The following is a 57671-nucleotide window of genomic DNA, read 5'->3' as shown; positions in this document are numbered from 1 at the left end:
CTGCATTAAGTGCAACAGCTTCCCCCGGTTCAACATACACCTGTACATCATATTTCTTTTTCACATGACTGATACATTTTTCAAGAGTTTCAATGTCGTAATCTTCACGGGTTATATGATGTCCGCCGCCGAAATTAACCCACTTCATATCTTTCATGAGAAATCCGAATTTCTCTTCAACAACTCTTAAGGTTTCCGCCAAGTCGTCTGAATTCTGTTCGCATAATGTATGAAAATGTATTCCTTCCATGCCAGATAACACATCCGGTTCTTCCTTAAGAGCGGCTTTCAGGTTCTTAAGAGTAACTCCAAGTCTGCTGCCCGGCGCACATGGGTCATATATTGCATGGTCACCCTGTGTAGAAAACTCTGGATTAACTCGAAGTCCAAAGCTTACTCCAGCCTCAATACATCTTGCTTTATGCTTCTTTAACTGTGAAACTGAGTTAAAGACAACATGGTCACATATATTTACAAGCTCATCCATATCCTCATCAGTAAATGCCGGTGCAAATACATGATTTTCTTTTCCCATACACTCAGCACCAAGTCTGGCTTCATATATTCCACTTGCCGTAGTTCCGCTTATATATTTTCCAATCAGCGGATATTCTGCATATGCTGAAAATGCTTTCTGCGCCAGCAGTATGTGGCAACCGGTATCTTCTTCTACTTTATGAAGTATCTCAAGATTATGAATAAGCATTTTTTCATCTATTACATATGCCGGTGTCTTTAACTCATCAAATCTCATAATTAACCTCTCTTTTTAGTCTACTAAAACAGGATTTTCATCGACAACCCATGGGAGACCGTACTTATTAAGCGCATCCATGTATGGATCCGGATCAAATTCATCTGTTGTGAATACTCCCGGCTTATTCCAGAGTCCCTTTGCAACAAGCATTGTACCAATCATAGCAGGTACGCCTGTTGTATATGAAATAGCCTGTGAACCTACCTCACGGTAACATTCCTGATGGTCGCACACATTGTAAATATATACCTTCTTCTCCTTGCCGTCTTTGATACCTGTGAAGATACAGCCGATATTAGTCTTACCTACTGTTCTTGGTCCAAGTGAAGCAGGGTCTGGAAGAAGTGCCTTTAAGAACTGGATTGGAACAATCTCCTGTCCGTTGAATTCAACCGGGTCAGTTCTTAACATTCCGACATTCTCAAGGCATTTCATATGTGTAAGATAGCTCTGTCCAAATGTCATGAAGAAACGTATTCTCTTAACATGCGGAATATTAGCAGCAAGTGCCTCAATCTCTTCATGATGAAGCAGATACATATCCTTCATTCCTACTCCTTCAAAATTGTACTCTCTCTTTATTGACATAGCAGGAATCTCAACCCAGTGACCATCCTCCCAGTATGAGCCTGGTGCTGATACCTCACGAAGATTAATTTCCGGATTAAAGTTAGTTGCAAACGGATATCCGTGGTCACCACCGTTGCAGTCAAGAATATCAATTGTGTGTATCTCATCAAAATAATGCTTCTGTGCATAAGCTGTGAATACACTTGTTACGCCCGGATCAAAGCCTGTTCCTAAAAGTGCTGTAATTCCGGCTTCTTTATATTTTTCTCTGTAAGCCCACTGCCATGAGTAGTCAAAATATGCTGTAAATCCAAGACGCTTGCATCTCTCCTCATATACCTTTCTCCACTCAGGATTGTCTGTATCCTCACACTCGTAATTAGCAGTATCAACATAAGGAACTTTACATGCAAGACATGCATCCATAATCGTAAGATCCTGATATGGAAGTGCCACATTAAGAACTACATCCGGCTTGAATTCATTGATAAGCGCAATAACCTCATCTGTGTTGTCAGCATCAACCTTTGCTGTTGTGATGTTAGTGCTTGTCTTGTCCTTCAATTCGTCTGCTAATTTGTCACATTTGCTCACTGTTCTGCTCGCTATGCACAGGTCTGAAAATACCTCGCTCACCTGACATATCTTGTGGATTGCTACTGAAGCAACTCCTCCGCAACCAATTACTAATACTCTGCTCATCTTTCTTCCTCCTGTTCTAATAATTCTTCAACATACTTTGGCAGCATGAATGCACCTGTATGAAGATTAGTTGTGTAATATTCTGTATGTATATTTCTTCTCTTCCACTCTGCCGGCTTGAAATCCTTAAGCGGATGATATTTCTTTGACGCAAATCCAAACAGCCAGTATCCTGACGGACTTGTTGGTATATGTGCCTGATACACGCGGCTTATTGGAAATGTGTGGAACACCTTCCTGTGCATGCTTCTGCATGCATCCTCATCCTCATCATAGAAAGGACTTCCATGCTGGTACACAAGTATTCCGTCCTCCTTAAGCGCCTTATAACAGTTACCGTAGAATTCTCTTGTAAACAGTCCCTCACTCGCACCAAACGGGTCTGTTGCGTCATTAATTATAAGGTCATACATATCCTGCTTGGAGCGTAAAAACCTTAATGCATCTGAATTATAAATGTGTACTCTCTCATCTTCTAATCCTACTGCCGTCTCTGGAAAATACTCCCTGCACACATCAACAAACATGTTGTCCTGTTCAACTATGTCAATATTTTCGATATTGTCATACTGTAACAGTTCCTTTGATACACCTCCGTCACCGCCACCGATTATCAATACATTTTTAACATCTGGATGGACTGACATTGGCACATGCACCACCATCTCGTTATAGATGAAACAATCCTGTTCTGAAAATATAACACTTCCATTAAGTGTCAGGAATTTTCCGAACTCTGGCGACTGAAATACATCTATTCTCTGATAGTCGCTCTCGCCAGAAAACAGTTGTTTTTCAACCCTGATATCAAACTTCACATGTGGTGAATGAAGTTCTGAAAACCAAAATTCCATAGAAACTTTCTCCCTTCTATATTTTACCGATTAAACAAATCGGACATTTACATTCTTAATACATTCAGTGTCTGCAATGTTGAATCTTCCATTCCCTGCATTGAACAGCCCTTCTCTACTGAATACTGAATATAGTCTATTATCTCGTCTGTAATTTCTTCACCCGGCGCAAGTATAGGAATTCCTGGCGGATATGCCATTACGAACTCCCCTGATATATGTCCTGCTGCCTCACGGATTGGAACTTTAATCTTATCGGCATAGAAGGCTTCCTGCGGTGAAGCAAGTACCATTGGAAGCAGCATTTGTCTGTCTACTTCAAAGCGTTTTTCTTCTTTTGAATACAGACGGCTGATTTCAGCCAATGCTCCGACAAGTCTTTCTATATCCTGTATTCTGTCACCAATTGATATATACGCCATTATATTTCCAATGTCGCCGAATTCTATCTGGATATCATACTCATCTCTTAAGATATCATACACCTCAATTCCATCAAGTCCGATATCCCTTGTATAAACACAAAGCTTTGTAACATCATAATCATAGACTGTTCCACCATTAATCAGTTCTTTCCCGTATGCATAATAACCGCCTACCATATTAATCTCATCTCTTGCATACTGTGCCCACTCACTCACCTTTGCAAATGACTGTCTGCCGCGCAGGGCAAGATTTCTTCTTGATATATCAAGCTTGTCATAAGAAGATATGACGCGCTCGTTGTCTGCGTAATATTAATAATTGTCTGTACATAATCAGCATTCATACCATTATTGGTAAGAAGGATTGAACTCTGCGTAAGCGAACCGCCTGACTTATGCATTGATATTGCTGCAAGGTCTGCTCCTGCTTTCATTGAATTCATAGGAAGGTTGTCACCAAAATACAGATGCGTTCCATGTGCCTCATCGGCAAGCACCTTAAGTCCATATGAATGTGCTATATCACATATTCCTTTAATGTCTGAACAGATTCCATAATATGTAGGATTGTTCACCAAAACCGCCACCGCATTCGGATGCTCCTGTATTGTCTTTTCAACCTGCTGCACAGTTACTCCAAGCACTATTCCAAGCTTTGCATTAATTTCTGTATTAAGATAAACAGGAATCGCACCACACAGAATCAATGCATTAATTACGCTTTTATGCACATTTCTTGGAACGATAATCTCATCTCCAGCCTTACATACAGATAACACCATGTTCTGTACTGCCTGCGTAGTTCCTCCTACCATGAAAAATGCGTGTTCTGCCCCAAATGCTTCTGCTGTGAGCTCCTCTGCCTCCTTGATAACAGAAACAGGGTGGCACAGGTTATCAAGTGGCTTCATTGAATTAACATCTATTCCAACACATCTTTCTCCAAGTAAATCTACCAGTTCTGGGTTGCCCCTTCCTCTCTTATGTCCCGGAACATCAAACGGAACAATTCTTTTCTTTCTGAATTTCTCAATTGCTTCGTAAAGCGGCGCACTCGCCTGTCTTTTTAAGTCCATATTTCCCCCTTAAACACAGTTTAGGCGTGATTGATTTAAAATCAATCACGCCTGTATAATCATATTCTATCTTCTTTTCCTGATTACTGTATGTATACAAATACAGAGAATCTGACCTTTCAGAGTTTATCCAAGTAAGTCACTGTTACCGCTCTTATTGACCGTTTCACAAGATGATATGCTCTCTCGCATGATAATTTAAAAATCAACTTATAAAATTTGAGCTTCTAACTCAATCAATAATGTGTGCCCTAGTCACACTCGGCAACCGACCCGCCCGTCCGCAAGGCTTAACATGTAACCATGTGGTCTGTATTTGCGATATCTTTTTATATCCAAAATACTTTCTAAAATATAATATAACTATCTGCTGGTGTCAATATATATTTTAATTTTTATGCCAGAAATCCACAGGCTCATACTCCTGCAATTTTGCAAGAAATCCAAGTTTTCCAAGCTCCTCCTGAATTAAATCCAGTGTCTGTTCGTCATCCGCAACAATTGTATGATAATGATATCCTGATGTCACATTCATCAACAGGCTGCTCTTTCCATTTGCAATTTCCTCAAGATATTTCCTGATATCACGCCTTGAATGGATATTCATCTCCGCTCTTATAACACCATATACCTTGTGATACACAAAAACGTCTCTTATCCATCCACCCATGTCAACTATTGCTCCAAGCTCTGCTTCCACCTCATCATCTTCATGTTTAACCTTAAGTATGCGGCTGTACTCCTGCTTATCATTAAGCACATAGCCTCTGTTAGTTGAGAAAACATCTATATTCTTCGCGCGGATAAGCGCTATATCCTGCACTATAACCTGCCTGCTTACATCTAATATCTGTGCAAGCTGTGTACCCGGCACAGGACTTGACAAATGTTTTAATATATCTACTATCTGATTTCTTCTCTCTTCTCCATTCATTGCTACAACTCCCCGGTTCACCCCGACAATGATTACTCCTGTACAGGATGAAGATTTTTTAATGAAATGTCCATAATTGGTGCAGAATGTGTAAGTGCACCACTTGATACAAAGTCTACACCAAGGTCAGTAATTTTTGCAATGTTTTCTTTAGTTACATTTCCAGAAACTTCAACTAAAGCTTTTCCACCAATTATATTCATAGCCTCTCGCATATCCTCATGACTCATATTATCAAGCATAATAATATCTGCGCCTGCCTCAACAGCTTCACGCACCATTGAAAGGTTCTCAACTTCAACTTCTATCTTTCTTACAAATGGTGCATATTCCTTAGCCATTGTAACTGCCTGCTTAACTCCGCCTGCAGCACCTATATGGTTATCCTTAAGGAGTACTCCGTCTGTAAGATTATATCTGTGGTTATTACCACCTCCGATTCTGACAGCATACTTCTCAAATATACGGTTATTAGGTGATGTCTTTCTTGTATCAAGAAGCTTTGTCTTAGTTCCTGCAAGCAGCTTCGCAACACCATTAGTATATGTCGCAATTCCACTCATTCTCTGGAGATAATTAAGTGCTGTTCTTTCTCCACACAGAAGAACTCTTATATCTCCTCTTACAACTGCCATCTTCTGACCTTTCTTAACCTCATCCCCGTCTTTTGCAAAAAATGTAATCTCTACATCTTCATCAAGCAGTTCAAATGTTCTTGCAAATACCTGCAAGCCACATATTATTCCGTCCTGCTTGCATATAAGCTCGACTTCTCCAAGTTTTGGTTCTGGCATAACACTGTTAGTTGACACATCCTCACTTGTAATATCTTCTTTAAGTGCTCCAAGAATGAGCGGATCCACATTTAGTTTTAAAGTAACTTTATCAAACATATCATTTCTCCATTTCTTTATTATGCGTAATTCTTCTTTTGGCTTTCTTCATAGGCTTTATCTGCCTCTTCAATCTTTTTATTGACTAATTCTGCATATTCTCCGTCAATTTTCGACTCATCTGCATATTTTTCTGCATTAAATGTATCAAAATATGTAATCTCATCCTGTGTCGGTTTTACAACTGCATTTTCAGTAATATCAAGTGCTGCCCTCTTTGCAAACACAAGACTTTCAAGAAGTGAGTTGCTTGCAAGCCTGTTTCTTCCATGAACTCCGTTGCAGGCTGTCTCGCCTATTGCATACAGGTTATCCATTGTTGTTCTGCTCTCATGGTCTACCTTAATTCCTCCCATGAAATAGTGCTGTGCAGGAACAACCGGAATACACTCTTTTGACGGGTCATATCCCTTATCAATACAATACTGTACTATATTAGGAAAATGCGTTTTTAATTCTTCTTCAGGTATTGTCCTTAAATCTTCCCATACAAAGTCTGTATTGTCCTTTGCCATCTGTTTTCTAATCTCTTCTGTAAGCAGGTCTCTTGGAAGCAGCTCATTAACAAATCTCTTTCCATTCTTATCATAAAGCTTTGCGCCTTCGCCTCTTACTGATTCAGATATAAGAAAGCTCCTGTCTTCCTCTTTGTCAGAATAAAATGTTGTCGGATGAATCTGGACATAATTAATATCCTTTAATTCTACTCCATGCTTTATAGCAATTGCAATTGCATCTCCTGTAAGATGTCTAAAATTCGTTGAATGTCTGTATAAACCACCAATTCCACCTGTAGCAAGTACAACATCTGAAGCTTCTACCTTAATAAGCCCTCCATTTTCTGTCCTTATAACCGCACCAAGGCATCTGTTATCTCTGCTTATTATATCAAGCAGTCTTGTGTATTCCATAATTGTCACATTAGGAAGAGTTCTCACCTTCTCTAACAGATGGCTTGTTATCTCTTTACCTGTAATATCTTCATGGAATATTATCCTGTTAGATGAATGAGCTCCTTCTCTTGTGTATGCAAGACTTCCGTCAGCCTCTCTTGCAAATCTTGCTCCACAATCGACAAGATCTTTTACTACATCTGCTGATGAACGGATCATTATTTCAACGGATTTCTTATCATTTTCATAATGACCGGCTTTCATTGTATCTTCAAAATAACTGTCGTAATCTTCTTCACATTTTAGCATACACATACCGCCCTGTGCCAGATATGAATCACTACTCTCGCAATCAGACTTTGTTATCATAAGAATCTTCTTATCGGCAGGCAGATTCATTGCCATATACAGACCAGAACAGCCACATCCGGCTATCAGCACATCTGTTTTAATTGTATTATTCATAGGATACCTCCATTCTTTCTGCACATACTACAATCTTACTTTGCAAGCTCAAGCATTCTTGTAAGTGGCTTCATTGCTTTCTTTGCAACTTCTTCATCTACAAACACTTCATTATTTTCCTGCTCAAGAACATCAAGCACCTTATCTAATGTTACCATCTTCATGTTGACACATACCTGGTCAGGCTTTAATGTATACAGCTTCTTGCCAGGTGCCTTTTTTCTTATCTCACCAAATACACCATCAACTGTTGCAATTATGAATTCCTCACAATCTGTATCTACGACATAATCAATAATTCCTGATGTACTGCCTATGTAATCAGCATATTTTAGCACTTCCTCTGTACATTCAGGGTGTGCTGCAAGCTTTGCCTGTGGATATTTCTTCTTAGTTTCAACGACCATATCCTCTGTTATCGCAACATGTCTTGGACAGAAGCCCTTATTAAGAATCACATTTTTCTCTGGAACCTGCTTTGCAACGAATCTTCCAAGATTCTGATCAGGAATAAAGAAAATGTTTTTATTAGGAAGGTTCTTAACTATCTTTACTGCATTTGATGATGTCACACAGACATCTGAATACGTCTTTAACTCTGCTGTTGAATTGATATAACAGACAACTGCAAGGTCATCATACTGTTCACGCATCTTAAGAATTTCTTCCTTAGTTGCCATATGTGCCATCGGACAATCAGCCCCCGGCTCTGGCATAAGCACCTTCTTTTCCGGATTAAGAATCTTGGCGCTCTCGCCCATGAACTCAACACCCGCAAATACTATAATATCCTGATTCACCTTAGTAGCTACCTTGCTAAGATAGAATGAATCCCCAACATAATCAGCAACTTCCTGAACATCTTCATCAACATAATAATGTGCAAGAATAACTGCATTCTTCTCTTTCTTCAACTTTAAAATATCACTTGTAACTGACATATTGCTTCTCCAATCGTTATGGTTTACATATGCTTGACTTGCGTTTTACATACATTGTGCTAGAGTATACCACGAATGTTTACATGTGACAAGACAGTTGTAAAATTTTCTGTATAGTTGGGGTGTTCCCGTGCTGTAACGGGTGGCTCTGCATGCTGGGGTAATGGCTCAGTTCTTCGCAGCCTGAGGCTTGGGAATTCTGCTCTATGTATATGCTTTCACTCGCAACCAGACCAAACTCGCCCTCCTGGCTCGATTGGTCTTTTTTCGCACATCGTGTGCGAAAATTGCTATGTAGTGAAGCAGAATTCTCCAAGCCTCACGGCTGCTTCGCATTCGCCATTAACGCAGTATGCAGAGCCACCCGTCACAACACGCCAACACTCCCAACTGTATGACTTCCGATGTAAAAAATTCCCAGAGAAATCATTACTTTGCCGATTTCTCTGGGAATTTTTACTATTTATTATATTATCTGCCACTAATCTTCCTCAATATGTTCTCTTCCCTGTGCGATTATGCTTCTTACATGATCGTCTGCCAGTGAATAGAATATTGATTTACCTTCTCTTCTGTTCTTAACCAACTTGTTCTGTTTCAATATTCTTAGCTGATGAGATATTGCAGACTGTGTCATATTGAGAGCCTGTGCCAAATCACATACGCACACTTCTGCCTCGAATAATACATACAATATTCTAATTCTCGTTGAATCACCGAACACCTTAAACAACTCTGCAAGGTCATATAATTCATTCTCATCTGGCATTGTTTCATTAACTATCTTTAATAAATCCTCATGTATTTCTATTGACTCACAGCATTCACAATCTGCCATTATATTACCTCTTTCTTTATAAGTTCTTTACGAATAATGCTCTTATTGCATTGATTACAGCAATAACCATTACTCCTACATCTGCAAATATTGCTACCCACATGTTTGCTATACCTATTGCACCAAGCACCAGACATATAAGCTTTATGCCTATTGCAAAATAAATATTTTCATAAACAATACGTAAGCATTTTCTTGATATCTTAATTGCCTTGGATATCTTTAACGGGTCATCGTCCATCAATACTATGTCAGCTGCTTCTATAGCGGCGTCACTTCCTAATGCGCCCATTGCTATTCCGATATCTGCTCTTGAAAGTACCGGTGCATCATTGATACCATCACCTACAAATGCAAGCTTTTTCTTTGATTTCTTATGTTCTAACAGCTCCTCAACCTTAGAAACCTTATCTGCCGGAAGCAATTCACTGTACACAGCATCTATATTTAATTCTTTAGCTACAGCATCTGCTACATTCTTTGCATCACCGGTAAGCATTACTGTCTTACGTACTCCAGCTTTCTTAAGTTCTTCTATAGCCTGCTTTGCATGAGGCTTTAACAAATCTGATATTAGTATAAGTCCTGCATATGCCCCGTCAACTGCCACATGAACCTGAGTTCCGGTCTCGTTGCACTCTGCATATTCAAGACCGAGTCTTCTCATAAGCTTTCTGTTACCTGCAGCCACTTCTCTTCCTGATACATTAGCCTTAACACCTTCACCACTGATTTCCTCAACATCTGTAACTAATGTCTTGTCAATCTCTTTTCCATAAGCTTTCTGTAAACTCTTGCTTATAGGGTGTGTTGAATAGCTTTCTGCAAATGCAGCATATTTAATAAGTTCATCTTTGTCAATAGTGTTATTATATACACCACTGACTTCAAATACTCCCTGTGTCATAGTTCCTGTCTTGTCAAAGACAACAATATCAGTCTCTGCAAGCGCTTCAAGATAACTTGAGCCTTTTACAAGAACACCCTGATTACTTGCTCCACCGATTCCTGCAAAGAAACTGAGCGGAATACTGATGACAAGTGCACAAGGACAGCTTATTACTAAAAATGTAAGCGCTCTGTATATCCACATTCCCCACTTAGGAGATACTCCTAAGAATATCATGCTTACAAGTGGTGGAATTATAGCAAGTGCCAGCGCACCGTAACAGACTGCAGGTGTATATATCTTTGCAAATTTACTGATAAAGTTCTCTGAACGCGATTTCTTTGAACTTGCATTCTCTACAAGATCAAGTATTTTAGATACTGTGGATTCACCAAATTCCTTAGTTGTGCGGATCTTAAGCACACCTGACATATTAATGCAGCCGCTTATTACTTCATCACCAGCCTTTGCCTGTCTTGGAAGGCTTTCACCTGTAAGTGCGCTTGTATTAAGTGTTGTATTACCTTCTTCAATAATACCATCAATAGGAACTTTCTCTCCCGGCTGGACAACAATAACTGTACCAACCTCTACTTCATCAGGATCTACCTGCTCAAGCTTTCCATCAACTTCAATATTGGCATAATCAGGTCTGATATCCATAAGCTCACTTATGTTCTTACGGCTCTTTCCAACTGCAATATTCTGGAACAGCTCACCAATCTGATAAAAGAGCATAACCGCAATTGCTTCTGTAAAATCACCATCATCTACAAGTGCAATTATAATTGCACCTACAGTTGCAACTGCCATAAGGAAATTCTCATCAAATACCTGTCTGTTAAGAATTCCCTTAATTGCTTTCCTTAAAATATCATATCCAATAACAAGATAAGGAACCATGTACATTATAAAAAGAACAACCGTAGGAATATCAACAAATGTGCTTATCACCTTAAAAGCAATCATAAGGACTGCTGCGATAATGATTCTTGTAAGCATCTTTTTCTGCTTTTTATTCATATTCTACTCCAATCTGCCAGAACAACTCTCACGGCTTTCTATTACAGATATATCTCGCAATCATCTTCTACTTTCTTGCAGTTCTTAAGAACATCCTGCATAACAGCCTTAGGATCCTGTCCTTCTTCAAATTCAACAATCATCTTAAGTGCCATAAAATTAACTGTAGCATCCTTAACACCTGCTGTATTCTTAGCTGCATCTTCCATCTTATTAGCACAGTTTGCACAATCAACATCAATCTTATAAGTCTTCTTCATAATATTCTCTCCTTAAAAACATTAAATAATCAAAATTCTTTCATATGAACATTCATTCATATGTTCATTTTCATTATAACACCTATAAAACTTCTGTCAACAAGAATTCACTATATTTTTCCGCAAACATTTTATGTCCTTTCTCATCTAAATGCTGTCTGTCAACTTCACTTGGTTTTGCAGCACCAGCGGCATCAAAATAATAAAATCCATTTTCCTTTGCTATTTTTTCATATTCCCATGCAAGCTGCCTTGAAACATTTTCAGAACTTCCATTAAATTCAGGATCAAAGCCTTCTTCACCTACACCTTTTCCAAGATGAATCGGAGAAACTACAACTATCTTTGCATGTTCTCCTGCTGTCTTGTTAGCCTTTCTTGCAACCGCCTCCATTCCTTTTGCAATTGTCTTAGCATCAGCATGAAATTCAGTCTTGCAGTCATTCGTACCAAGCATTATAGCTATAACATCTACCGGCTTATGTGATTCAACAACTACTCCAATAAGATCAATGCCCTTTCTTGCATCTCTTACAGCATCTGGAAATATAGTTGTTCTTCCGCACAGTCCCTCTTCAATAATATTATATTCATTTCCAAGAAGATTAGCTATTCTGCCTGTCCATCTTACATCATAATCATATCTTCCTGATTTATCAGGCTTATATCCATAAGTATTAGAATCCCCAAAAAACAAAATATTTTTCATTGCCACATCCTCCTGCAAAACATCTATTAAACATACTGTTGTCTTAATTCATACTTATTTTATATGTTTATATGTTATAACTTCTTCGTGGCTTTGTCAACAAGGAATCACTATAAAAAATGCTCAGCCCACCAGCATGTTGTGTCAGTCTATATTTCCAAGTGACATTTTACAGTATAGCATGCTTGATTTTTTATGAGTTGTGTGGGAGTTAGAGCTGCTATATACAAAAAATCAGTGCCAAAAAACACGTTCAAGCGAAGCGCGTTGTTTTTTAGCACTGTAATAAATTCTGTATATAGCAGCTTTTACTCCCACTAGGCGAATAAATCCATGAAAGCATGTTGTACTGTAAAATGTCACTTGGAAATGTCCGGACCTAACACAACCCTACTGCTCTCTTTGCAAGCCTGTCAGCCTCTTCATTTCCTTCAACCCCTGAATGTCCCCTGACCTTCACGAATCTGATATTAATTGAATCCCTAACAGATGTAATATAATTATAATATTCTATTGTTCCTTTTTTGTTTCGTTTCCATTCTCCCACAGCCCATGCCTTGATACCTGCATAATCATAGAATATAGAAATGTCTTTAAGCCCAAGCTCTATTGCTTTTTTTACAGCAGCCATGCTTCCAAGAATCTCTCCTGCGACATTACGCATTGAAGCCATCTCTTTATCACTGCCATTGCCTGACAATTCATATCTTACACCATCATGCATAAGAAAACCGCCATATCCATACACTCCGGTTGCAATATTAAAAGAACCATCAACAAATGCATAATCATTGTCAGGCATTACATCTTCCATATTGCCACTTCCGGTCTTTCCATTAATCTCCTGTACAGCTTCCCTTCCCATATAAGCCTTCGCCTCTTCCATAGACATGAAGCTCTTATATTCGGCAGCTGGAAAACCATGTACATTATTCTTACATTCATCCCATGTCTGATATATTCCGGGAACTTTACCTACACGCACAGCATAATATTTCTTAGCCATATATATCTTACCTATCCTGATTAATAAACCCTGATTACACCGGCAATCTCTTTTACCACTGAAAGTCCGTTAAATACTGTCATTGCATCATTAAAATTCTTCTCTGCAACAACATCTGTAATAATAACCAGTTCAGCAACACCGTCCTTACGGCTCTTCTGGACCACCTGCGCAATACTTACATCATTGTTTCCAAGAACACTTGCAATGTTAGCAAGAACCCCCTGCTTGTCTAATGCTTCTATTCTTAAGAAAAATTTGCTCTTGGTTTCAGATATATCCTTAACAGGAAGCTCTTTATAGCATGAGCAGCCAATCTTGCCGCATGAGCCATGAACTATGTTACGGCATACATCTATAATATCACCCATAACAGCAGAAGCTGTTGGCATCTGACCTGCACCCCTGCCCATAAACATGGTATCATCACTTGCCTCACCATGAACAAATACCGCATTAAACGAATCTCTTACTGTAGCCAGAGGGTGATTCTCATCAATAAGCATAGGATGAACCTTAACTTCAATTCCTTCCGGTGTATTTCTGGCAAGACCAAGAAGCTTGATAACATAGCCGAATTCCTTAGCATACTTAATATCTTCTGCTGTAATCTTAGTAATACCCTCTGTATATACCTGATTAAATGTTACTCTTGAATTAAATGCGATTGATGACATAATAGCCATCTTTCTTCCTGCATCATATCCTTCAACATCTGCTGTAGGGTCTGCCTCTGCATATCCTAATTCTGTGGCCTTTGCAAGAGCGTCCTTATAATTCATTCCTGATTCAGTCATCTTGGTAAGTATATAATTAGTTGTTCCGTTAACAATACCAATAATCTCTGTAATATTGTTGCCAGCCATGCTCTGCTTTAATGGTCTGATTATTGGAATTGCTCCTGCAACAGCCGCCTCAAACTGAAGGTCAGCATGCATTTTGTCTGCCATTCCCATAACCTCTTCACCATACTCGGCAAGAAGATCCTTATTGGCAGTAACAACCTGCTTTCCAGCCTCAAGCGCCTCAAGAATATACTGCTTTGCAGGAGTAGTTCCACCCATAAGCTCTATTACAATCTCAATATCCTTATCTTCAATAATATCCTTCCAGTTGTCAGTCAGTAATTCTCTGTCAATTGGATCACGGTCTTTATCAAGATTTCTTACAAGAACCTTCTTAACTACAAGTTCTGCACCCGTCTTACTAATCACATCATCTTTCATACTCTGACATAACTTGTATACACCTGTTCCTACTGTTCCTGCTCCTAATATAGCCGCATAAATCTTTCTGCTCATTACTTTGTACGCCCTCATTCCTGTTTATTATGTTAAGTTTATTATATTAATCTGTGATATATTTATTTCATATCTACAGCATCAACCTGATTCTTAAAGTTCTTTATCGCCTTTCCAGCCTTCTTTGTTACAGATACAATTCTCATAAGAGATATAAAGTCCCATAATCCTTCTATCATCAGAGCAATTCCAATAAATACTATAAGTGCTGATGATGTTGAAAATGGATTCAATAATGCAATTATACCAATAACCACCATTACAACTGCACCTATGAGCTCAATCCACCATTTGTCCGACTCTAGATGATAGAAATCCACAGCATACTGGAGTTTAAGGATTCCATCAACAATAATAATAATTGCAAGTGCTGTTCCTAAGAATACTGCTATAAAGCCTGGTTTAATCACGAAAAACATACCAAATGCAAGAAGAGTAACTCCCTGTACAAGACCATATGATCCAAGAATCTCACTGCCTGCAATCCTGAAATAATTGATAAGTCTTAATACACCCCAGACACATAAGGCAACTCCAATTCCTTTACATATGATTTCCTGGGATGCTGTTGGAAATATTACCAGCAGTAAGCCAAGAACAAACAATGCAATTGAAACAATAATAATCTCAAATTTAATTGTCTTTAACTTCTTATAAATACTGTTCATATGCTCCATCTCCTTTTCACTCATTTCAAAGAACCTTAGTCCTTTTATTCTTTTGATTATACACAAAAAAGAACATCACTTCAAGACATGCATTTTCTGCACTTTAATCTATCCGTGATGTTCTTTATTATTATTTAATATTAAGTTAACAAATACAGATTACTCTGCTCTTGACATAGCCTGCTCGTAATCTCTTGTTCCAACCCAGATTTCTTTAGTATATGGGCACTTCTTCTGCTCAATAGAGCGCTTGATAATAACCGAAATACATACCACATTAGCTATTATTGCAAGCATTGCAACAACTCCCTGTGCTGTCGGGTTAGCTGTTATACCAAAGTTGGCAATTGCATCTCCTGCACTTGCACCTGTAGCATGACATGTAATTGCTGCATTATAAAGATCAAGTGCCTTAACACCAGCCTTAGTTGCTCCACCATATAATGATGGCAATACACTAAATGTATTGCTTAACTGGAATAATGGTAATACCTGTGCAAACATACACCATGTTGCAAGTGTCATGGCTCTGTTCTGAATCCATCCGCCCTTGTTCCATAATGCATTCGCAAATGTAGGAGCAAGAAGAAGAGCTACACCACAGTACCATGTATGTGTTGGAAGATTACAGTATGTATACTCAAAATTCCAGATATCATAAGCAACGATAAACCATATTGTCATATCAGGCCAGAGCATATCATCCTTCTTCTTAGATGAGTAAATTCCCCACCAGCCTGTCATACAGAAGATATTAATAAGTCCTGCAATACCATTAACAATATTCCACCAGCCGCCATAAAGGAATACACCTTCATTAGATGCCCACCACGCACCAGAAAAATCTCCAGTAATCTGATAAGCTCTTATAGCTGATTCAAAATCAGATGCTACCGCAATAAGAATATTAATAGCAACAATTACGAATGGCCAAGGTTTAAACCATTCTTTCTTTCCAATTCCCCACTTATACTTAATCATGAGGAAACCGACAACTCCGATATCTGCTGCATAAAGCTTAGCATAATGGAACCATCCGTTCATATACTCATATGTCTGATTGCTGTGCCCACCAAACAGACCTGCCTGAATCGCTATGAAATAGATTGTGAGTATAGCCGGAATGATAACGAATAATACGATACCACCAATCTTAGTACGACGACCTATCTCATTAAGAATTACTAATCCCGCAAACACAAGCACCCAACCCAGTAACTGAGTCATGGCTGTGCTGCCATAAAGTTGGAATAACATTGTTCACGCCTCCAATCGCTTGATTGATTTATTTTATAAGTATTTTACACTTTTTTAATTGTTATTTCAATATTTTTGTTAAAAAATTATCGTATTTTGTCACAGATAATACACAAATGTATATTATTTCCTTTCAGGAATAATATATATCCAGATAAGTGAACTCACCAGTAAAAGCATAGGATAAAACAGCTTTGGCAGTATCTGAAATGCCGTAACATTATATCCAAGTTCTGAAACTGCTGATATTGCAACCAGCATCTGAGCACCATATGGTATTATCCCCTGAAATACACATGAAAATGTATCAAGAAGAGAAGCTGCTTTTCTAGGTGTTATATCATAATCTTCTGACATCTCTTTAGCTATTGGATTAGCCATTACAATAGCTACGGTATTATTAGCTGTAGCAATATCCATTGCACCAACTAAAAGTCCCATTCCAAGCTGTCCACCTTTTTTCCCTTTAAATAATCTTCTTATTCCATTAAGCAGGGCGTTAAATCCACCATACTCTTTAATGAGTGAGCACATTACAGATACAAGCACTGCCACCATACATGTTTCAAACATTCCTGACGCACCACTTCCCATATTAAGAAGCAGAGTCTCCAATGTAACCTCTCCCATAACAAGCATAATAACTATTCCGGAAATAATACCTGTTATAAGTACAACAAAAACATTTACGCCAATAATTCCACCCGCAAGTACAAGCACATATGGAATAATCTGAAAAAGATTATATGAATGTGCAATCTCACCATGAATATCTGTATTAAAAGAAAGCACAAGAATTATAACAATGGTCACAATTGCTGCCGGAAGTGCTATCCAGAAATTCTCCTTGAACTTGTCCTTCATGGCACAGCCCTGACCATTACATGCCGCAATTGTAGTATCTGATATAAATGAAAGATTATCACCGAACATCGCTCCACCCATAACAGATGCAACGCAGAGTGCCATACTAAAGCCTGACGCTTCTGACACTGCAACCGCAATCGGTGTAATAAGAGTTATTGTTCCAACTGATGTTCCCATAGCCGTAGAAACAAAGCATGCAACGATAAAAAGTACCGCTACTGCAAACTTTGCAGGAATAATGCTTAACATAAAATAAGCTACACTCTCTGCACTGCTTCTTCCTACAACTCCGACAAATATTCCGGCTGTAATGAATATCAGAAGCATTGTAACAATGTTCCTGTCAGCCAGCCCCTTTGCCATTACATCAAGCTTCTCATCAAATTTAAGCTGAGAATTCTGCATACATGCAACAAGTATTGCTGCCATAAATGCAACAATAATCGGAACATTATAAAATCCCATTGGAATCTTCATAACATATTCAAATATAATTCCGGTTCCAAGATACAACACAAGGAAAACAAGTATAGGTACCAGCGCAACCGGATTAGAATTTCTATCCTTTTTCATAAATATCAATTAATCCTCGCCCATCTTAGCAAGCTTGGCAGCCTGATCGGCAGCTATGCATGCATCAATAATATCCTGAATATCTCCATCCATAATCTTATCAAGCTTATATAATGTAAGACCAATTCTGTGATCAGTTACTCTTCCCTGTGGGAAATTATATGTTCTTATCTTCTCAGCTCTGTCACCTGTACCAATCTGGCTTCTTCTTGCATCTGCTTCAGCATCATGTGCCTTCTGTGTCTCGATATCGTATAACTTGGCTCTTAAGAGTGCAAATGCTTTCTCTTTATTCTGAATCTGAGACTTCTCTGTCTGTGAATAGATAACAATTCCTGTTGGATAATGTGTAAGACGTACAGCTGAATCTGTTGTATTGACACACTGACCACCATTACCAGAAGCTCTCATAACATCGATACGGATATCCTTCTCATCGATATGGATATCAACTTCTTCTGCCTCTGGCATAACAGCTACAGAAGCTGTAGAAGTCTGGATTCGTCCATTAGATTCAGTTACTGGGATTCTCTGTACTCTGTGAACACCTGACTCATATTTCATAATAGAGTAAGCACCCTGTCCCTTAACCATGAATTCAACTTCCTTCATACCACCGATACCAGTCTCATCACCGCTTAATACTTCAACCTTCCAGCCCCTTGCCTGTGCATAATGTACATACATTCTGAAAAGCTCAGCTGCAAAAAGTGCTGCCTCTTCTCCACCAGCGCCTGCTCTTATCTCGACAACGATATCCTTGTCATCATTAGGATCTTTAGGTAAAAGAAGAATCTTTAATTCATGTTCTAATTCTTCAACTCTTGCCTTAGACTCATTAAGTTCCTCTTTAGCCATCTCTTTGAGTTCTTCATCTGTCTCTTCATCAAGAATAGCAAGACTGTCCTCAATATTCTTCTTACAGTTCTTATACTCAGTATAAGTCTCTATAAGTGGTGCAAGACTGCTCTGCTCCTTCATAAGCTTTCTGAACTTTTCCTGGTCATTAACTACATCCGGATTACCAAGTTCAGCAGTTATATCTTCATATCTGTTGACTGTATCTTCAAGTCTATCAAACATATTATGTCACTTTCCCTTTCTATAATTAATAAAACTTATATTAATTGTTACTTTTTCCCCATAACAACACGGTCAAGACCCGCTAAATCCTTAACCACCACTATATCTTTAAAGCCTGCCTGTTTCATAATATCTGAAACATCTGCTGCCTGCTCAGCCCCTATTTCATAGCACAGATAACCATTCATCTTAAGATAATCCCCTGATTTATCAGTAATTCTTCTGTAAAACATGAGACCATCCTCTGTTCCATCAAGTGCAAGCATTGGATCATGCAGACGGACCTCATCCTGAAGTCCCTCAATTACCTTAGTTGGTATATATGGCGGATTAGACACTATTATATCATATCTCCTGTCCGCTCCTAATGCAGCAAATAAATCACTCTGTATGAAATCAATATTGTCCGCATCAAGATTACATTTATTCTTCCATGCTACAGCTAATGCCTTATCAGATATATCAACACCTGTCACATTGCTATCAGGAAATTTCTTTGCAAGTGTTATACCTATACATCCTGAACCTGTACACATATCAAGTATATCATATCCATCCTTTGCGACTTTAATAACCTCGCTGACAAGAATTTCTGTATCCTGCCTTGGTATAAGTACATTTTCATTAACCACGAACTCATATCCATAAAAATATGCTTTCCCGAGGATATGCTGCAATGGTTTATGAGATGCTCTCTTTTCTATATATTCCTTAAATAAACTGAAATCTTTCTCTGACAGTTCGTTATCTCCATTAATAAAATAAAATGTTCTTGTCATTCCATTAATAGACGACAACAATTCAAAGCTGTCATACTCTGCATTATCAACATTATTGTCTCTAAGCTTTTCAGCACCCCAGTTTACTGCTTGTCTGATTGTCATCATAGCTACTTGTCTTCCAGCCTTTTCTGTTTAAACATAGGAACATCTTCAGAATATGACTCCTCAGGCTCCTCTTTCTCAGTCTCGAATTCAAAACCAGCTACAACCTCTTCTTCTGAAAGCTCCTCGGCAGCATCTTTATCTGTATCAGACTGTGAGTTATCTATATATGCCGGAGTATCCATGAATTCAAATCCTTCTATAGCTGATGGATCATCATGGTCGTCTTTACCATATCCAAGTTCTTTTCCGGTCTGGATGTATTTCTGTTCAGGCGTTAATTCTGTCTCTGCACTATTTTCAGCTTTCTGCTCTTCAAAATCTATAGTTCTTGTCTCTTCATTTCCATGAATAAGACTTCCTGAAATTGCAAGCTCTGCCTCAGATGCAACAAGTGCCTCAACAGGATTCTCCTCCTCTGCATAATATTCAGCAAGGAACTGCTCCAGTCAAATACTTCTTCAACAGCTTTAATAGCAACTTCTATCATATCCATGTCAGGTTCCCTTGTTGTTAACTTCTGGAACCACATTCCCGGTTTGCTTAAAACTCTTACAAATGCATTGTCATTCTTTCCTGCCCATCTTATAACTTCATAAGAAACACCTGCAATAACAGGAACAAGAAGAATTCTTACTAATATCTGCAATGCAACATTATCAACTCTTATAAATATAAAAAACACAATACTTATAAACATTACAAAGAATAAGAAGCTTGTTCCACATCTTTTATGATATCTTGAACTGTTCTTTACATTCTCTGGTGTAAGTCTGGCACCATTCTCAATACAGTTGATACATTTGTGCTCAGCACCATGATACATGAAAGTTCTCTTAATATCTTTCATCATGGAGATAATCGATACATATATAACAAATATTAATAATCTCACAATACCTTCTATAAAATTAAGAAGAGCCTTAGAAATTATGTATTTCGATATTAATCTTGTTGAAAGATAAGGAAGAACCATAAATAATCCGATTGCAAAGAATATTGACAGAATAACCGTTACTGCCATTAATACTGATTCAAATTTGTCTTTAAGAATATTCTTTCCAACCTCATCAATCTTAGTCTTTTCCTGTTCTGCAGGATCATCATAAAAAGACGCTGAATAATTAATTGTTGATATCCCAGTGACCAGTGAATCAACAAAATTAACAATTCCTCTGATTATCGGAAGATTGAGCCATGGATGCTTCTCTGTTATGAGTCTGCTTTCTCTTACGACAACTTCTATTTCATTATCGGGTTTTCTGACCGCAATAGAATACTTATCCTTATTACGCATCATAATTCCCTCAATTACAGCCTGTCCCCCAATTCCTGATGGCTTCATATCACTAACCATACCTTTCTAAAATGTTATGTATACATTCAAAAAGTTGAGGTCCCGAAAAACCTCAACCTTAATTTCAAAATTAATTGTTTGATACTCCGTACTTCTTGTTGAACTTATCAATACGTCCGCGAGTAGATGATGCCTTCTGCTGTCCTGTGTAGAACGGATGGCACTTTGAACAGATTTCTACGTGGATTTCTTCGTTTGTTGAACCTGTTACGAACTCGTTACCGCAGTTGCAAACAACCTTTGCCTGATAATAAGCTGGATGGATTCCTTCTCTCATGATTTCACCTCTTTACAAATTATTAAGTATTACAATTGTGAATTCCGCCTTAGATTCCCTTTCTGTCCCGATGGGATCTATGCACATTAGACACAATGACCTCTTTATCTGTCATAAACAGCTTTCATATTGTATCACGATGCGACATGTTATGCAAGCATTTTTTAAAAAAGTTCTAAAAAGAAACTATACTTTAGATATAATGGTTCTTATTCACTGTTCTTACCAGCTCTTCGTTATTCTTTGTCTTGACAAACAAATCAAGAATTCTCTCTGCCGCCTCATCTGTCTTTAATCCATTAAGAGCTTTTCTCATTATATCAACAGCTTCCTGCTCTTCATTATTAAGAAGAAGATCTTCTCTTCTTGTACTTGACTTTGCTATATCAATTGCAGGGAACACTCTCTTTTCTGATAGCTTTCTGTCAAGAACAAGTTCCATATTACCTGTTCCCTTAAATTCCTCGAATACAACGTCATCCATCTTGCTTCCTGTCTCAACAAGAGCAGTTGCAAGGATTGTAAGACTTCCACCCTCACGCATATTTCTTGCTGCACCAAAGAATCTCTTAGGCATATGAAGTGCTGCAGGGTCAAGACCACCTGAAAGTGTACGTCCACTTGCCTGAACTGTAAGGTTATATGCCCTTGCAAGTCTTGTGATACTGTCAAGAAGGATTATTACATCTGTCTTCTGTTCAACAAGTCTCTTGGCTCTTTCAATAACCATCTCAGATACTCTCTTATGTCTTTCTGGAAGCTCGTCAAATGTTGAATATATAACTTCAACATTATCACCCACGATTGATTCCTTGATATCAGTTACTTCCTCAGGTCTTTCATCAATAAGAAGAATAATCAAATGCATCTCAGGGTTATTCTTAGTTACAGCATTGGCAATCTGCTTAAGAAGCGTTGTCTTACCTGACTTGGGCTGTGAAACAATCATACCTCGCTGTCCCTTACCTATAGGCGATATAAGATCAACCATTCTCATTGCCACTGTACTTGAATTTTTTTCAAGATGAATTCTTTCATTAGGAAAAATTGGTGTAAGACTTTCAAATGCAGGTCTTCTCTGTGCAACTGACGGATCTTTTCCATTGACCGTCTCAAGATACATAAGAGCTGAAAACTTCTCTCCTGATGCCTTCATTCTCTTTGGTCCCTGTATAATGTCTCCTGTCTTTAGATTAAACTTTCTTATCTGTGATGGTGAAACATATACATCGTTCTCTCCCGGAAGAAAGTTCTCACATCTTATAAATCCATAACCATCCGATAAAACCTCAAGTATTCCATCTGCCAATGGAGCATCATGCTCTTGTCTTGGCTGTGCATGATAATTATCTTTCTTATCTTCTTTAACATACTGTTCACTCTTATGGTGTGATTCATCCGATATTCCTGCCTCATCGTGTTCTGCTCTAGCATCTTCAGAAACAACAGCTTCAACTTCCGCCGGCTCTCTCTTTTCTTCTCCTTCTGCTGCAGCAATAATTGCATCTATGAGTTCGCTCTTTCTCATTGTTGATATATTTTTTATATTCTTGTCCTTCGCAAATTCGCGTAATACACTGACTGACAATGTTTCTAACTTTGCCTTCATATAATCCACCTCTGTTATTAGTCATAGTTTAATTTAATGGGAAATGATGCAGAAATCGCATCAAAGATAAATTAATTATACAACGTATTATTCTAAAAGAAAAGACTAAAAATGCTTTTTTTAGTCATAGCAATATGTTATTATATATGTTGCTGTGAAAAGCACTATAATTGAAAGGAAGATTAGATATTATGACTAATGCAGAGAAAGCCTTACGACTCCATGAAGAATGGAATGGTAAATTTGAAACAACTCCTAAAATGAAGATTCAGACAAGAGAAGATCTTGCCCTTGCTTATACTCCTGGTGTAGCAGAGCCATGCAAGGTTATTGCAAAAGATAAAGAGGCTGCTTACAAATACACAATTAAAGCAAATACTATCGCTGTTGTATCTGACGGAAGTGCTGTACTTGGACTTGGTAATATCGGTGCTCATGCCGCTATGCCTGTTATGGAAGGAAAAGCTGTTCTATTCAAGGAATTTGGTAATGTTAATGCTGTACCTGTATGCCTTGATACACAGGACACAGAAGAAATCATCAAAACAGTAGTTAATATTGCACCTGCATTTGGCGGTATCAATCTTGAAGATATATCAGCTCCAAGATGTTTTGAAATCGAGACAAGACTTAAGGAACTTCTTGACATACCTGTATTCCATGATGACCAGCATGGTACTGCTATCGTTGTGTTAGCAGGTATCATTAACGGACTTAAGGTAACAGGCAAGACTAAAGAAGACTGTCAGGTAGTAGTTAACGGTGCCGGTTCTGCCGGAGTTGCTATTACAAAGCTTCTTCTTACATATGGTTTTAAGCATGTTACAATGTGTGATAAGTCTGGTATCCTTTCTAAGGCTTCAGAAGGTCTTAACTGGATGCAGCAGTCAATGATGGAAGTAACTAACCTTGAGAACAAGACTGGTTCTTTAGCTGATGCACTCCGTGGTGCAGATATATTTGTCGGAGTTTCTGCTCCTAACATCGTTACAGCCGATATGGTTAAGACTATGAATAAAGATGCAATTATATTTGCAATGGCTAACCCTGTTCCAGAGATTATGCCTGATGTTGCCAAGGCAGCAGGTGCAAGAGTTGTTGGTACAGGACGTTCTGATTTCCCTAACCAGGTAAATAATGTTATTGCATTCCCTGGTATCTTCAAGGGTGCTCTTGAAGGCCGTGCAAGACAGATAACTGAAGATATGAAGCTTGCTGCTGCACTTGCAATTGCTAACCTTGTTCCAGATGACGAAGTAAGTGATGTTAATATCCTTCCTGAAGCATTTGACCCAAGAGTTGCTGATGTTGTCAGCAAGGCTGTAATCGATCATATTGAGAAGTAATTATGCTTCCGTATTATTATTCTGTAAGTGAATATCTGAAAGACACTTATGGTAAAAAATTATACAAATTAAGTCTTTCCGGAAACATGACCTGTCCTAACAGAGATGGATTTCTTGATACAAGAGGCTGTATATTCTGCAGTGGTCATGGTTCCGGAGATTTTGCCGTTAAAGATATTGACAAAGCAAAGACTTTGGTATCTAATAAGTATTCTGGCAGTGAATATATTGCATATTTCCAATCATTTACTAACACATATGCTGATGCCCAATATCTGCGTGAACTTTTTATGCCTGTAATACTAAGAGATGATATCCGTATACTGTCTATAGCAACAAGACCAGATTGTCTCGGCGATGACATCCTAGAGCTTCTTGATGAGCTTAACCACATCAAACCTGTATGGATTGAATTAGGATTGCAGACTATTAATGATTCGTCTTCTGATTATATACGCAGAGGATATCCTTTATCCACATATGATGAAGCGGTAAAAAATCTTCTTTCCATAGGAATTGCTCCGATTGTCCATATGATAATTGGTCTTCCTCACGAAACCATAAGTGATTATATTGCTACTGCCCGCTATATAGCAGACAGCGGTGCATCGGGAATCAAGATTTCTTTATTGCACATTTTAAAAGATACTGACCTTTACGATGATTATTGCAAAGGATTATTCAAAGCTCTTACTATGGATGAATACCTTGCCGCAATAGGAGCTATACTCCCTGTATTACCCAAGAATATGGTAATACACAGACTTACCGGTGACGGGCCTAAGAATATTCTTGCAGCACCATTATGGACTGCTGACAAAAAGAGAGTTCTTAATACTCTCACACATTACCTCAAAGAAAATAAGATTTATCAAGGAAAAGATTATGAACACTGACTCAACCACTTTGTACAAATTAATGATTTTATATATGCTGAGTAAAGTGAATTTCCCGTTATCCAACACACAGCTCTCATCTTTCATGTTGGATAAACAATACACGGATTATTTCACTTTCCAGGAAACCATCAACTCTCTGGTTGAGGACGGCTTTATAAGAGGCTACACGCACCAGAGCAGCACTCACTATACTCTTACCAAAGAAGGTGAGGATACCATCGCATTTTTCTATACCAAGATATCAACTGCGATACGCGATGATATAGAAACTTATCTGTTCGATAACAAATACGAATTAAAGAATGAGGCTGGAACTGTAACTGACTGCTACAAGTTATCTAACGGCAATTACATTGCACACTGTCAGTTAAAAGAAGGGGATACAACTCTTATCGAACTCAATCTTAATGTTCCAGTTGAGGAACAGGCTGAGATAATATGTGCAAGATGGCGTGAGAACAGTCAGGAAGTATATGATTATATTGTTCGTAAACTTATGTAAAAAGCGTTTCGACAGGCAAATGAGATTTTCTCAAGTTTACCTGTCGAAACGCTTTTTTATTTATTATCTATAGTTTCTTCCAGCAATTCTTCTGTAACTTCTTCCTGTGGCAGTACATATGAATCTATAAGCTGCCATAATTCTTTAAGTCCCTGCTTGGTCTGTGATGAAAAAGGAATAAGAATATCATCCTGTCTTAATCCAAGTCCTGTTCTTACAGCTTTAACCTGTTTGCTTATCTGGCTTCTCTTAATCTTATCCAGCTTTGTTGCAACAATTACAGGTCTGTAACCATTATTTACAATCCAGTCATACATCATTCTGTCATTGTCAGATGGGTCATGACGGATATCAATCAGCAAGAACACCTGCTTTAACTGGCTACTCTTTCTTAAATATTTCTCAATCATCTTACCCCATTTGGCTTTGACAGCCGGACTTACATTGGCATATCCATAACCTGGAAGGTCAACCAGATACATGCTGTCATTAATATTATAGAAATTAATAGTCTGTGTCTTACCTGGCTGTGATGATGTTCTTGCATATGATTTCCTGTTCATCAATGCATTAATGAGCGATGATTTACCAACATTTGACTTGCCTGCAAATGCAACCTCCGGAAATGGAGTTTCAGGCAGTGTACTTGTCACTCCGACTACTATATCCAGATTAACCTTTTTAATAACCATAATCCATATCTCCTTTCATTTAATGCATTAGTGCCTGTGCAAATACTTCTTTAACATTATTCACATATATTATGTTCATTCCATCAGTTATCTCAGCATCAAGTTCCTCTACATCTGCCTGATTATCTTCTGGTACGAAAACATTTGTTATGCCTGCTGTCTTACTTGCAAGAAGCTTTTCTTTAAGTCCTCCTATCGGAAGAACCCTGCCTCTTAGTGTAAGCTCTCCTGTCATGGCAACATCTGCCCTTACCGGAATTCCTGTAACTGCAGATAACATTGCTGTAGCCATTGTAACACCAGCAGAAGGTCCGTCTTTAGGAGTCGCTCCCTCAGGTATATGAAGATGGAATGCATGCTTCTGGAAATATTCTGTATCCACCTTGTATCTGCCTTTCTCTGTAACAGACTTGATGTAAGAAACCGCTATACTTGCTGATTCCTTCATTACATCACCCATATTACCTGTAAGCTTGAACTCGCCTTTGCCCGGCATCGTTATAACCTCTATCTCAAGAGTATCTCCACCCGCCTGCGTCCATGCAAGGCCTCTTACAATACCAACTTCACCCTTTGGGTTCTTCTTATCCGGTCTGTACTTAACTTTTCCAAGATAATCTGTAATATTCTTATCAGATATGTTAACTGTTTTCTTTACAGACTTGTCTCTTGTTCCATCAGGCGTGAATACACCTGCCTTATACAACTCGCTGACCGCCTTTCTTACAACTTTGGCAATCTGTCTTTCGAGCCACGCACCCCCGCTTCTCGTGTATAAGAATCTATAATTGTCCTTATAACTTTATCTGTGAATTTAACATCTGATACAAGCAGACCGTTCTGTTTAATCTGCTTCTTAATAAGGTGCTCCTTAGCAATATGAAACTTTTCATTTGCCGTATACGAGCCAACCTCTATTATCTCCATTCTATCAAGAAGAGGACGGCTTACTCTTGATAAGTCATTAGCAGTCGCTATAAAAAGCACATTTGACAAATCAACTGGCATCTCTATATAGTGGTCAACAAAATTAACATTCTGCTCGCTGTCTAACACCTCAAGAAGCGCTGCTGAAGTATCTCCCTTATAATCGCTGCTCATCTTGTCTATCTCATCAAGAAGCATAAGTGGATTGTTAACCTTTGCGCCCTTAAGTCCCTCAATAATTCTTCCTGGCATAGCACCGATATATGTCTTTCTGTGTCCTCTTATCTCAGCTTCATCTTTAACACCACCAAGACAGATTCTCACATATTCTTTTCCTAGTGCTTTCGCAACTGACTTTGCAATAGAAGTCTTACCTGTTCCCGGAGGTCCTGCAAGACATATTATAGGTGCTTTGCCACTGCTTGTTATATTTCTAACCGCAAGTGATTCAAGAATTCTTTCTTTAATATCCTTCATTCCATAATGATCTGAATCAAGCACCTTTGCTGCATTGTCTATATCCTTATTATCCTGTGTTCCCACATTCCATGGAAGTTCAATGCATGTCTCTATGTAAGTTCTCTCCACATTTGCTTCCGCATTATTGCCAGCTAAAGATTTAAGTCTCTTTATTTCTTTATTAAGCTTATCTTTTACATATTCAGGTGCATCTAGCTTTTCAACCGCAGCCTCATATTCTTCTGCCTCCGATGCAGTTCCTCCATCAAGTTCTTCATTAATTGCCGCAAGTTCTTCTCTTAATATGTAATCTTTCTGGTTCTTATCAACTCTTTCTCTTACTGCATTGCCAAGTTCTTCTTTAATCCTGTATGCATTAATTTCATTAATAAGCAATGTTGCTGCAAATGTATACATCTGCTCATAGTCTTCAACTTCAAGAAACTGCTGTCTCTTATCATAATCCATCAGGAATTCCTGTGCAAACTCCATCATCAGCTTTTCTGCATCATTATATGACATCCATCTCTTAAGTGTATCCTTGGCAAACTTAGGATTAACATGTGAATACTGCGATAAAAGTTCACGCATGCCAACTACTATTGCTCTTGAAACAACCTTTTCTGGCTTCTCCAATCCATCAATTACGCTTATATCAGCAATCATCATGCCTGATACTTCCTCAAAGCTGTTTATAATTGCCTTTTCAAGTCCTTCAACCTGTACTCTTAAGATTTTACCTGGCATCTTGATTATCTGTTTTACTTTGGCAATTGTTCCTACTGTATATAAATCCTCTATTCCCGGCTCACTTACCTGTGAATCTCTCTGGGTAACAAGATATATAAGCTGATCTCCCGCCATGCTTGCCTGAACAGCTTTAACCGACTTCTTTCTGCTTACATCGAAATGCATTACCATTCCTGGAAAAACAGTTACATTTCTCAATGGAATAGTGGGATAATGTCTGTTATATTCGTTATTCATATATTCCTCTCTATCAATAATGGCGGACCGTCCATCACGAACAGTCCGCCTGAATCAATTCATTACTGTGCTTTTTTTACAGCATCCGTTCTGTATTCTAACAGAGGCTTTGCGCTGCCTTCTACAGCTTCCTTAGTTATTATACATTTGGCTATTGTCTCATCTGATGGAATCTCATACATTACTTCATTCATGACTGATTCTAAGATTGAACGTAAACCTCGTGCACCTGTCTTTCTTTCAAAACTCTTGTGAGCCACCGCCTCGATTGCTTCATCTGTGAATTCGAGTGCTACTTCATCAAGTCCGAAGAGTGCCTGATACTGCTTTACAATAGCATTCTTAGGTTCTTTAAGAATTCTCACAAGTGATGCCTCATCCAGTGAATCAAGTGAAACAACAACTGGAACTCGGCCTACAAACTCAGGAATAAGGCCGAATTTAATAAGGTCCTGTGGAAGTGCCTTATGGAACATCTCACCAACATTATCATTGCTCTTTTCCTTAAGCTCTGAATTAAATCCAATTGAACTCTTATCCATTCTCGATTCAATAATTTTCTCAAGCCCGTCAAATGCACCACCACATATAAAAAGAATATTAGTTGTATCAATAGGAATAAGTTCCTGCTGAGGATGCTTTCTTCCTCCCTGAGGCGGAACAGATGCTACTGTTCCTTCTAATATCTTAAGAAGTGCCTGCTGTACACCTTCTCCGGATACATCTCTTGTTATAGAGACATTCTCTGATTTCTTAGTAATCTTATCTATCTCATCAATATATATGATACCATATTGAGCTTTTTCTATGTCATAATCTGCAGCCTGAATAAGCTTTAAAAGGATATTCTCAACATCCTCACCAACATATCCTGCTTCTGTAAGAGTTGTTGCATCAGCAATTGCAAAAGGTACATTAAGAAGTCTTGCAAGATTCTGTGCAAGAAATGTCTTTCCTGAACCTGTTGGTCCAAGCATAAGAATATTACTCTTCTGTAACTCTACATCCAGATCAGCCTGTGACATAATTCTTTTATAATGATTATATACAGCAACTGCAAGAACTTTCTTTGCCTCGTCCTGTCCTATAACATAATCATCAAGGAATTCCTTAATCTGCTTTGGTTTAAGAAGGTTAATGTTCATTCCATCAACTGTATCTACACCATCTGATTCTGTTTCAAACTCTTCATCAAGGATATCGCTGCATATTTCTACACATTCATCACAAATGTAAACGCCATTATGTCCTGCGATAAGCTTCTTTACCTGATCCTGTGTCTTATTACAGAATGAGCATCTAAGCTTCTCGTCAATATTTCTGCCTGCCATACCATCCTCCAAATCACCAATATCCATGTCCTGTTATCATAACAGGTACCGCTTATTACACAAAAACAAGGGAGATACCTGCAAATGTATTATCTGCAGGCACCTTCCTTATCATAAGCAGTTATTATCTCTTCTCTACAACACTATCAATAAGTCCATAAGCAACAGCTTCCTGTGCTGACATGTAATTATCTCTTTCTGTGTCTCGTGAAATCTCTTCAACTGACTTACCAGTATTAGCAGCCAGTATCTGGTTTAACTTATTTCTTGTCTTAAGTATATTCTCAGCAACGATTCTGATTTCAGTTTCCTGACCTCTTGCACCGCCTGATGGCTGGTGAATCATAATCTCTGCATTAGGAAGAGCAAGTCTCTTTCCTTTAGCACCGCCTGAAAGAAGGAATGCACCCATACTTGCAGCCATACCAATACAGATTGTAGATACATCACATTTGATGTACTGCATTGTATCGTAGATAGCAAAACCTGCTGACACAGATCCTCCTGGGCTGTTAATGTAGAAATGTATATCCTTGCCTGGGTCTTCTGCTTCAAGGAATAACATCTGTGCTACTATAAGGTTAGCAGATACATCTGTTACTTCTTCTCCTAAGAATATAATTCTGTCTTTAAGCAGACGTGAATATATATCATATGATCTTTCGCCTCTGCTGTTCTGTTCAATGACATAAGGTACAAAACTCATTACACAACCTCCAATATACTAAATGTTCACATTAGAATCTGATTATTTCTCAACAACTGATCCTGTAATAACTTCTATAGCCTTCTGGATTGCAAGATCTTCCTTAATCTGCTTCTTCTCATAGTCTCCCATGAATTCCTTAATCTGATCAAGTTCCATCTTGTAAGCTTCAGCCATCTTCTTTAACTCCGCTTCGAAATCTTCTTCTGAAGTTTCAATGTTCTCAGCCTTAACAACAGCCTCAAGAACAAGTCTTGACTGGATTCTCTTAACAGCCTCTGGCTTCATCTCGTCCATAATCTTATCAGCTGTCATACCTGTGTACTGGAAGTACTGCTCAACTGATAATCCCTGCTGCTGTAATCTCTGAGCGAAATCCTCAACCATTCTGTTAACCTGTGTGTCAACCATAGCATCTGGAATATCCATCTTAGAGTCTTCGATAATCTTAGCAATTGCTTCGTCTTCCTGCTTAGCCTTAGCTTCTCTTGACTTTCTGTCAGCAATCTTATTCTTTAAATCATCCTTGTATTCAGCAAGTGTATCAAAATCAGATACATCCTGAGCAAACTCATCATTAAGTTCTGGAAGCTGTTTCTCCTTAATTTCCTTAACAGAAACCTTGAACATAGCTGGCTTACCCTTAAGTTCATCTACATGATACTCTTCTGGGAATGTAACATTGATTTCTTTCTCATCACCGATATTCATACCGATAATCTGCTCTTCAAATGTATCAATGAATGAATGAGATCCAATTGTAAGTGGGTAATCTGTTCCCTTTCCACCTTCGAATGCAACACCATCAACAAATCCTTCGAAATCGATAACTGTGTTATCACCATCCTTAACAGCTCTGTCTGCTACAGATACTGTTCTTGAATTCTGATCCTGAACTCTCTTTAATTCTTCTTCTACATCAGCATCTGTTGCTTCTGTATCAGCCTTAGTTACTTCAACACCCTTGTACTGTCCAAGCTCAACTTCTGGCTTAGTAGCTACAACTGCTTCGAAGATAAATGGCTTTCCAGCCTCTAACTGTGTTACATTAATCTTTGGCTGAGAAACAAGCTCAAGACCACACTCATCAGCAGCTTTAGCATATGCTTCTGGAATGATTGAGTTAGCAGCATCTTCGTAGAATACTTCTGCGCCATACATCTTCTCAATCATCTTTCTAGGTGCTTTACCTTTTCTGAAACCAGGAAGGCTGATCTTGCTCTTATTCTTATTATATGCAGTATTAAGACCTGCCTCAAACTCCTCAGCAGTAGACTCAATAACAAGTTTAACCATATTCTTTTCTTCTAAATTCTCAACTGTGAAACTCATTATAAATTAATCCTCCTATGATATATGTATTGTTACTATCGTACAACATACCCACGAATTATAACACAACTGTTTTTAGATTACCAGTACTATTTTAAAAAAATAAAAGATAGGGCCGTAATCCTTATATTTACTGAAAAATACGCGGACTACAGCCCCATTTATCACTTAAGATAATTCATATTCAGTTATAAACAGCAGTGATTACTTACCGCCCATCTGCTCTTCCTGTCTTCTGATCATCTCTTTTACCATGTTACCACCTACTGAACCAGCTTCTGCTGATGTAAGGTCTCCATTGTAACCATCCTTTAAGTTAACACCGATTTCTGAAGCAACCTCCATCTTAAATCTGTCAAGTGCGCTCTGTGCTTCCTTCTTAGTCTTATAATTAGAACTTGTTGATTTAGCCATAATAAGCCTCCTTATTAAACACATTTTAGGTTTAAGCCGAAAAGTTATGGCGCCATAACTTATCGTCTTGATATTATTATGTGTCTGATGATTCTAATTATTATGACATATTCTGGCTGTTAATTATTAGGAGACATCTTGGTTGTTTCTGTTTCTAAATCTTTAGCCGATTCAGGAATTATGTTCTTATATACGTATATCTCATCATATACAGGTGCCCATCTGTATGTTGCTCCTCCTGTACAGAAAACATATGCATTACCTTTATTAGTTACAGCGTAACTTACAAGACAACTTCCTGCTTCATTAGTGTATCCAGTCTTTCCTCCAGTAACAAGTACTCCTGGTGCTTCATTACCATATATTCTTGAATACATTGTACTTGTAAGCTGTATTCCTTCCGGATGCTGTGCTGTTGCTTTAGTCTTATACTGATATGTTCCAAGTACTTTGGCTCTGGTTTCATCTTTCATGGCATATTCCATAATCATTGCCATCTCTGATGGAGTTGTATACTGCTCCTCATCATATAAACCTGTCGGATTAGTAAAATGCGTATATTTAAGTCCTAGTTCTTGGCATTTTTCATTCATAAGCTTTGCAAATTCTTCATTAGAGCCAGCTACCATTATAGCCAGTGCCTCGGCTGCATCAGCTCCTGATGGAAGCACAAGTCCATACATAAGATCTTCAACATCCACTGTCTCACCTTCAAGGAATCCTGCAACAGATGCTTCTTCCATGTAAAGTCTGTTAAGCATCTCGAATCCAAATGTATAAGTCTGCGGCATCTTATCAATATTCTCTGATACAACTATAAGTGTCATAACCTTAGTCATTGATGCCGGATATATCTTAGAGTCTGCAAGTTTTCCAGCTATTATCTTATGGTTATTCACATCAAGCAATGCAGCATAAGGTGACGCTATATGTGTATCTGATGACAAATCCTTATAGTCTGCTGCCATCTGTGAATATATAAGAGGCGGCTCTGTTGGCTGCTGCGTCTGTGTTTCATTCTCAGCATATGTTTCTGCAATTATATCTGATGCAAATGCGGCTTTCTGCTTTGATGTTTTTCTTAAGCCTGATGTAACATTAATAATAACTACAGCAATAAGAATTGCAGCTACAGTCATTATAATTAATTTAATTCTTAAAGCTCTCTGCCTTTTCTTTCTCCTAAGCTGGGCTTTTCTTTTTCTGTCGCGGCGGATTTCCACCTCATTATAATTATCATATTCCATCGTTAGTCCTGCTCCCCCAAATTATATATACTGGGTAGAAGCTCTTAATTTATCAGAAAGTTCTTCCCCTTTAATAAGCTTTACAAGTTCAAGACCAAGATCTATTGATGTTCCCATTCCTCTTGATGTTGTAATATTACCATCTGTCACAACTCTTTGTGGTGCAGGAATTATCTCCGCCCCCTTTAACTGGTCTTCAAATCCAGGGAAAGCCATCGCCTTCTTACCTTCAAGAAGGCCAAGATTACCAAGGATAGAAGGTGCAGCGCAGATTGCTGCAATTCTGTTATTCTTCTTATCATATTCTTTAAGAAGTGTAAGCAGTTCATTACATTCATAATATGACTTATGTCCAGGTCCACCTGGAAGGAAAAGAAGTTCATCGCCTTCAAATACGTATCCATCTAAAAGTGCATCAGCCTTAACAACTACTCCCTGTGCACTTATAACATTAATATCTCCTGTAATTGATATCATATCTGTTCTGATATCAGCTCTTCTTAATATATCTATAACCGCAAGTGCCTCAACTGTTTCAAACCCATCTGTGAGAAATGCACATACTTTCATTAATTATTTCCTCCAACAGCAAAAATATACATTTGAATTAATTATACAACAAATTTTTAATTTATGATACTCATATTTTACAAAATATTAATATTTATGTATTGTGGTTTTGAAAACTATGTGTTATCATTCCAATTAACAAAACAAATCGTTTTTACAACGTGGAGGATAATATATATTATGTTTGATATAATCACTGATTCAGCATGTGACATCGTAAGAGAATATGCAGAGACTCATAATCTTAAGCTTGTCCCTCTCTATACAACATTTGACGGTGTTAACTACCTGAAAGAACAATACGACATTACTCATGATGAATTCTATAGAAGAATGACAGATGAAGGTGCTTTTCCAAAGTCTTCTCTTCCAAGTGTACAGGATTTTGTTGATGCTATTATGCCAAGTGTAGAAGCTGGCAGACCTGCTATCGTATGCACAATTACATCATACTTTTCAGGTTCATACAATTCAGCCTGCACTGCTAAGGACATTATATTAGAAGACCATCCTGATGCTAAGGTTACAGTCATCAATTCATTACTTAACTCAGCATCATTTTCACTCTTCATATATCAGGCTCTCCAGATGAGAAAAGCCGGATATTCATATGAAGATACAATTAAAGTCCTTGAGTCTTTAAGAAATGATGGACGAATCATGTTCACAACAGAATCACTCGAATATTTAAGCAAAGGTGGACGTCTTGCAAAGACAGCAATCACAATTACAAGCAAATTAAGTCTCCGTCCTATCATTGTTATGAAAGAAGGTGAGATTGGACTTGGTGGATTCACAAGGACAAGAAACAAAGGTAAGTCTAACGTTATTGACATGATTCAGAAATACATTGAATCAACAGGAAGACCAATTGCTGACTGGGATATCACAGTTGGTTACTGCACTAACCTTGAAGAAGCAGAAAAGTACAGAGATGACGTTGAAGCACAGCTTGGCATCAAGCTTCTTGAAAGACGTGAAGATTTTAAGACAAGAATCAGTATTATCTCAGGCTGCCATACAGGTCCTTATGCATTAGGAATTGCATGCATCCCTAAGTACACAACTGTTAAATTGTAATTATACAGTTTTTATTTATTAAAGCTGTTAACGAAAAAGCGGAATGGTTTGAACTGCCATTCCGCTTTTCTATTATTCTACTTATTCATATGGTCCATAATCCAGCCATATATTTCCTCATATATTTCTTCTTTATTAAGTTCATTGCACAACTCATGTCTGCAGTCCTCGAAAAGTCTCAAATCAATATCATCAATATGTCCATGATATGTGTTATATGCCCTGTATACACCTTTACCATATTCACCTACCGGATCATCAAGGCCTGACACCATAAGCATTGGAAGGTTCTTTGGAATCTTTGCTATATTCCGTGGCTTTCTTACATACAGAATCATATTCATAAGACCTCTGTAGCCATTAACTGTAAATAGAAATGTTGTAAGCTTTCCTGCATTGTATTCATCAACTACTGTCTCATCTCTTGTCAGCCAGTCATTAGACGTTCTTACATTCTTAATGCGCTTATTATAAGCTCCGAACATAATCTTAGAAATCAGTCTGCTTCTGTATCTGTCTCCCTTTATAAATCTTGTAATATCAGCCAGCGCCTTTCCTACAAGAACCATTGGTGTTGGCTGGTGTCCTGTTCCCATTATAATAACACCATCCAGCTCATATCCATAATCGCATATATATTTTCTTGTAACAAATGAACCCATACTGTGTCCAAGAAGATAATAAGGAATACCGGGATACATCTTCTTTGTCAGAACTGTAAGGTGATGCACATCCTTTGCCAGTGCTTCCCCCGGATGTTCATCTTTAAAGAAACCCAGATCATCATCTGAACACACTGACTCTCCATGTCCAAGATGGTCATTACCTACAACTACAAAGCCCCTGTCTGCCATGAATCTTGCAAATCCGTCATATCTGTCTATATACTCTATCATTCCATGACTTATCTGCAATACAGCTACCGGCTTGTCATATTCATTCTCATCAGGTCTCCACATAACAACATGAATAGATGTCTTTCCATCACAAGACATAAAAGAATTAGATTGCTTCTTAACCATACAGTTCCTCCTCTGACATTACTTATTCTTTGCCCACATATAGCAGAAAGCCTGTGTTCTTGCCGCAAAATGTTTATCCTTAAGAAGATTCCTTACTTCTTCCCTTGAATACCATGCAGCTGAGATTTCTTCAAATGTTGATGTACTCGGTGCAAAATCTCCTGATGCCTTACCAATAACAACAGCATTAGTTTCATTAGAAAAGCCTATTGCACTATAGCTGTCATACAGCTTGTCATCAATTGCTATAAGATCAAGGCCTGTCTCCTCTTTAAGTTCACGCTTTGCCGCAATCTCCGGAGTTTCCCCTGCATCAATAAGTCCTGCCGGAAAATTATATACATAATCACCTACAGACATTCTGTATTCCTTATTAATAAGAATACGTTCATCATTCTCATCTGTAGCAACGATAACCACACCATCTGTCTTATTATTATGCACATCATCAATTGTCTTAATATCTTTATTACGGCTTATAATCTCATAAACCTTTTTCTTATCATCTTCTGTTGTATAATAAAGGTCATATCTGTCTATAAATCTGCCTTCACTTACTTTCTTAATACCATCAAATTTCATATTACTTAACCGCTGTCACCTTGTAATCCTTATCCTCAACAGTCTTCTTTAATACATCGTTATCAACTTCCTTAGAAAGTGTAACAACTGCTGTTCCGTTCTCATGGCTTACAACTGCTTCTGTAACTCCATCAACAGCCTCAAGTGCCTTCTTAACTGCAGCCTCACAGTGTCCACACATCATGCCCTCAATATTCATAGTCTTTGTCATAGTTTCGTCTCCTTTTGTCGTTTTATTTTTAATTTTGCCTGACTTTTTCTTATAAATATAGTCTTTTCCTGTATCATATATCTTTATAAGATTAAGTCTTAACGCATTCGTTACTACACAGAAGCTTGATAAACTCATAGCTGCTGCACCAAACATTGGATTAAGTGTCCATCCAAATACTGGTATCCACACACCTGCTGCAAGTGGGATTCCTATGCAATTATAGAAGAATGCCCAGAACAGGTTCTCATGTATGTTGGTAAGAGTTCTCTTTGAAAGCCTTATAGCTGCAGGTACATCTGATAATCTGCTCTTCATAAGAACTATATCAGCCGCATCTATCGCAACATCTGTACCGGCTCCAATCGCAATACCTATATCTGCTCTTGTAAGTGCCGGTGCATCATTAATCCCATCACCTACCATTATAACACTGCCCTGCTCCTTAAGTCTTGCTATTTCTTTTTCTTTTCCTTCAGGAAGAACACCTGCAATAACCTCATCAACTCCGGCAAGCTTTCCTATAGCTTTCGCGCTTCTTTCATTATCTCCAGTAATCATTACAACCCTTATTCCCATGTTCTGAAGTTCTTTAATAGCCTGTGGACTGTCTTTCTTGATAGTATCCGCAACAGCTATTATTCCAAGAAGCTCATTATTTCTAGCGAAGAAAAGTGGCGTCTTTCCTTCTGATGATAAACTGTCAGCTTTTTCCCTTAAATCATCAGAGACATTACAATAATCTGAAATGAACTTAAGATTACCGCCTGCCACTACATTTGTACCAAGCTTTCCTTTAAGTCCGTTACCAGCTACTGCCTTAAAGTCAGTTACTTCTTCTGCAAATGAGTTCTTATCTCCACTCTCTTCTACATAATTAACAACAGCCTTTGCAAGTGGGTGCTCACTTTTCTTTTCAAGGTCATACGCTATAGCAACGAGTTCTTTCTGTGAAATTCCATCACCTGTTACAATATCCGTAACCTTTGGTTCTCCCTCTGTAATAGTACCCGTCTTATCGAGTGCGACTATCTGCATCTTGCCTGCCTGCTCTAGTGAAACGGCAGTCTTGAACATAATTCCGTTCTTTGCTCCTACTCCGTTACCAACCATAATTGCAACCGGAGTTGCAAGTCCTAACGCACAAGGACAGCTTATTACAAGCACTGAGATTCCTCTCGCAAGTGCAAATCCTAAGTCCTTGCCACATAACAGCCATACTATTGTTGTTATAACCGCTATTGTTATAACCGCAGGCACAAATACACCTGAAACTTTATCAGCAACCTTTGCAATAGGCGCTTTAGTTGCAGCCGCATCACTTACCATCTGTATTATCTTGGAAAGTGTTGTATCTTCTCCAACTCTTGTCGCCCTGCACTTTATATATCCTGATGTATTAAGTGTTGCTGCACTTACCTGATCCCCCTCCTGTTTATCAACAGGAATACTCTCACCTGTAAGAGCTGCTTCATTAACTGCAGTATTACCTTCAATGATGACACCATCTACAGGTATATTCTCACCTGGTCTTACAATAAATATATCACCTGTCATGACCTGTTCAACAGGGACGCATGTTTCCTGCCCATCTGCATAAAGTACTGCCGTCTTGGCAGCAAGCTTCATAAGACTCTTTAATGCATCGGTTGTCTTTCCCTTTGATCGGGCTTCAAGCATTTTCCCTACTGTTATAAGTGTAAGAATCATAGCCGCTGACTCAAAATAGAATTCATCCATATAGTGCATTACACCTGACATATCACCTCTTACCTGACAGTCTGTCATGGCAAAAAGTGCATATATACTCCACACAAATGCTGCTCCTGAGCCAAGCGCAACAAGTGTGTCCATATTAGGCGAACGATGTAACAATCCCTTGAAGCCACTTATGAAGAAATGCTGATTAATAACCATTATTATTATTGTAAGCAGCATTTGTATAAGGCCCATGGCCACATGATTTCCTTCAAGCACTGATGGAAGTGGCCAGCCCCACATCATATGTCCCATGCTGAAATACATAAGCACAATAAGAAATATAACTGAAGCTGTTAATCTCTTCTTTAAAACTGGGGTTGTCTTATCTGCCAGCGCATCTTCCTGCTCCTGCATTGAAGGACTGCTGTTCTTTGCCCCCTTAACTGATGCACCATATCCCGCAGCTTCCACAGCTTTAATGATTACATCTGTGGGTGCAGTTCCCTCAACACCCATTGAATTAGTAAGAAGACTTACTGAACAGCTTTCCACTCCAGGCACTTTGCTGACAGCCTTCTCGACTCTCGCCTGACACGCTGCACAGCTCATTCCTGTAACATTGTACTGTTCCATATCACGCTACGCCTCCTTGCGGTTAGTTGTTATTCCTGTAACTTTAAAATCAAGTCTCTCAATCGCAATTCTTATATCAGCGTCATCGATTTCTCTGTCAACTTCAATTGTTGCCTGCTTCTTCTTAAGATTAACCTGGCATGAAGCACCATCAATCTTATTAACAGATCTCTCAATACTATTCTTGCAGTTTTCACAATGCATGCCTTCAATGTCAACAGTCTTGACATCAATTACAGGATTATCAAGAATCTTCTTCTCTTCTGCAACAGTATCTCCACCACCGCCACAGCAGCCGCCTTCACCTTTCATATGCTTAACACTGCTTATCACTGCGATTACTACTATTACTGCTAATATTCCAATTATTATAGCCGTTCCCATATTATGTATCTCCTTTTATAATTCTTATCGCATGAATTTGCCAATTGTCTTAACAAGCTCTTCTACCGTATCGTCCTTGCCTTCTTTAATATCACGGACTACACAGCTCTTGATATGATTATCCAGAAGCACTTTAGTAAAACTGTTAAGCGCTGACTGGGCAGCCGACACCTGGTTAAGAATGTCAATACAGTATGCATCCTTCTCGACCATTCCCTTAATTCCTCTTATCTGACCTTCAATTCTGCTAAGCCTGTTACAGAGGTCTTTATATTCCTTGGCATCGCGTTCTTTAGTCTTATGACAACAACATTCTTTTTCCATTACGCCTCCATGATTTGCTTCCGCCTATGTCCAGATAACACTTCATTGTGTTTATCCGATATGTTTCACATACCCCGCCGGGGTATGTTCTGCTTACATTGTGTATAATATACCCTCGTAGGGTATATGTCAAGTTGGATTACTGAGATAATTTATCATAAATGTGGCATTATTGTTTTAGTGGGTCTTCCACTCCCCAACAAGCTCTTTCTTACTTTGAATAAGTCACAGCCTCACTGTTCTCATCATAATCAAACATGCCATCATTCTTCTCTTCAAGTGCCTTGATGATGTGATATGTATATTCATTATATGGCGTAGCAATTCCAAGTTCTTTTCCCATACGCATCATTGCGCCGGAGAACATATCTATCTCTGTGTGTCTGCCTGCATCAATGTCCTGCAGTGTTGAATATCTTGCTGTTGGTGGAACTGCACTTCCACGGCTTGAGTTATCTGCGCATCTGCTCATATCAATGCCTTTGGCTAGCGCTACTGTTTCAACCTCCTTACGCAGTCCTGCGCTGATTGCTTTCATATGCTCACTGTCTGTATAACAGCCAACACCTGCTCCAATAATAGCTTGTGGAAGATTGTTACAGATATTAAGTCTATACTTGCTCCATATCTCTTCTTTAATACAATCAGTCACCCTGTAATTAATTCCTGTTCCGTCAAATAAATCTCTTATTGCCACAACTCTCTCACTCTCAAATGGTGCAGCTTCCTCACCATATATAATGCCTATTGTAGTCTCAGGATTGAACACATATTCCTTTCCTTCGCGGTGTGACGCCACCTTTATAAGTGAATAAATGATATGTGATTTATCTATCTTGGTAGATATTATCTCTTCACTGTCAACACCATTCATAAGACTCATGACAATTGTATTCTCACCGACGGCTTCCCTAATATCATCTAATGCACCTGCAAGTGCGCCGTATTTTAATGATACAACAAGAAGGTCAACACCTTTTGCTTCCTCTGGGGTCAATACCTCCGGGTGGTATGTCTTTCCATTAATCAGACAGCCTTCTGCCTTAAGTCTTTCCGCTCTTTCTCCCTTTGCAATAACACTTAAATCTATATCCTTCTTTTCTGAAAGTCCCCATATAACATAAGAACCGACTGCTCCTGCTCCAAGCACTGCCACTGATTGTATCTTCATATACATTTTCCTCTCAATCTTTGTAATTTCTTCAAATATATATACACTTCAATTCTTTCCGCGTCAAATGCCTTTATCTTCCTACAATATCGCCCTCTTCAAAATCGTAAGTCAGCTTCTTTCCATATGCCATGACATATGCAGCACATTTCTGCTCATAGTCTGTGTGTTGCATTCTTAAACTTGCTGTTCTTTCATCAAGCTGTCTGTCCGGATATATTACTGGCATGACATGTACCCTGAATGTGTGCAAATGTGTACTTTTAACCTGCTGTTCAACAAACAGCGAAATCACCGGCACATTAAACTTTACCGCATACAGATATGCACCTCTCTTGCATGGACGGGGCTTCCGATAATTAAACCACATTTCCTGCTCAGGATATATAAGTACAAGTTTGTTTTCATCAAGTGCATTTTTAATCTGATTAGGAAATTCTGTCTCCATAAACCATTTCAGGCTGCTTACAGGCATTGTGTCAGCATATCTTTGCATATACCCGACAAATCCTTTCATCGCAAGGTTAGTATCCTGATTAACAATACTCATTCGTGTGAATCCTGCTTTTCTCATGGCAAACCTGACAATTGCAGGGTCTAACGGGCTGAAATGATTGCATGTTACAATCGCAGGACCTCTGATTCCAGAAAGATTCTCAAGTCCGTCAACTTGTGTTATAAGCCCCACCGCAGAAGTCCCAGCATGAAATATAGCTTCTGCAATATATTTCTTCACACAAAAACCATATGCTGTGCGGTAATCAATATAATGTCTTAGTAATGCTTCTTTATCTTCGCGTAACAGCTTAGGGTCTCCCGGCTCAACCTTTGAATTCAACTGATTAAGGCTTACAGCCGTCCTAATATTTTCATAGACCTGCTCCCTATCACCAATCATATCTCCTCCGACATAATTTATTTTGCAGCATCACTGCTATCCTTCACGAAACCACTATCCACAACAAATCTGCTTCCCACAACATCAGAAAACTTAACCCCATCACCGTCCGCAATATTCTCAGCCCTTGCAAGAAGCTTCTTTAAATTCTCACGGTCAGCTTTCCTTTCATTATCCCCATACTGCTTGCGCTGTTTAATCAGCAATGGATAAAATCCCGACTCCGCCGCATACTGCCAGAAATACTCCTCATACGGAATCTCGCTGTAATGCCACGGCTTGTCAAACAGGTTATAATGTATCAGCTTCGGTCTTGCTATATACTCCCCGCCCTTGTTAGGCATAACATTCCATTCCTTATCAAGAAAATATATTTCTTTTGCACACATAGCATTAATATAATCCTGGTCAGGTGCAACACTGTCAAAGTGATATTCAGCCATAAGCTTTAAGAATCTGTCTGCAAGATGAGACTGTCTTATCTTATCAAGGTTCATAAGAAGCACTCCTGAATTGACATATTCATTCCGCTCTATTCCCACTACATTTTCAATGTAATGAGCCAGTATTGTATTATTTCCTGCAAATGTATCTCTTACTGCACCAAACATTGCATCTCCCATATCAACTGAATAAAGCTTTGCAATGTCATCATTTATTACGGTATCAGAGTCAATATACACAGCTTTATTAAGCTCTGGAAAAAGCTCTGCAATAAATAACCTGAAATATATCGTCAGTGTAAACTCGCCTGAATAAAGCCTGTTTTCCTGCCTGTCAGTAACTGTCTGTCCAAAGCTTTCAGAATATTCGTACATTTTCTTTCTTATATCAACGAATTCAATATCTATGTTTTCATAATCCTTTATCACATTACGAAGCTGAATCATAGTAATATTCTTCACATTATCGCACATAACAATAATGCGGTAACGCTCATCCCCAGCCACATGTACGGCCAGTGATTTAAGGCACACTGCCAGATATGGTGCGTACTGTTCATTAATCGAGAAAAACACAGGAATACGCGAAATCTCCCTATATTCCTTATACTCCCTGTTATAAGAATCCAGCAGTTCATCATATTCATGAAGCCCAAGTATATTATGCATTTTGTTAATCTCCCACGGCTTGACTGAAACAGTCCTTATCACCGGAAACACCCGGAAGGTAGTTGTAAAATGCTGAAAAACAGTGTTGTCATGCAGCCTCCTCTGGTCATTAAACTTTCGTCCGCACAGATTAACTCTTGTTGCAAATGTATTAACAGCCGTCTGGTCAGGCATAAACATTTCCTTTCTTATGCACTGTTCACGACATTTTTCCAGAAGCCCGTTCTGTCTTATCATCCTCATATTCATAAGCATTACTCCGGAATTAATGTAACCATCACCGAAAAGCCATCTGCCATAATAATCAGAAACTCCCGCAATCTCTATGCCATCCATATTCTGATAATAAAAATCCCTAAAATCTTTTCTGCACAACACATCAGTATCCAGATAAAGAACTCTATCCTTAATATCTGTCTTATCAGCAAAAAGGCGCAGCATACAGCACGCAGTAAATCTGCTCTGCATATTTGCTTCCGGCAGCTCCTCAACAAAATATCTTGTAACATCAACAAGAAAGATACTTACTTTAATGTCCGATTTATTCAATTTTTCTTTCAGATATTTTGCAAATGCTTTATCAACTGGCTTGTAATTAATACCTTTTTCCCTGTAATCAACCGTGAGAATATATATATTTAACGGTTCATCCACATTTTTAATAAGAGACATTGAAGATAAAAGAATCCCCTTCTGCATTGGTTTATCACCACAATACAATATGTTCATAAATCCGTATCCTTTCTTAATTTATTAAATATGTCTGATTTATCCTCTCTGTATTGATTTTCCCCAGTTTCTTAAGTAAAATACATATAAGTTTTAAACGATAATTAAAGAATTGAGGAATGTTATGATATTTAAGATTTTCAAAAAAGATTTGAAAGGTCTTAGCAGGAATATTCTGGCTTTAGCTATTGCGCTTGGTCTGTGCCTTATTCCATCACTTTACGCATGGTTTAACATATATTCCAACTGGGATCCTTACGCAAACACTGCGTCTGTCCAGATTGCTATTGTTTCTGAAGATGAAGGCTACTCTGAATCTGATGATTCCACTATCAATATGGGAGAACAGATTGTTGAACAGCTTCATTCGAATGATAAATTAGGCTGGCGTTTTCCGGAAACTAAAGATGAAGCCATGAATAAACTGAATGCTGGGAAGTACTATGCCGTTATCGTTGTTGGTGAGGACTTTTCACGAAGCCTGTATGACTTCCTTGACAATGGTCTTAATCCACCAACAGTTACATATTATGAGAATTCCAAGAAAAATGCTGTTGCTTCCAAGATTACAGATACAGGAAAAAGCACTCTTCAGAACACTATCAATTCCGAATTCATTGATGTGTGTGTTAAGACTATTATGCAGGGACTTAACGAAATAGCTGAAAATGATCCTTCAATTATTGAAAAGACAGTTAAAGATTTACATAGTGTATCTGCCAATATTAATTCTTACGATACCATGATTGACATGTTTATTAAGAGTAATTCAGACCTGGCAGATAATCTTGCAAAACTTCAGGAGGTTCTTCCACAGATTAAAGATGTTCTTACCGGAACAACTGATGTTGCTGATATTGCCAATAAATCTCTTGATAATGTCACAGACGATATTGCAAAACAGATTGATGCGCAGCTTAAAGCAATGAATGAACTATCTGACAGTGTGCTTGATTCTCTTGATAAAGCTGTGCAGCTTTCAATCACTGATGTCGGACAGGCTGGTGTAGAGCTTAGTAAAGCCAACAAACAGTTAAAGGAACTTATAGACCAGAATAAGGCACTTGAAGATGCCATTGATTCTCTTAGTAAAGTAGATGGAATTGACCCGGCAGTTATCACAGCCTTAAAGTCAGCTCTTGCTTCTGTTAATGCTATGGAGAATATCGCATACAACCTTGTTCAGCAGTGTGCCGATATTCTTACTGATTCACCTGAAACACTTCAGCAAAATACCAGTTAATCAAGTCTGTTGTTGAGCAGTGCCGTGCAGAGATTCAGAAGAGTCAGACAATTATGCAGACTATAATAAGAACTAATGTTAACCTTCTTAAGGCTTCCATTAAGAATGCCGTAAGCAGTCTGGCTGCTAATATAAGCAGTGCAGGAGACAGTATTAATGGAATCTCGCAGATGCTTCTTGGAGTGAGTGATATATCAGTAAATATTAATACAACTCTGGAAAGCACACAAACATTACTTGATTCTCTCAATAAAAGACTTGATACCATATCCGGTTCAGTAGGAGATATCAGTTCATCTTCTACATATAAGTTAATAATGGATTTCATCAACTCAGACGCACAGTCAATAGCGTCATTCCTGTCAGAGCCGGTACAGGTAGAAGAAATCTACGTCTATATGCAGACTAACTATGGAACAAGTGTTACACCTTTCTATACAACACTTGCTCTCTGGGTTGGAGGAATTGTTTTAGTTGCCCTTATGAAAGTAAAGGTTGACTATGAGGATGATGAATTCAAGAATGCCACAGAACATCAGAAATATATGGGCCGTGCACTACTTTTCCTTGCAATGGGACAGCTTCAGGCTCTTGTAGTTGTTCTTGGTGATTTGTACATTTTAAAAATTGACTGCACCCACCCATTCATGCTGTGGCTTGCAGCCGCTATAACAAGCTTTGTATTTACATTATTTATATATACACTTGTTCTTACATTTGGTGATTTGGGAAAAGCTATTGCTGTAGTTATGATTGTGTTACAGATTGCCGGTTCAGGCGGAACTTATCCAATAGAACTTCTTCCTGAATTCTTCCAGAATGTGTACCTTTACTTCCCATTCCCTTATGCAATCAATGCCATGAGGGAGGCAATAAGCGGATTATATCAGTGTGATTACGCTGTATTTCTTGTGAAATTATGCGCTTATGCTGTTATTTCTCTTATTCTGGGACTTGGAATCAGAAAGTCACTTCTTGAAGTACGCGAGTTCTTCGAACGCCGTATGAAAGAAACACATTTTATGTAAAGGAGAAATGAATTTATGCAAAATGATGATTTTAATATAGATGTTGTTCTTGCGGAAATCACAGCATTTGCAGAAAATATGCACGCTAAGAACCAGCACAAGAAAAAGGTCTGCTTAAGATGTATGATGATAATTCCCTTAGTATTCATGGTGCTTATGTTTACCATGGATACAGCTAAGGTTGTTTATCTGCTTCTTTGGGTAATCTCGCTTTTTATATTCTGTGCTTATCTTATAGTTATTGATTATATTGATGACAAGCTCGCAAGAAAGCTCAATGAGCTCAATATTGAGATTAAGGAAAAACAGGCTGATACTTCTCTTACAGACAGTATCAAAGCATTTTTAAGTGAGGTACAGTTATGAAAAATATATTTAAGATTATACGGGCTGACCTTCGCCACATAAAAACAAATGTAATTGCACTATGCGTAATTATCGGTCTTACCGTTATTCCTGCATTGTATTCGTGGTTTAATATCCTGTCAAACTGGGATCCATATGGACAGGCTTCCACAAGCAGGATTAAAGTTGCCGTTGTATCTGTTGACAAAGGTACTTCTCTTGAAGGAACGGAGCTTAATGTCGGTGACACCATAATTGATGCACTTAAAACTAATAACACCATCGGCTGGCAGTTTGTTGCTTCATCAGATGAAGCAATCGAAGGCGTATACAGCGGTGAGTATTATGCAGCCCTCGTTGTTCCAGAGAATTTTTCCAAGAACCTTATAAGCTTCTTAAGTGATTCCATAGAACATCCGCAGTTAAAATATTACTGTAACCAGAAGGCAAATGCTATTGCGCCTAAGATAACAGACAAGGCTAAAACAGCAGTTCAGCAGCAGGTAAACCAGACATTTATAGATACAATCGTATCTACGATTGCCGGTACTGGCGACTCAGTTATCAAAGATGCAGATAAAGAAACCGGTTCTCTTATGGATGCAGTTATTAACAGACTTACATCCGCAAGGACTACACTTTCAACATACGATGTAATTCTTAACTCAATGCTTGCAATTACTGACCTTACATCATCAATAAGCAGCAGTTCAAACAGTGCTGCACCGCAAGTTTATACACAATTACAGTTACAGCAGCAGCAGTTAATAACCTTACAGGCACTTATAAATGGTAATTCCGCTGAATCTTTAAATGAATTATCATCTGCTCTTTCAAACCAGATGTCCCAGATTCAAAGCATTATGAGTTCATTAACAGAGCTTTATTCTGACATGAACATGGATGTTGCAGACCTGTCTGCTGCAATTAAGCTTACATCGGGCTCACTCACTCAGACTAAAGAGCTTCTCAGTGACCTTGAGGCAAAGCTTGATAACGCAATTAATACATTAAACACAATCACTGAACAGGATACATATGGTTTATTATCAGAGATGTTAAATGCAGATGCCAATACTTTGGGAGATTTTCTCTCTGCACCTGTAAATATAACAACAGAGCAGGTATATGCTGTTAAAAGCTATGGAACAAGCGCTTCACCATTCTACACAATACTTGCACTGTGGTTTGGTGGACTTATACTTGTTGCTATTATGCACACACATGTGCATCCTGCTCCGGACATTCCAGCAGATGCAAAGCGATATGAAAAATTCTTCGGAAGGTATTTTATCTTCTTTGCAGTAGGACAGCTTCAGGCACTGCTTATAACACTTGGAAATCTTTTCTACATAGGAATCCAGTGTTACCACCCATTCCTTTACTGGGTTGCATGTGCATTCTCAAGCTTCGTATTCACCTTCTTTATGTACAGCCTTACTGTTGCATTTGGTAATATCGGTGAAGCCCTTGGAATTGTCCTGCTCGTAATACAAGTTGCCGGTTCAGGCGGTACTTTCCCTATCGAAGTACTTCCTAACGCATACCAGATAATATACCGCTTCCTGCTCTTCCCATATTCAATGGATGCATTAAGAGAATGTATAGCAGGAATGTACAGATATGATTACATTAAGAATCTCGCATTTCTTTCAATATATATAGTTGTTTCGCTGATTATCGGATTGTTCTTACAGAAACCATTTGAGAAACTGAATCATATGATTGAGAGAAGTAAGGAGAAGTCGGGGGTTATGTTGTAGGAAGTTGCTCCCCTAAAGCACGCCCAGCCGTGTATATTAGTAAAATCAAAACACGCTTCCGCTCGGATTCCGACGCAGCGGTACTAAGTTCGCTGAGAAAGCTACCACTTTGTGGCAGCTTTCCCAGCTTACCAAGTGCCGGCGTCTTCATACGGTTTTGATTTTACTAATATACACGGCTGGGCTTTTCTTTACCGGACAACTGCTCCGCCCAGCCTTTGGCAAGGTTGGGGGCTTGAAGAATCCAACCGTTCCTCTATTATGTAGAAAAACTCCCGGAAGTTCGGAGGCAGGTGGTTATATAGCATATTTTCAAACCGTAAGAAGACGTCGGCACTTAGTGCGCGTGGAAAGCCGCCTAATGGCGGCAAATCCACGCAAACTTAGTACCGCTGCGTCTTCGCCCGAGCGAAAGCGCGTTTGAAAATATGCTATACACTCCACCTGCCTCCCACTCCCGGGAGTCACTTTTTCTAGAATAACCCAGTTATTACCCCATCATCATTAACATCTATATTATATGCCGCTGGTGATTTTGAAAGTCCTGGCATTGTCATTACTGAACCTGTAAGCACTACTATGAAGCCTGCACCGGCTGATACATATGCTTCTCTTACATTCATCTCAAAACCTTCCGGACGACCTAGTAATGTAGGATCATCTGAAAGTGAATACTGTGTCTTAGCCATACAGATTGGAAGATTACCAAATCCTAACTGTTCAAGCTGTGCAATCTGCTTGTTAGCTGCTGGTGAATAATTAACACTTCCTGCACCGTATATTTCTTTAGCAATTGTCTCAATCTTTGCTTTAACCGGCTGGTCTGTTTCATACAGACAGTGGAAATTGCTCTTCTTTGTCTCAAGTGTCTTAAGAACCTTTTCTGCAAGCTCAATTCCACCTTCTCCACCCTTTTCCCATACCTTGGCAAGGGCGAATTCACAGCCTTTGTCTTCACAGAATTTCTGGATATAATCTAATTCTGCCTGTGTATCTGATACAAATGCATTAAGTGTAACAACTACAGGCACACCGTATTTCTGAAGATTCTCTATGTGCTTTTCAAGATTTACAATACCTTTCTTTAATGCATCAAGATTCTCTGCTGATAATTCTGTCTTAGGAACTCCGCCATTGTACTTGAGTGCTCTTACTGTTGCTACTAATACAACTGTATCCGGCTTTAAGCCTGACTTACGGCACTTTATATCGAAGAACTTCTCAGCTCCCAGGTCTGCGCCAAATCCTGCCTCTGTGATAACATAATCTGCCATCTTAAGTGCAGTCTTAGTTGCTCTTACTGAATTACATCCATGTGCGATATTGGCAAATGGTCCACCATGCACTAATGCAGGTGTATGCTCAAGTGTCTGGATAAGGTTAGGCTTTAATGCATCCTTTAATAATGCCGCCATTGAACCTACAGCCTTGATATCTGCAGCAGTAACAGGCTGTCCCTGATAATTGTAGGCTACTACCATCTTACCAAGTCTTTCCTTTAAATCCTTCATATCTGTTGCAAGACATAATACAGCCATAATCTCCGAAGCAACAGTGATAACAAAATGATCCTCTCTTACAGTTCCATCAACCTTAGAACCAAGACCTACAACTATATTTCTAAGGACACGGTCATTCATATCCATACATCTTTTCCATGTAACACATCTTGGGTCAATTCCAAGTTCGTTGCCCTGCTGTATATGGTTATCAAGAAGTGCTGCACATAAGTTGTTAGCTGATGTGATTGCATGGAAATCGCCTGTAAAATGCAGATTAAGCTCTTCCATAGGAACAACCTGTGCATATCCACCACCTGCTGCTCCACCTTTGATACCGAAACATGGACCAAGTGATGGCTCACGAAGTGCTATAACTGCCTTCTTGCCAAGCTTTCCAAATGCTTCTCCAAGCCCTACAGTAATTGTTGTCTTTCCCTCTCCTGCCGGAGTTGGATTAATGGCTGTAACAAGAATTAACTTTCCATCTTCATTGTCTTTGACACTGTTGATGTACTCATCTGATATCTTAGCCTTATACTTTCCGTATAATTCAAGATCATCCTCGCTTATGCCGCATCTGGCTGCAACATTCTTAATTGGCTCCATTACTGCTTCCTGTGCAATTTCAATGTCTGTCTTCATAATGTTTCTCTCCTTTGCTTTAGCCTTTTCGTGCCTTGCAATCCCGCCTTATCAAGATTCCTAAGAAGATTCCCTTCCTAATATATCTTTACATAAAAACAAGAGGCTACAGGCGCACTTTAATACACCTATGCCTCTGTTAAAAACCTGAAAGATTCTCCCCAAGCAAATCAGCCTCAATATTCCTCATCCCTCTGCTTAGAAATTGCTTCTTCGGTGCTGTATCTACACAGCTCTCCAGAGTTCCGTCCATAACCGGTCCTTTTGCCTGAGAGTTTTCGCTGTCACCTTCGGCGCTGCATTTTTAAACAGTCTCTCCCGATTATATCTTCCGGATAATACCTTAATAATAAGGAAAAAGCGTCTTGCTTTATCTGCAAAACGCCTTTGTTTTCAACAATAATATATAAATTGACAGAGTTTGTCAATAAGCAACATTTAACAAAATTATTTATTATATTAGGAAATAACAGTATTCAATTGAAAAAAATGTTGTTTTGTGGTAAAATTTGTCTTAATTTTTTATAAAAAGGGAGAATACATAATATGTTTAGTAAAATCAATACTATTCTCGATACTATTGACGCATATGTCTGGGGAATCCCACTCATTGTCCTTATACTTTCAGTTGGTCTGTTTCTTACTATCAGACTTAAGGGTGTTCAGTTTACTAATCTTGGTCGTGCTTTTAAGTACATTTTCAAAGACGAAACTGATGGAAAGCACGGTGAAGTGAGCAGTTTCGCAGCACTATGTACAGCACTTTCAGCAACAATTGGTACAGGTAATATCGTAGGTGTTGCTACTGCTATTGTCTCAGGCGGTCCTGGTGCATTATTCTGGATGTGGCTTGCTGCCTTAGTTGGTACTGCTACCAAGTACGCAGAATGTCTTTTAGCAGTTAAGTTCAGACAGGTTGACGAAGATGGTCATGTTGTTGGTGGTCCTTTTAACTATATTGAACATGGTATGGGACCTAAGTGGAAATGGCTTGCCAAGATATTTGCTTTCTTTGGTATAGGCGTTGGTCTTTTAGGAATTGGTACATTTACACAGGTAAACGGAATCTCTTCTGCTGTTAATAATTTCTTTGATCCTAACAACGCATGGACTGTTTCATTATTTGGAAGAACATATTCATGGACTGTAGTTATAAGCTGTCTTATCCTTACATTCTGTGTTGCTCTTGTTCTTATTGGTGGAATCCAGAGAATTTCTAAGGTTGCACAGGTTGTTGTTCCTTTTATGGCTGCAACATATTTTTAGCAGGAATTCTTATTATTTTATTTAATATTACAGATGTTCCTGCTGCCATCCTTACAATTGTGCAGAGTGCATTTGGTCTTAAGGCCGCTGCTGGTGGTGCCCTTGGTGCCATGGTTGTAGCTATGCAGAAGGGTATTGCAAGAGGTATCTTCTCGAATGAGGCCGGTCTTGGTAGTGCACCTATTGCCGCTGCTGCTGCCCGCACCAATGAACCTGTACGTCAGGGACTTGTATCTATGACAGGTACATTTATCGACACAATCATCATTTGCTCTATTACAGGTATTGCAATTGTTCTTACAGGAGCTTACGATATGGGGCTTGAAGGTGTTGCAGTAACAACTAAAGCATTCCAGTTAGGACTTCCATTCCCTGATGGAGTTGCTTCATTTATTCTTATGTTATGCCTCGTATTCTTTGCATTTACAACTATTCTTGGCTGGGATTACTATTCTGAGCGCTGCCTTGAATACCTTACTAATGGCAAGAAGAAATGTATCAAGGCATACAGATGGATATATATCCTCTGCGTATTCATCGGCCCTTACATGACTGTATCTGCCGTATGGACAATCGCAGATATATTTAACGGTCTTATGGCTATTCCTAACCTTATTGCACTCGTTGCTTTAAACGGTGTGGTTGCTAAAGAAACTAAAGATTATCTTGACAGAATTAAGAAAAAAGAAATTGATTAATTAAGCATTAACTGCTTATGCGTAAAGATAAGCCCCACTCCGGATTAGTCCGGAATGGGGCTTTTTGTATATATCTTTATTCTGTTATAGTACTGTCTGATATCACATAAGCACCACATCTTTTCTTTCTGCTACAGCATTTTTAAGCTCATCTGTGTAGCCATTTGCACTGCATAATACATACCACATTCTTTGATCATCTTTATTCCATCGGATTGTGGCTGCTTTCTTTTCAAGGTCGTAAAGAACATTAAGTCCCATCTTATCTTTCCAGTATTTACATTCACCAACTATAATATTTTTCCCATCTGGGTCCAGAGCGCATATATCTATTTTTGTATGGGCATCCCAATACCTTCCTATCTTTGAAAAATAAAACGGCCATGTACAGTTATTATTAAGCTGCCACATTTTTTCACGGCACACATCTTCATATACATACGAAACATGATTATCCACAAAGTTATTTTTTATTTTATTCATCACTATTACCTAATACAAGCCTGCATTATTAAATTATAGGTTATGGGGTTACTGCCGAATGACAATATTATATGACTATGCATAGATGAATGTCTGGCGTGATAAGCAACGCATGGATTAGTTCAAATCCTGCCTGTTACTTGAGATAAAAGAATTGATATCATTTTTTAAATATATTAATATCACAGCATGATGTATATGTCAATAGAATATTTAAAATATTGAAACAAGTATTTAGGGTAATGTTATGATTGCTGATAAGATTAAGTCTCTCCGCGAGGCCCATGATATGACACAGACAACTCTCGCCAAGACTCTTGGCGTTACGCGTTCAGGCGTTAATGCATGGGAAATGGGAATCTCGGTTCCGTCAACACATTATATTGTTGAGATTGCAAAATATTTTAATGTCTCAACCGATTACCTTCTTGGTATTGAAAAGTCGTCTACCATAAGCACAGAAGGACTTACAGAAGATGATATCCAGCTGGTGTGCCAGCTAGTAGAACATTTAAGAAACAAGAACATAGCAGATAATTCTATCTATAAATAAAGGCACCTTACCAATCACATGACTAGTAAAGCACCTTTTTAATTTTATTCTTTATGCATTTGTTAATCCCATTGCCTGAGATACTCTTTTATCATAAATGCGCAGAAATTTTACACATTTCTGGTATCGTCTTAATATTTTTCACATTTCATGAGTTTTATAGCAAAAGGTGGCTTGTATTCTCCCATATAAACATCTCCATCATCTTGCATATTATCTTCTCTCTATTATTCAATTTTTATGAAGAAATTCAATGTAATAATGTATAGCAGGATACTACCTGTGCATAACACGATAACAGCTACGCTCTGCGCCTCAGTTTTATATATATGAGTTGCAATATTATTGCACACGCAATGCCAACTGAAACATAAGATATTAAATCCATATTAGCATATGTTGGGTTAAGACTTGCTGTTCTGCCAAGAAATCTGTTACTGAGTAACATTACTGCTTTACTCATCAGCACATTACATATTACATATTCCAGTCCGGCATATATGATAAAGCATAATGGCAGACAGATTCTGCTTAACGATAAAGGCGCCGAGAAGAATATTATTATAATTGATGCTGCATATAATAATAGCATTATTATATAAAAGAACTTAGATGAAATTATCTGATATACCCCTGCAAGACCTGTTGAGTGATATGATAATTCTGCATATATACCTGAAGCATAATTATTAATGGCTGTTTGTATGGATTCTTTATCAAGCACCAGAGATAAGATTATCATATCTTTCAGGTTGTCAGAAAAGTCCCGATTATCAGTGATACTGTTATATGCAATTGCTGCCAGGGATGTAAGTTCTTCATCTATATCAATATTTATTTCGTCAAATGTTTTGCCATCGCACAGTCCTCTGGTAAGGGCATCTGTGTATTTTCTTGCAATGCTGTCTATGGCAGGTGAATTCTGGATAGAACTCTGGATGTCAGAAAGCAGTTCGTTATATTGAGAAGTATCCATGCCTGTCTGTTCACTTGACGGAAGTCCTTCAATAACTGTGTCCATATATCTGCTGGAAACAGCGGAAGAAAGACCGGCGTCTTTTAATATATCAGCCGTATAAAATGGTATTTTTTTATTTATATTTAAACCAGACAATGATAGGAATAATATTATAACCGCAATAATCAAAAGCGGTTTGTTGCTTTGCTTATGAAGCTTTGCGTCAGCACGGAGTCTGTAAGCTTCGTCGGGTGCATCACTTACAAAATCTATATTATTAACGGCAAGAAAATTGCTCATATCATGTGATTTTTTCTCATCAGCTTTTACACATTTTATTAATATACTGTTTCTTTGTTCAAAGAAATATAAATTCCCAACAGAAACACATTTTTTAATATTGGAAGGAGACAGGAAAATTTTTTCATTCACATATATTCCATCATTGTTAATTGCAGTTCTCCTGACATGTTTTATATGTGAACGAAATAATGCATTCGCTTTTCTTTCCTTAAAACGGCTGAAATGATTGTGGTATAACGTATTTACATAAGTTTCACAGTCTTCAATTGTCCAGTCTGAAACATTATTGATTTTATTCTCATTATTTATGTTCTCAATATGCTTGTCTTCACTAGTCATGTTTTCGCTATTCATGAAAGAAGCCTCCTTAATTTTGACATTACTTCATACGCTTCCCTGATAAAGTTCTGTTTATGTTGAAATATACACCATTTTACCCCATCGTTCAAGCTTGATGAAGAATTGTCCTGTCTGATTATTTCAATGTTCTTGAGGGTTACTTATTTATAGGCTATAATAAAATTCAATGTAGCGAATGAAGTTAATAATTATCAAATGAGGTGTTTGTATGCTTTATTATTTAAAAAGGAAAAATGAAAACATAGCATTGATTGATTTCTCACCAAATGGAGATATATATGAAGTCCATAAAATAATGAATTATGAATTGTGTCCGCTGCATATGCCTAATGATTTTAACTGGCTGAAAAGATGGTGGAGGAGGCGTTCTGTTCCAATCAGTCAGGGAAATATCAGATTTCAACTTGAGAAGAAAGGGCTGCTTGGTTCGGAAGAATTTCTTTTTAAAAATCTCGGACTGTCGCTTACAGATTATTACTGGATATGCCCTGTTAATTCAGAATTGACATGGGAAAATATTAACTTTTTTGATAATAAATTAGTTGATTGTCTTGAAAAATGCTTGATTTGCAGGCATATTCGCAGGTTTGCAGATTGATTTTACTACTCATTTACTACTTTTAATGAATTGAGCCTTGATATGCAAAAAGCACCTGCGGACTGCCGGATAGACCGCTGCACCACCTTACGCGGCACGTCGAAAAGAAAAAATAAAATAAGCACCACCTATAAGGCGGCGTTTCTCACTCCTACACAGGAGAACAGGAACGCTGCTTTTTTTATGCCCTCGTGTTACGCAGTAAGGGCAAACAAAGCCTTGATTTATGCGGCTCTTAGAGCGTGGAAATGAGAAAGACAAGGGTTGATACCTTTTCCCTCAAAACCGCGTTTCTACTGCGTAACAAATCCAACGAAAAGGAGTGACGAAGCTATGGCAGTTTTCCGCGTGGAAAAGAACAAAGGTTATACCGTTATGAGCAACCACCATTTACGCAACAAGGAGCTTTCCTTAAAGGCAAAGGGCTTGTTGTCGCAAATGCTCTCACTTCCCGAAGATTGGGACTACACCCTTGCAGGACTGTCCCTTATCAACCGGGAAAAGATTGACGCTATCCGGGAAGCAGTACGGGAACTGGAAAATGCCGGATATATACAGCGTTCAAGGGAACGTGATGAGAAAGGATGCTTACGCGGTACAACGTATGTTATCTATGAGCAGCCGCCTAAGTTGGATTTACCTACATTGGAAAAACCAACATTGGATAATCCAACATTGGAAAAGCCTATGTTGGAAAAACCTACGTTGGAAAATCCAACGCAATTAAATAAAGAACTATTAAAGACTAACTTACCAACAAAAGAAAAATTAAATACAGATATATCAAGTACCCATTCCATTCCTTTCCATTCCCTAAATCCCTCTCCCTTAGAGGACGCGGCACAGCCGCCGGAACGGAAGCGAAAGGAAACGACAGACGCATATAGCGTGTATGAGGAAATCATCAAGGACAATATCGAGTACGACTATCTGATACAGGATAGATACCTTGACCGGGACAGGATAGAGGAAATCCTTGCCCTTATTCTTGAAACTGTCTGCACCAAACGAAGAACAATCCGTATCGCCGGGGACGACCACCCGGCAGAGCTTGTAAAAGCAAAATTTATGAAACTGAACAGCGAACATATCCGCTTTGTACTGGACTGTATGCAGGAAAACACCACCAAAATCCGCAACATCAAGCAGTACATGAAAGCTGCCCTTTTCAATGCCCCGTCTACGATTGGCAACTATTACACGTCCCTTGTATCTCACGATATGTACGGCGGGCGTACTATCCAGTCGGCAAGAAGCAAGGGCATACCCGATTACACCTGCAACGAGGGCGAAAGCCTGTAAACCAACCCAAAGGAGGATTTTATGATGACACAGAAAACAGGAGCTTTGATTTTTGATGAAACCGCTGACCGCTACGACATTCGCTTTGACGTAAACGACTATTACGGGGGCTTGCATTGCGGCGACTGCATGGAGGTCTTTGTGCGGGGCAAATGGAAGCCGACCCGTATGGAGTACGGGGACAACTGGTATCTTGTGGGTATTCGGGCGGCAGACCTTTCCGGGCTGCGGGTACGGATTTAACAGGGCGGCGTGAA

Annotated in this window: 54 protein-coding genes, 2 pseudogenes and 2 riboswitches (1 of these 58 only partly in view); of the genes and pseudogenes, 13 read left to right on the top strand and 43 right to left on the bottom strand. The window is 38.6% G+C overall.

Translation table 11 applies throughout. From position 1 onward, the window contains the following. The 23 genes and pseudogenes from nspC to rho form a co-directional block, all read right to left on the bottom strand. Nucleotides 1-754: the 5' portion of a carboxynorspermidine decarboxylase gene (gene nspC, locus DW963_RS01995; protein ID WP_117913642.1), read on the bottom strand. It extends 476 nt beyond the left edge of the window; 754 of the gene's 1230 nt are visible here — the first part of the coding sequence; its start codon is at nt 752-754; its stop codon lies off the left edge, out of view. 15 nt (nt 755-769) lie between these two features. Further along, on the bottom strand, nt 770-2029 hold the full coding sequence (locus DW963_RS01990) for a saccharopine dehydrogenase family protein (protein ID WP_117913641.1): 1260 nt from the start codon (nt 2027-2029) through the stop codon (nt 770-772). After that, nucleotides 2026-2883 (bottom strand): polyamine aminopropyltransferase, encoded by an 858-nt coding sequence (gene speE / locus DW963_RS01985; protein WP_022097754.1) that lies wholly within the window; start codon nt 2881-2883, stop codon nt 2026-2028. Before speE ends, DW963_RS01990 begins: the two co-directional genes overlap by 4 nt. 47 nt (nt 2884-2930) lie before the next feature. Continuing rightward, a pseudogene (locus tag DW963_RS01980) lies at nt 2931-4384 on the bottom strand (aminotransferase class I/II-fold pyridoxal phosphate-dependent enzyme). A gap of 388 nt (nt 4385-4772) precedes the next feature. Continuing rightward, the gene (locus DW963_RS01975) at nt 4773-5318 is read right to left on the bottom strand and encodes a transcription repressor NadR (RefSeq protein ID WP_117913640.1); all 546 of its coding nucleotides are present in this window, start codon (nt 5316-5318) and stop codon (nt 4773-4775) included. A 32-nt stretch (nt 5319-5350) separates the two neighbouring features. Continuing rightward, nucleotides 5351-6211: a carboxylating nicotinate-nucleotide diphosphorylase gene (gene nadC, locus DW963_RS01970; RefSeq protein WP_012739657.1), complete on the bottom strand. Its 861-nt coding sequence runs from the start codon at nt 6209-6211 to the stop codon at nt 5351-5353. 20 nt (nt 6212-6231) lie between these two features. Continuing rightward, nucleotides 6232-7569 (bottom strand): L-aspartate oxidase, encoded by a 1338-nt coding sequence (locus tag DW963_RS01965; RefSeq protein ID WP_286168914.1) that lies wholly within the window; start codon nt 7567-7569, stop codon nt 6232-6234. Nucleotides 7570-7604: 35 nt separating this feature from the next. Continuing rightward, nucleotides 7605-8510, bottom strand: coding sequence for a quinolinate synthase NadA (gene nadA / locus DW963_RS01960; protein WP_117913639.1), 906 nt, complete (start codon nt 8508-8510; stop codon nt 7605-7607). Between the two features lie 481 nt (nt 8511-8991). Continuing rightward, on the bottom strand, nt 8992-9348 hold the full coding sequence (locus DW963_RS01955; protein ID WP_117913638.1) for an ArsR/SmtB family transcription factor: 357 nt from the start codon (nt 9346-9348) through the stop codon (nt 8992-8994). 16 nt (nt 9349-9364) lie between these two features. Next, on the bottom strand, nt 9365-11260 hold the full coding sequence (locus DW963_RS01950) for a heavy metal translocating P-type ATPase (protein WP_117913637.1): 1896 nt from the start codon (nt 11258-11260) through the stop codon (nt 9365-9367). Between the two features lie 41 nt (nt 11261-11301). After that, nucleotides 11302-11520 carry a cation transporter gene (locus DW963_RS01945; protein ID WP_012739662.1) on the bottom strand — a complete coding sequence of 73 codons (219 nt, stop codon included), beginning with the start codon at nt 11518-11520 and terminating at the stop codon, nt 11302-11304. Nucleotides 11521-11602: 82 nt separating this feature from the next. Beyond that, the gene (locus tag DW963_RS01940) at nt 11603-12229 is read right to left on the bottom strand and encodes a GDSL-type esterase/lipase family protein (RefSeq protein ID WP_117913636.1); all 627 of its coding nucleotides are present in this window, start codon (nt 12227-12229) and stop codon (nt 11603-11605) included. Nucleotides 12230-12608: 379 nt separating this feature from the next. Further along, nucleotides 12609-13235, bottom strand: coding sequence for a ribonuclease H1 domain-containing protein (locus tag DW963_RS01935; protein ID WP_117913635.1), 627 nt, complete (start codon nt 13233-13235; stop codon nt 12609-12611). A 20-nt stretch (nt 13236-13255) separates the two neighbouring features. After that, nucleotides 13256-14536: a homoserine dehydrogenase gene (locus DW963_RS01930; RefSeq protein ID WP_243269238.1), complete on the bottom strand. Its 1281-nt coding sequence runs from the start codon at nt 14534-14536 to the stop codon at nt 13256-13258. A 62-nt stretch (nt 14537-14598) separates the two neighbouring features. Further along, a complete protein-coding gene (locus DW963_RS01925; protein WP_158568605.1) occupies nt 14599-15204 on the bottom strand; it encodes an HdeD family acid-resistance protein in 606 nt (201 codons plus the stop codon). Between the two features lie 159 nt (nt 15205-15363). Continuing rightward, a complete protein-coding gene (locus tag DW963_RS01920; protein ID WP_117913632.1) occupies nt 15364-16461 on the bottom strand; it encodes a DUF5692 family protein in 1098 nt (365 codons plus the stop codon). A 123-nt stretch (nt 16462-16584) separates the two neighbouring features. Then, the gene (locus tag DW963_RS01915) at nt 16585-17901 is read right to left on the bottom strand and encodes a Na+/H+ antiporter NhaC family protein (RefSeq protein WP_117913707.1); all 1317 of its coding nucleotides are present in this window, start codon (nt 17899-17901) and stop codon (nt 16585-16587) included. A gap of 9 nt (nt 17902-17910) precedes the next feature. Further along, nucleotides 17911-18984: a peptide chain release factor 1 gene (gene prfA / locus DW963_RS01910; RefSeq protein ID WP_022097766.1), complete on the bottom strand. Its 1074-nt coding sequence runs from the start codon at nt 18982-18984 to the stop codon at nt 17911-17913. A 47-nt stretch (nt 18985-19031) separates the two neighbouring features. Then, complete coding sequence (gene prmC / locus DW963_RS01905) at nt 19032-19871, bottom strand: peptide chain release factor N(5)-glutamine methyltransferase (RefSeq protein ID WP_117913631.1); 840 nt, start codon at nt 19869-19871, stop codon at nt 19032-19034. 2 nt (nt 19872-19873) lie between these two features. Continuing rightward, nucleotides 19874-20053: a hypothetical protein gene (locus tag DW963_RS01900; RefSeq protein WP_117913630.1), complete on the bottom strand. Its 180-nt coding sequence runs from the start codon at nt 20051-20053 to the stop codon at nt 19874-19876. Nucleotides 20054-20190: 137 nt separating this feature from the next. Then, nucleotides 20191-21225 (bottom strand): DUF1385 domain-containing protein, encoded by a 1035-nt coding sequence (locus tag DW963_RS01895; RefSeq protein ID WP_286168910.1) that lies wholly within the window; start codon nt 21223-21225, stop codon nt 20191-20193. A 70-nt stretch (nt 21226-21295) separates the two neighbouring features. After that, complete coding sequence (gene rpmE / locus DW963_RS01890) at nt 21296-21502, bottom strand: 50S ribosomal protein L31 (RefSeq protein WP_117913628.1); 207 nt, start codon at nt 21500-21502, stop codon at nt 21296-21298. 193 nt (nt 21503-21695) lie between these two features. After that, a complete protein-coding gene (rho, locus tag DW963_RS01885; RefSeq protein WP_117913627.1) occupies nt 21696-23111 on the bottom strand; it encodes a transcription termination factor Rho in 1416 nt (471 codons plus the stop codon). 191 nt (nt 23112-23302) lie between these two features. Between rho and DW963_RS01880 the strand changes: the two genes are divergently transcribed. The 3 genes from DW963_RS01880 to DW963_RS01870 are packed head-to-tail and all read left to right on the top strand — an operon-like array spanning nt 23303 to nt 25858. Next, nucleotides 23303-24457 carry an NAD(P)-dependent malic enzyme gene (locus DW963_RS01880; protein WP_117913626.1) on the top strand — a complete coding sequence of 385 codons (1155 nt, stop codon included), beginning with the start codon at nt 23303-23305 and terminating at the stop codon, nt 24455-24457. Between the two features lie 2 nt (nt 24458-24459). Then, the gene (gene mnmL, locus DW963_RS01875) at nt 24460-25353 is read left to right on the top strand and encodes a tRNA modification radical SAM protein MnmL/YtqA (RefSeq protein ID WP_117913625.1); all 894 of its coding nucleotides are present in this window, start codon (nt 24460-24462) and stop codon (nt 25351-25353) included. Then, nucleotides 25343-25858, top strand: a complete 516-nt coding sequence (locus DW963_RS01870; protein WP_117913624.1) for a DUF4364 family protein — start codon at nt 25343-25345, stop codon at nt 25856-25858. The genes mnmL and DW963_RS01870 overlap by 11 nt, the downstream gene beginning before the upstream one ends. Nucleotides 25859-25914: 56 nt before the next feature. On the opposite strand, the gene yihA is transcribed toward DW963_RS01870, so the two are convergent. The 9 genes from yihA to DW963_RS01830 form a co-directional block, all read right to left on the bottom strand. Next, entirely contained in the window at nt 25915-26550 is a 636-nt protein-coding gene (gene yihA / locus DW963_RS01865) for a ribosome biogenesis GTP-binding protein YihA/YsxC (protein WP_117913623.1), read from the bottom strand. A 19-nt stretch (nt 26551-26569) separates the two neighbouring features. Further along, on the bottom strand, nt 26570-27256 hold the full coding sequence (locus DW963_RS13890; RefSeq protein ID WP_353652748.1) for a S16 family serine protease: 687 nt from the start codon (nt 27254-27256) through the stop codon (nt 26570-26572). Nucleotides 27257-27273: 17 nt separating this feature from the next. After that, on the bottom strand, nt 27274-28923 hold the full coding sequence (locus DW963_RS01860) for an LON peptidase substrate-binding domain-containing protein (RefSeq protein ID WP_353652747.1): 1650 nt from the start codon (nt 28921-28923) through the stop codon (nt 27274-27276). A 62-nt stretch (nt 28924-28985) separates the two neighbouring features. After that, nucleotides 28986-30254 carry an ATP-dependent Clp protease ATP-binding subunit ClpX gene (gene clpX, locus DW963_RS01855; RefSeq protein WP_117913622.1) on the bottom strand — a complete coding sequence of 423 codons (1269 nt, stop codon included), beginning with the start codon at nt 30252-30254 and terminating at the stop codon, nt 28986-28988. 124 nt (nt 30255-30378) lie between these two features. Beyond that, the gene (gene clpP, locus DW963_RS01850; protein WP_117913621.1) at nt 30379-30960 is read right to left on the bottom strand and encodes an ATP-dependent Clp endopeptidase proteolytic subunit ClpP; all 582 of its coding nucleotides are present in this window, start codon (nt 30958-30960) and stop codon (nt 30379-30381) included. A gap of 42 nt (nt 30961-31002) precedes the next feature. Beyond that, on the bottom strand, nt 31003-32292 hold the full coding sequence (gene tig / locus DW963_RS01845; protein WP_117913620.1) for a trigger factor: 1290 nt from the start codon (nt 32290-32292) through the stop codon (nt 31003-31005). A gap of 204 nt (nt 32293-32496) precedes the next feature. Further along, on the bottom strand, nt 32497-32706 hold the full coding sequence (locus DW963_RS01840; RefSeq protein WP_117913619.1) for an alpha/beta-type small acid-soluble spore protein: 210 nt from the start codon (nt 32704-32706) through the stop codon (nt 32497-32499). Between the two features lie 119 nt (nt 32707-32825). After that, nucleotides 32826-33953 (bottom strand): D-alanyl-D-alanine carboxypeptidase family protein, encoded by a 1128-nt coding sequence (locus DW963_RS01835; protein WP_117913618.1) that lies wholly within the window; start codon nt 33951-33953, stop codon nt 32826-32828. Nucleotides 33954-33974: 21 nt separating this feature from the next. After that, nucleotides 33975-34523 (bottom strand): DJ-1 family glyoxalase III, encoded by a 549-nt coding sequence (locus DW963_RS01830; RefSeq protein ID WP_117913617.1) that lies wholly within the window; start codon nt 34521-34523, stop codon nt 33975-33977. A gap of 180 nt (nt 34524-34703) precedes the next feature. Here DW963_RS01830 and DW963_RS01825 point away from each other — a divergent pair, with 180 nt between their 5' ends. Continuing rightward, nucleotides 34704-35603, top strand: a complete 900-nt coding sequence (locus DW963_RS01825; protein ID WP_158568604.1) for a DegV family protein — start codon at nt 34704-34706, stop codon at nt 35601-35603. 77 nt (nt 35604-35680) lie between these two features. Here DW963_RS01825 and DW963_RS01820 read toward each other — a convergent pair whose 3' ends face one another. The 8 genes from DW963_RS01820 to DW963_RS01785 form a co-directional block, all read right to left on the bottom strand. Next, nucleotides 35681-36625: an alpha/beta fold hydrolase gene (locus DW963_RS01820; protein WP_117913615.1), complete on the bottom strand. Its 945-nt coding sequence runs from the start codon at nt 36623-36625 to the stop codon at nt 35681-35683. A gap of 18 nt (nt 36626-36643) precedes the next feature. Beyond that, entirely contained in the window at nt 36644-37207 is a 564-nt protein-coding gene (locus DW963_RS01815) for an NUDIX hydrolase (protein WP_117913614.1), read from the bottom strand. A 1-nt stretch (nt 37208) separates the two neighbouring features. Beyond that, nucleotides 37209-39752 (bottom strand): heavy metal translocating P-type ATPase, encoded by a 2544-nt coding sequence (locus DW963_RS01810; protein WP_117913613.1) that lies wholly within the window; start codon nt 39750-39752, stop codon nt 37209-37211. A gap of 6 nt (nt 39753-39758) precedes the next feature. Next, entirely contained in the window at nt 39759-40136 is a 378-nt protein-coding gene (locus DW963_RS01805; RefSeq protein ID WP_117913612.1) for a heavy-metal-associated domain-containing protein, read from the bottom strand. Nucleotides 40137-40160: 24 nt separating this feature from the next. Further along, nucleotides 40161-40460 carry a metal-sensing transcriptional repressor gene (locus tag DW963_RS01800; protein ID WP_012739694.1) on the bottom strand — a complete coding sequence of 100 codons (300 nt, stop codon included), beginning with the start codon at nt 40458-40460 and terminating at the stop codon, nt 40161-40163. Nucleotides 40461-40671: 211 nt separating this feature from the next. After that, entirely contained in the window at nt 40672-41631 is a 960-nt protein-coding gene (locus tag DW963_RS01795; protein WP_117913611.1) for a ketopantoate reductase family protein, read from the bottom strand. 73 nt (nt 41632-41704) lie between these two features. Then, complete coding sequence (locus DW963_RS01790; RefSeq protein WP_117913610.1) at nt 41705-42529, bottom strand: lysophospholipid acyltransferase family protein; 825 nt, start codon at nt 42527-42529, stop codon at nt 41705-41707. 17 nt (nt 42530-42546) lie between these two features. Continuing rightward, nucleotides 42547-44370, bottom strand: coding sequence for a glycosyltransferase family 8 protein (locus DW963_RS01785; RefSeq protein WP_117913609.1), 1824 nt, complete (start codon nt 44368-44370; stop codon nt 42547-42549). 124 nt (nt 44371-44494) lie between these two features. Here DW963_RS01785 and DW963_RS01780 point away from each other — a divergent pair, with 124 nt between their 5' ends. Genes DW963_RS01780 through DW963_RS01765 form a run of 4 tightly spaced genes read left to right on the top strand, consistent with a single transcriptional unit; the run spans nt 44495 to nt 48749 of the window. Then, a complete protein-coding gene (locus tag DW963_RS01780) occupies nt 44495-45613 on the top strand; it encodes a YhgE/Pip domain-containing protein (RefSeq protein WP_117913608.1) in 1119 nt (372 codons plus the stop codon). Nucleotides 45614-45666: 53 nt separating this feature from the next. Next, nucleotides 45667-46641: a YhgE/Pip family protein gene (locus tag DW963_RS01775; RefSeq protein ID WP_117913607.1), complete on the top strand. Its 975-nt coding sequence runs from the start codon at nt 45667-45669 to the stop codon at nt 46639-46641. A gap of 15 nt (nt 46642-46656) precedes the next feature. Then, on the top strand, nt 46657-47007 hold the full coding sequence (locus tag DW963_RS01770) for a hypothetical protein (protein ID WP_117913606.1): 351 nt from the start codon (nt 46657-46659) through the stop codon (nt 47005-47007). After that, a complete protein-coding gene (locus DW963_RS01765) occupies nt 47004-48749 on the top strand; it encodes a YhgE/Pip domain-containing protein (RefSeq protein ID WP_117913605.1) in 1746 nt (581 codons plus the stop codon). The genes DW963_RS01770 and DW963_RS01765 overlap by 4 nt, the downstream gene beginning before the upstream one ends. A gap of 473 nt (nt 48750-49222) precedes the next feature. Here the strand turns inward: DW963_RS01765 and DW963_RS01760 are convergent, their stop codons facing one another. Next, nucleotides 49223-50893, bottom strand: a complete 1671-nt coding sequence (locus tag DW963_RS01760) for a formate--tetrahydrofolate ligase (protein WP_117913604.1) — start codon at nt 50891-50893, stop codon at nt 49223-49225. 134 nt (nt 50894-51027) lie between these two features. Then, a riboswitch (glycine riboswitch) is annotated at nt 51028-51136 on the bottom strand. 3 nt (nt 51137-51139) lie between these two features. Then, a riboswitch (glycine riboswitch) is annotated at nt 51140-51224 on the bottom strand. Between the two features lie 215 nt (nt 51225-51439). Here DW963_RS01760 and DW963_RS01755 point away from each other — a divergent pair. Further along, nucleotides 51440-52857, top strand: a pseudogene (locus DW963_RS01755) (alanine/glycine:cation symporter family protein). Nucleotides 52858-52959: 102 nt separating this feature from the next. Here the strand turns inward: DW963_RS01755 and DW963_RS01750 are convergent. Beyond that, complete coding sequence (locus DW963_RS01750) at nt 52960-53340, bottom strand: DUF234 domain-containing protein (protein ID WP_117913603.1); 381 nt, start codon at nt 53338-53340, stop codon at nt 52960-52962. A 289-nt stretch (nt 53341-53629) separates the two neighbouring features. Between DW963_RS01750 and DW963_RS01745 the strand changes: the two genes are divergently transcribed. Then, complete coding sequence (locus DW963_RS01745; protein ID WP_502694394.1) at nt 53630-53893, top strand: helix-turn-helix domain-containing protein; 264 nt, start codon at nt 53630-53632, stop codon at nt 53891-53893. Nucleotides 53894-54194: 301 nt separating this feature from the next. Here the strand turns inward: DW963_RS01745 and DW963_RS01740 are convergent, their stop codons facing one another. Further along, complete coding sequence (locus DW963_RS01740; RefSeq protein ID WP_117913601.1) at nt 54195-55508, bottom strand: hypothetical protein; 1314 nt, start codon at nt 55506-55508, stop codon at nt 54195-54197. Between the two features lie 214 nt (nt 55509-55722). Here DW963_RS01740 and DW963_RS01735 point away from each other — a divergent pair, with 214 nt between their 5' ends. From DW963_RS01735 to DW963_RS01725, 3 genes are all read left to right on the top strand, one after another. Further along, nucleotides 55723-56112, top strand: a complete 390-nt coding sequence (locus DW963_RS01735) for a hypothetical protein (protein WP_117913600.1) — start codon at nt 55723-55725, stop codon at nt 56110-56112. Between the two features lie 333 nt (nt 56113-56445). Further along, nucleotides 56446-57414 (top strand): DUF6017 domain-containing protein, encoded by a 969-nt coding sequence (locus DW963_RS14110; RefSeq protein WP_097771238.1) that lies wholly within the window; start codon nt 56446-56448, stop codon nt 57412-57414. Nucleotides 57415-57438: 24 nt separating this feature from the next. Then, nucleotides 57439-57657 (top strand): DUF5348 domain-containing protein, encoded by a 219-nt coding sequence (locus tag DW963_RS01725; RefSeq protein ID WP_004611927.1) that lies wholly within the window; start codon nt 57439-57441, stop codon nt 57655-57657. The last annotated feature ends 14 nt before the right edge of the window (nt 57658-57671 follow it).

The sequence above is a fragment of the Eubacterium sp. AM46-8 genome, from assembly GCF_003466705.1.
GTDB lineage: Bacteria > Bacillota > Clostridia > Lachnospirales > Lachnospiraceae > Lachnospira.
This window is presented reverse-complemented; position numbering and strand designations above follow the sequence as displayed.

Excerpts from the sequence above, each read along its gene's own strand:
- DW963_RS01800 (WP_012739694.1), bottom strand. The coding sequence starts at position 40,460 with ATGGAAAAAGAATGTTGTTGTCATAAGACTAAAGAACGCGATGCCAAG.
- DW963_RS01745 (WP_502694394.1), top strand. The coding sequence starts at position 53,630 with ATGACACAGACAACTCTCGCCAAGACTCTTGGCGTTACGCGTTCAGGC.
- DW963_RS14110 (WP_097771238.1), top strand. The coding sequence starts at position 56,446 with ATGGCAGTTTTCCGCGTGGAAAAGAACAAAGGTTATACCGTTATGAGC.
- DW963_RS01870 (WP_117913624.1), top strand. The coding sequence starts at position 25,343 with ATGAACACTGACTCAACCACTTTGTACAAATTAATGATTTTATATATG.
- DW963_RS01770 (WP_117913606.1), top strand. The coding sequence starts at position 46,657 with ATGCAAAATGATGATTTTAATATAGATGTTGTTCTTGCGGAAATCACA.
- rho (WP_117913627.1), bottom strand. The coding sequence starts at position 23,111 with ATGAAGGCAAAGTTAGAAACATTGTCAGTCAGTGTATTACGCGAATTT.
- DW963_RS01790 (WP_117913610.1), bottom strand. The coding sequence starts at position 42,529 with ATGATTGGTGATAGGGAGCAGGTCTATGAAAATATTAGGACGGCTGTA.
- DW963_RS01780 (WP_117913608.1), top strand. The coding sequence starts at position 44,495 with ATGATATTTAAGATTTTCAAAAAAGATTTGAAAGGTCTTAGCAGGAAT.
- mnmL (WP_117913625.1), top strand. The coding sequence starts at position 24,460 with ATGCTTCCGTATTATTATTCTGTAAGTGAATATCTGAAAGACACTTAT.
- DW963_RS01935 (WP_117913635.1), bottom strand. The coding sequence starts at position 13,235 with ATGGCTAAGAAATATTATGCTGTGCGTGTAGGTAAAGTTCCCGGAATA.
- DW963_RS01990 (WP_117913641.1), bottom strand. The coding sequence starts at position 2,029 with ATGAGCAGAGTATTAGTAATTGGTTGCGGAGGAGTTGCTTCAGTAGCA.
- clpX (WP_117913622.1), bottom strand. The coding sequence starts at position 30,254 with ATGGCAGGCAGAAATATTGACGAGAAGCTTAGATGCTCATTCTGTAAT.
- DW963_RS01880 (WP_117913626.1), top strand. The coding sequence starts at position 23,303 with ATGACTAATGCAGAGAAAGCCTTACGACTCCATGAAGAATGGAATGGT.
- rpmE (WP_117913628.1), bottom strand. The coding sequence starts at position 21,502 with ATGAGAGAAGGAATCCATCCAGCTTATTATCAGGCAAAGGTTGTTTGC.
- clpP (WP_117913621.1), bottom strand. The coding sequence starts at position 30,960 with ATGAGTTTTGTACCTTATGTCATTGAACAGAACAGCAGAGGCGAAAGA.
- nadC (WP_012739657.1), bottom strand. The coding sequence starts at position 6,211 with ATGTTTGATAAAGTTACTTTAAAACTAAATGTGGATCCGCTCATTCTT.
- DW963_RS01725 (WP_004611927.1), top strand. The coding sequence starts at position 57,439 with ATGACACAGAAAACAGGAGCTTTGATTTTTGATGAAACCGCTGACCGC.
- DW963_RS01795 (WP_117913611.1), bottom strand. The coding sequence starts at position 41,631 with ATGAAGATACAATCAGTGGCAGTGCTTGGAGCAGGAGCAGTCGGTTCT.
- speE (WP_022097754.1), bottom strand. The coding sequence starts at position 2,883 with ATGGAATTTTGGTTTTCAGAACTTCATTCACCACATGTGAAGTTTGAT.
- nadA (WP_117913639.1), bottom strand. The coding sequence starts at position 8,510 with ATGTCAGTTACAAGTGATATTTTAAAGTTGAAGAAAGAGAAGAATGCA.
- prfA (WP_022097766.1), bottom strand. The coding sequence starts at position 18,984 with ATGTTTGATAGACTTGAAGATACAGTCAACAGATATGAAGATATAACT.
- DW963_RS01760 (WP_117913604.1), bottom strand. The coding sequence starts at position 50,893 with ATGAAGACAGACATTGAAATTGCACAGGAAGCAGTAATGGAGCCAATT.
- DW963_RS01915 (WP_117913707.1), bottom strand. The coding sequence starts at position 17,901 with ATGAAAAAGGATAGAAATTCTAATCCGGTTGCGCTGGTACCTATACTT.
- DW963_RS01975 (WP_117913640.1), bottom strand. The coding sequence starts at position 5,318 with ATGAATGGAGAAGAGAGAAGAAATCAGATAGTAGATATATTAAAACAT.
- DW963_RS01775 (WP_117913607.1), top strand. The coding sequence starts at position 45,667 with ATGCAGACTATAATAAGAACTAATGTTAACCTTCTTAAGGCTTCCATT.
- DW963_RS01765 (WP_117913605.1), top strand. The coding sequence starts at position 47,004 with ATGAAAAATATATTTAAGATTATACGGGCTGACCTTCGCCACATAAAA.
- DW963_RS01920 (WP_117913632.1), bottom strand. The coding sequence starts at position 16,461 with ATGTTATTCCAACTTTATGGCAGCACAGCCATGACTCAGTTACTGGGT.
- DW963_RS01840 (WP_117913619.1), bottom strand. The coding sequence starts at position 32,706 with ATGGCTAAATCAACAAGTTCTAATTATAAGACTAAGAAGGAAGCACAG.
- DW963_RS01930 (WP_243269238.1), bottom strand. The coding sequence starts at position 14,536 with ATGAGCAGAAAGATTTATGCGGCTATATTAGGAGCAGGAACAGTAGGA.
- DW963_RS01750 (WP_117913603.1), bottom strand. The coding sequence starts at position 53,340 with ATGAATAAAATAAAAAATAACTTTGTGGATAATCATGTTTCGTATGTA.
- DW963_RS01735 (WP_117913600.1), top strand. The coding sequence starts at position 55,723 with ATGCTTTATTATTTAAAAAGGAAAAATGAAAACATAGCATTGATTGAT.
- DW963_RS01940 (WP_117913636.1), bottom strand. The coding sequence starts at position 12,229 with ATGAAAAATATTTTGTTTTTTGGGGATTCTAATACTTATGGATATAAG.
- DW963_RS01860 (WP_353652747.1), bottom strand. The coding sequence starts at position 28,923 with ATGAATAACGAATATAACAGACATTATCCCACTATTCCATTGAGAAAT.
- DW963_RS01945 (WP_012739662.1), bottom strand. The coding sequence starts at position 11,520 with ATGAAGAAGACTTATAAGATTGATGTTGATTGTGCAAACTGTGCTAAT.
- DW963_RS01900 (WP_117913630.1), bottom strand. The coding sequence starts at position 20,053 with ATGGATACTCCGGCATATATAGATAACTCACAGTCTGATACAGATAAA.
- DW963_RS01955 (WP_117913638.1), bottom strand. The coding sequence starts at position 9,348 with ATGGCAGATTGTGAATGCTGTGAGTCAATAGAAATACATGAGGATTTA.
- DW963_RS01825 (WP_158568604.1), top strand. The coding sequence starts at position 34,704 with ATGTTTGATATAATCACTGATTCAGCATGTGACATCGTAAGAGAATAT.
- DW963_RS01740 (WP_117913601.1), bottom strand. The coding sequence starts at position 55,508 with ATGAATAGCGAAAACATGACTAGTGAAGACAAGCATATTGAGAACATA.
- DW963_RS01810 (WP_117913613.1), bottom strand. The coding sequence starts at position 39,752 with ATGGAACAGTACAATGTTACAGGAATGAGCTGTGCAGCGTGTCAGGCG.
- DW963_RS01895 (WP_286168910.1), bottom strand. The coding sequence starts at position 21,225 with ATGGTTAGTGATATGAAGCCATCAGGAATTGGGGGACAGGCTGTAATT.
- DW963_RS01950 (WP_117913637.1), bottom strand. The coding sequence starts at position 11,260 with ATGAATAAAAAGCAGAAAAAGATGCTTACAAGAATCATTATCGCAGCA.
- DW963_RS01820 (WP_117913615.1), bottom strand. The coding sequence starts at position 36,625 with ATGGTTAAGAAGCAATCTAATTCTTTTATGTCTTGTGATGGAAAGACA.
- tig (WP_117913620.1), bottom strand. The coding sequence starts at position 32,292 with ATGAGTTTCACAGTTGAGAATTTAGAAGAAAAGAATATGGTTAAACTT.
- DW963_RS01965 (WP_286168914.1), bottom strand. The coding sequence starts at position 7,569 with ATGAATAATACAATTAAAACAGATGTGCTGATAGCCGGATGTGGCTGT.
- DW963_RS01835 (WP_117913618.1), bottom strand. The coding sequence starts at position 33,953 with ATGGAATATGATAATTATAATGAGGTGGAAATCCGCCGCGACAGAAAA.
- DW963_RS01830 (WP_117913617.1), bottom strand. The coding sequence starts at position 34,523 with ATGAAAGTATGTGCATTTCTCACAGATGGGTTTGAAACAGTTGAGGCA.
- DW963_RS01815 (WP_117913614.1), bottom strand. The coding sequence starts at position 37,207 with ATGAAATTTGATGGTATTAAGAAAGTAAGTGAAGGCAGATTTATAGAC.
- prmC (WP_117913631.1), bottom strand. The coding sequence starts at position 19,871 with ATGATGACAATCAGACAAGCAGTAAACTGGGGTGCTGAAAAGCTTAGA.
- DW963_RS01785 (WP_117913609.1), bottom strand. The coding sequence starts at position 44,370 with ATGAACATATTGTATTGTGGTGATAAACCAATGCAGAAGGGGATTCTT.
- DW963_RS01805 (WP_117913612.1), bottom strand. The coding sequence starts at position 40,136 with ATGGGAACGGCTATAATAATTGGAATATTAGCAGTAATAGTAGTAATC.
- yihA (WP_117913623.1), bottom strand. The coding sequence starts at position 26,550 with ATGGTTATTAAAAAGGTTAATCTGGATATAGTAGTCGGAGTGACAAGT.
- DW963_RS01925 (WP_158568605.1), bottom strand. The coding sequence starts at position 15,204 with ATGAACAGTATTTATAAGAAGTTAAAGACAATTAAATTTGAGATTATT.